Origin of the sequence: Mesorhizobium sp. WSM3868 (assembly GCF_002294785.1) — a bacterium.
GTDB lineage: Bacteria > Pseudomonadota > Alphaproteobacteria > Rhizobiales > Rhizobiaceae > Mesorhizobium.
This window is the reverse complement of sequence record NZ_NSGB01000012.1, coordinates 1-54559: the sequence shown is the minus strand read 5'-3', so window position 1 is coordinate 54559 and position 54559 is coordinate 1. Positions and strand designations below refer to the sequence as shown.

The window sequence follows — 54559 nt, the reverse complement described above, 5'->3', positions numbered from 1 at the left end:
CACCGAGCGCGCCGCTTCAAGCGCGACGGTGCCGTAGCCGACGGCCTGCTTGCCGAAGCGCTGGCGGATCTTGTCTATGGCGCGGTCGGCGCCGAAGCGGGCGAGGCCTTTGCGGCTGCCGGGCTTCAGCTTCTCGTCCGCCAGGCCGAGCGGCAGTTCGAGCTGCAGCTCGGCATGCTCTTCCAGATGCGAGACCGAGATCGCCAGCAGCGAGATTTCCCGTTCGCCCGGGTGAGCGGCGAGCACGCCTCTGACCAGCTCTTCCGCGACGTCAGCGAGCATGGTCGTCGCCTGGATCGGCTGCTCCAGCGTCACCGCGCGCGTGACCGCGCGCATGTCGGCAAAGCGCACGCGCACCGTCACCGTGCGGCCGGGCCGGTCCTTAGCGCGCAGGCGGCTGGCGACGCGATCGGCGAGATGCAGGAGCGTCGGCACGAAGACGCGCGGCAGCGCCGGTTTGCGGCCCAGCGCCGACTGCGCGCCGGCGGAATGGGCGCGGCGATGCGTCTCCAGCCGGCGCGGGTCGCGGTTCCAGGCAAGGGCCGCGAGCTTCTGGCCGGCGGCATGGCCGATCAGCCGCTCCAGCGCGCCGCTATGCGTGCGCGCCAAATGCCCGATGGTCTCGACGCCGATCTCGGCGAGCCTGGCTTTGGTTGCTGGACCGACGCCCCACATCAGCGACACCGGCAAATCGTGCAGGAAGGAAAGCTCGGTGCCGGGCTCGACCATCACCAGGCCGTCGGGCTTGGCCACCTGCGAGGCGATCTTGGCGAGATGCTTCGTCCGTGCCACGCCGATCGAGATCGGCAGGCCGAGCTCGCTCTTCACGCGGCGGCGGATGGTTCGCGCAATTTCGTCCGGCGGTCCGAACAGATGCGTGCAGCCGGCGACATCGGCGAAAGCCTCGTCGATCGAGATGCGCTCGACCAGCGGCGTGAAATCGTCGAGCACCTTGATCGCGGCGTCGCCGAGACGCTGGTATTCGCCGAAGCGGCCGCCGACGAAGATGAGCTGCGGACAGAGCTCGCGCGCCCTGCGGCCGGGCATGCCGCCGCGCACGCCAAAAATCTTCGCCTCATAGGAGGCGGCAAGCACCACGCCGCCGCCGACTGCGATCGGCTTGCCGCGCAGCGACGGGTCGAGCAGTTGCTCGACCGAGGCGTAGAAGGCGTCGAGATCGGCATGCAGGATCGTAGCGGCCGAAGCGGCGTTCGTGGCGGCCATCGCGCTCCCGGCTCCATCCATCCGCTTTGCGGCATCGCAGCATTAGCAGCGACTGTTGTAAGCGGTAATGCATGTGAACATAAAGAGAACAAAAGGAGTTTCCTGTCAAGCCGGCCAGCTGGGGATGAGAACATCTGCAACCCATCACAACCAAGGGCTTTGACCGGTTGCGCCGGCGTGCTCCCCTTTGACGGGTTGACCGCGAGACCAGGGAGGGGCGCGAAGGATCGCGGCCCGAAACTGCGTCATGCTAGGACGAAGCCAGGAACGAAACGACGCGCGAAGAGGCCAGGATGACGAAGTGCGGCCGAGCCGGAGCACCGCCCCTCCGATCTTCAGGCGCACTTCTCCGACAGCCCTTAGACCGGCTTGGCGTATTGCTCGGCGCTCAGCACCTCGATGCATTGGAACGGCTCATTGCCTTCCACCCAGGCGTCATGCCCGGGCGGGATGGTATAGGACGTGCCGGCCTCGAAGGTCTTCTGCGTCCCGTCGTCCATGCGTATGGTGATCGTCCCGGACACGACATAGCCGACATGCGACACCTGGCAGCTGTCGGTCTTGACCACCGGCTTCACGCATTCGGACCATCTCCAGCCCGGCTCCATGTTGAGCCGCCCGAGCGTGTAGCCCGGCAGCCGCACCACTTCGACCCGGGTCTTGGCGGGCGAGCGAACCTCGTCGGGATTGTTATGCGACTTGGATTCGAGCTTGGTGACCTTCATTGCAGCTTCGGCCATGGCATCCTCCCATTTCCAAGGATTGCAAGCGGGGCCTGACGCGCGATCGTCGGCGACCGCCGCTGGATTGATACGCCTTTCGATGAATGATTGCTAATGTAATTGCCGGGCGCGGCGCGAAATCGATTTTGCCGCGCAGGCCCTATTGCAAGCACGCTCTGCCGGTGTTTTGCTGTTCCTTGCGCCTGGCACGACGGTGGTTGAGGGGCCACCCCGTTTCTCGCCCTTGGGGAGAATCCTGTGAACCCTCGGCAAGTGAATTTCGCCAATAGTGCCGCGGCAAAGCCAGGCCCCGTCCGCGATAGCCCATTTTCATTTCCGCTCGCGGGCGCGCGCTCACCGCGCCCATCGAAACCGCCATAGGCGAGGCCAAGCCGGGTGGAAGGCGATACTCGAAAAATCAGAAAAACTGGGAGGAATCGATGCTTCATCAGGTAGGAAAAACGGAAACCCGTCCGCCGGTCGGGGCAGTGCGCCGCACTCCGCCGGCGCTTCGCCAGTGCTGCGACAACTATATCTGTCCGACCTGCGACCAAGTCGTCGAACTGACGGATTTCCGCCAGGTCGTCTGGCATCAAAGGCCGGGCCATCGGCCGATGGAAATGGATGACTGAGCGGAACTGCCGGAGACAAAAAGGGCCCGAGAAAAAAGGACCCGAGAGAAAAAGGGCCCGCGCCTTCCAGAGGAATGCGCGGGCCGAAGCTGGAGTAGCCATTCGATAAACGCGCAACCGGCCTACCGGTTGCGCAGGCGGATCAGCCGCCGTTGGCCGGAGCCGGGGCCGGAGCCGGTGCGGCCGGCGCGGGTGCCGGCGTCGTCGACGGTGCCGCAGGGATCTCCACCTTGGGCGCCTCGACCTTCGGCGCATCGAGCTTCACGTTGACATCCGTCGATCCGCCACCGCCGGTGCGGCCACCGACATTGATGATGCCGGTAAAGAACAGCAGGGCCACGATCGCGATGATGGCAAGAACGATGGCCACTGCTGTGCCGGCGCCGCCCCCGCCACTGGTGTTTACAACTGTAGGTCTGTCGGCCATGGTTTCCTCTCCTCTGCCGATTGGGATGTCGTGGCAACGGCGCCAAAGCTGGAATGTTCCTGCTTTCGGGCCACGGTCCCTTGTCAGGCGGGACCTGAGGCCGCACCTTTGAGCGCAGAGGTCCGAATGGGCGATTTCTGGAAACAAGTAGGCCCACAACTCATTGTGGCACAACCGTCGAGTAACGTCCCTTCATCGGCGGTTTGAAAGTGGAGTTGCCCGCCATTTCCTGCGATGTGGCGGGCAACTCCCACAATCCCGCAGTCTGCCGAGATTCGCGAACCTGTTCGCCGCGCTTTTGCCGGTCGATCCAAAACGACCACAGGCGTGCGCGACGTGCCTTTAAGCCCTGCCTGCTGCTTCGCTCGATCTCGGCGCGGGCCGCCCAGGCTGTCGCCAAATCATGATGCACCACTCGAGCGGAACCCGGCCGCCAGTCACGCCGTTGTCTTCCGCGAAGGGATCCTGTGGGCGGAGGCCGCCATGGACAGCTTCGAACTGATCGACCTTCTCTGCGTCGTCGACGCCTGCGCCAGCGATGGCGCGGCTGGGCGCCTTGTTTCAATGTCGAGAGCCGTCGAGGAACTTCGCGTCTTGACCGGGGACTTCGTCTCGTCCGACGAAGCGGCGGCAAACGCCTTGAGCCAGGTGGCGCTGCAGCGTGGCTGCGCGGTTTTGTTCGACGAACAGCCGGGCGCCGATATCGTCGGCGAGTACTGATTTCCCCTCAAGGGAAGAGCCGCGCTATTTCGCCAGGGTGATCATCCTGCCGGCATACATCTCGCGATTGCCGAGCTCGGCCGCGCAGTCCGATTTCACCGCCGAGTTTCCGGTCATGCCTACGGTATTGCCGACCAGCCGCAGGCAATTGCCCTGCGCGTTCATGTCCGAATTCCCGGCATAGGAGATCGCCGCGTCGGGGGCATAGATGAAACCGCTGACCACCGAGCCGGATCCGCCGTTGATCGTCAGCGCCGCGGTGTTGCCCTTGGCCTGGAAGATTGTGATGCCTGCATAGGGGCCGCTGGTCGGCGGCGAGAGGTTCACCTGCTCATTGGCATTGATGTAGAGCTGCGAGCCTTCCATCAGGAAGATCGTCACGCCCTGGCCGGTGAGGCTGCCGTTGCCGCCGGGCTTTATGGTGACATTGCGCAGGATGTAGACGCCCGGATTAAGCGTGATCTTTCCTGACCAGGTCTTGTCGCAATAGGTGCCGGGCGAAAGCGTGACCGTCTTGCCGTTCGGCATCGATTGGCACATGCCGTAAGCGGGCGGGGTGACATTGGCCAACGGGTCGAACGATGCGTACTGGTTTTCGAGCGGTGCGTCACACGAGAGTGTTGCGTTGGGCGGCATTATCCCCGAGGTCGAGCCGACCGTCGAGACGCATGCGGCGCTAAGCAGGGCCGAGCCGCCGCGGTCGATGGCGTCGGCCGCGTCCGAGTTTGCGGCGATCACGCAGCCGTTCATCGCCACATTGGTCGAGCCCTGCAGGTTAACGGCGGAGCCGACATGCGGATCGAGCGCCAGAACGCACGCTTGCGCCCCCGGTTTGACCTCGACGGAGGCGGAGCGGGTCGCCTGCCAGGCCGGCGCGCCGCTGATGAAAGCCGCTCGGCTGATGCTCGACGACAGCGAGATGGTGTAGCCGCTCGGATCGCCGCTGGCCGCTGCCTGGAACGCCCCGACGCTGCCCGAATATTCGCCGGCGTCGGCGACGCTCAGATTTGCTGAGAAGAAGGTCAGGCCGAGCTGGCGCACATCGCCGGCCGACATGGTCGGTTGGTATTTCGTGCCCACCGCCAGTCCGGCTGCGTCCAGCGAGTTCTGCAGTTGCGCCGCGTCGTCGCTCGTGCCGGCCACATCGACGGCGCCGGCCACGACAAGCATCAGCGGCACCATGGCGATTGCGGTCGCCAGCGCGAAATTGCCGCGCGTCGAAGCCCAGAACCGTCTGATCATGGCAGCACCCCTCGCCGGAAACGGCAGAGAAACTACTCCAGCCGTCTCTACGACGGATTTCCGAAAAAGATAAAATGCAGCAAAAGCTAAAATCGCTGATTTATCCGCAGCTTCACCTTAGGTCTTATATGAAGTGGGACCTAAGTCTGAGTCGCGGCCGCGCAGGGCGGTAGATATGCATACAAGGGTCTGAAAATCGCAAGTCGAGGAAAAAAATTAGCCATTCGTTTATCGCGGGGTGTTGAACGTGGTGGCTGGGATAGCTTGGGCGCGCTCGGCCATGAACACATTCGGTCGGATTTTCAGACAGTTCGTCTCCCGCCGCCTGCGGCGCGGCGAGAGCGGCAATGTTGCGACGATCTTCGCGCTCACCCTGCCGATCGTCGTCGGCGGGGCAGGGCTCGGCGTCGAGACGTCCTACTGGTACTATTCGAGCCTGAAGCTGCAGGCGACGGCGGACGCCGCCGCCTATGCCGGCGCGCTGGAAAAGATCCAGGGATCGGACAATGCGACGATCACGGCGGCCGCGACCCAGTCGGCGACCGACAACGGCCTCGGCAATGGCACCATCACCGTCCACACGCCGCCCACCTCGGGGCCGAACACGGCCAAGAAGGCAGTCGAGGTCATCCTCAACCAGAACCTCGATCGGATGTTCACCTCGATCTTCACGCAGACCAAGGTGCCGGAGCAGGCGAGGGCGGTGGCGCTCATCACCGATGCTTCCAAGGCCTGCGTGCTGGCGCTCAATCAGTCGGCCTCGCAGGCGGCGCTTTTCTCCGGCAGCACCAGCGTCAAGCTGACCGGTTGCTCGGTCATGTCGAATTCGAGCGCCGCCGATGCCATCAAGGTGCAGGGGTCGGCAGGGCTTCAGGCCGACTGCCTGATCTCGGTCGGCGGCGTTTCGCTGAACAACCCGGTGACCACGACCTGCAAGTCGCCGTTAACCCAGGCCTTGCCCGCGTCCGATCCATTCTCCAGCCTGCCGGCGCCCGCGGTTACCACCCCGTGCAGAAATGTAAACGGCGGCAAGTCAGCGCAGACACTCGTGTCCGGCACCTACTGCAGCGGCATGAACCTCAACGGCAATGTCGCGCTTTCTTCCGGCACTTACGTCGTTCAGGGCAATCTGAAGATCAACGCAGGCGCGGTCATCACCTGCGCTGCGCCCTGCACCGGCGTAACCATCTATATGACGGGCAGCAACACTATCAGCATGAACGGCAACGCGACCGTAACGCTGAGCGCGCCGACCTCGGGCACCTATTCCGGCGTGCTGTTCTACGGCGACAGGACCGGCACCGCGGCGCAGAGCACCTTCAACGGCACGGCGACTTCTTCGCTGACCGGCGCGATCTATTTTCCCAAGCAGCAGGTCAACTATCTCGGCAATTTCTCGGGCGCGAACGGCTGCACCCAGGTTGTGGCCGACACCATCCAGTGGTCGGGCAATTCCACGATCAACCAGAACTGCTCGAGCCTTGGGCTGCAAGACATCCCCGCTGCCCCGTCCGTTGCGATTGTCGAGTAGCCGCGTGGCGACGGCAGCGATCCGCTTCCGCAAGAATCGCTCCGGCTCGGCCGCGGTGGAATTCGCGCTGGTGTTGCCGGTGCTGTGCGTCGCGCTGTTCGGAATCGCCGATGGCTGGTCCTATGTCACCAACTCGATGGCGATGCGGGCGGGTGTAAAGACGGCGGCGAATCTGCTGCTGGCCGGCGGGGGCGACGACACCGCCGTTCAGGCCGCCGCGCTTGCGAGTTGGGAGAAGAAACCCTCCGATGCGGCGATCACGGTGACACGCACCTACAAATGCGGAACGACCGTGGTCACGCAGTCGACCACCTGTGCGGGATCGAAAGTACCCTCCATCTATGTCCAGATCCAGGCGTCGGGCACCTGGGTCCCGCCGTTCACCTTCGGCGTCTTCCCGGGCAATAGCGCGCTCGGCCATCAGCAGGTGGTCCGTGTCCGCTAAGCAAAAAACCAGGCTGTTTGCCAGCGACGCATCTGGCGGCGCCGCGATCGAGTTCGCGCTGATCGTGCCTTTCCTGATCATGCTTCTGTTCGGCATCTTCGCCTTCGGCTGGTCGATGAACAACGAGTCCAGCGTGCGCTATGCGCTCGAGGCCTCGGCGCGCTCGCTGCAGCTCGACAGGACGATGACCCAGGCTCAGATCCAGACGATCGCGACGCAGAAACTACAGGCGCTCGGCTTGCAGAACGTGACAGTGACGATCACCACCGACCCGCCGAGCGGCGGCTTCAAGATGGCGCATGTCAGCGCCAGCTATGCCTTCGTCATCAACTTTCCCTATTTCAGCGATTTTCCGATCAATTACTCGACCACTGTCACCGTGCCGCTGATCAACAGCTGAAGCACGTCTCCCCAAAGTGAGACTTCGTTTCGGGTCAAAGCCAGGGCTCAGATTGACAAGCCGAGCGGCCGAAAGGTTGCGACACCCTTCAGGGCATCCCGGGAAGAATATATAAGTATATATGGGATCAGCCGCGAAGCGGGATAAGAACACCTCGTCAGCGCGCCCCAAGCGCTGGTGGCATCACGGCTTCCCGCGCGATTGCCCGAAACGATGCCGCGCACGTCCGAAAATCGCCTTCATAAACAGGCGTCTTGTGCTCCTCAACGGACGCTGGCCGCATAGCGTTAGGCCCATGGTCCGACGGGGGGTGGGCCTTCATTGTTCCAGAGGGCGGACCTGGCCTTAGCCCATTTATTTGTGCAATGATTTCAGTAAGTTAAAAGGTGTTCCGCAGGATTTGCGGAGCTGCTTCTCGGGATACTCTCTTGCCGCCACCGAATTTGTTTAAAAGTTACTCCAAGCCGTTAGGGAAATCTCATATGACGCGATCTAGCGGTTGGGCATTGGTGGCGATTCACCTGCGGAGAAACATGATGACAATCCGGAAAACACTTTTGGCTTCGCTCGCCATTCTGGCGCTCGCGGCGGCTCCCGCACTTGCCGGAGCCGGCGGCAATGGCGGGGGCCACGGCAATGGCGGCAGCCATGGCGGCGGCAATGGCAATGGCAATGGCGGGGGCAATGGCAACGGCGGTGGCAACGGCAAGGGCGGCGGCAAGGGCCAAAGCAGCAACAGCGGCGCCTCGCATGGCAAGTCGGCGTCGGCAAAGGCCGCCAAGTCGCAGGTCGACGATGCAACCGATGACGACACGACGGACGATACCACTAAGGCTGCGACGCCGAAGGAAAAGAACATCCATGCCAAGCTCGGCCGGCTGAACTCGCTCCAGCGCAACATAAATGCCTACATGAATTCCAAGAGCAAGAAGTTCGCGGGCATTCAGGCTTATGTGACCCAGGCCGCCGTAGCCCAGAACGCGCAGGCCAAGCTTGACGCGGCAAACGCGAAGCTGGCCGCCGACCAGGCCCAGCTCGGCACGCTCACCCAACAGCTCGCCGACCTCAATGCAACCGACACGACCAACATGACGGCCGAGGAAAAGGCGGCTTTCGATGCGCAGGTTGCCGACGTTCAGGCGCAGATCGACGCCCAGAACGCCGCGATCGCCACTGACACCCAGGCGGTGGCGGATGCCCAGGCCGCGGTGACCGCTAACCCCGCGCCCGATGACGCCACGCTCGACGCCGCCCTGCAGGACATGGCCAACAAGCCGGTCGATCAGGAGGTGACGGACTGGGCCAAGGACGTGCTGGCCGACAAGATCGACCAGGCGGCTACGGCGACGTCCACGCCATAAGGCACAAGCGGCGAACCTGCCGGAGTGGAATTGCATGCCGCCGGGGCGACCCGGCGGCATTTTTGTTTGGCTTGACGGCAATGCATTCGCACGCGGCAACAGACCAGGTGAGGCCAGGGGGAGTTCTGGTTGCGGCGAGCAGAAACCCCACGCCGAGGCACAGGCGGAGTTCAAAAAAAGGCTCGCCTTTGAGGCGAGCCCAAATAGCAAAAGCCGAGGTGGTCAGACGGCTTCTACCCGCGCCCGAAGGTTAACATGCCAGGTCTACCGAGCGAATAACATTGGTTAAGGAATAGCTAAAAATTCACGGCGTCTGCACCGCTGGAAACCTTTCGTCGGCTTCGGTCGGCGCCGTGTCACGTATTTGGAACGGTGGCAGAACCGACGCGGTGGCGCAGACCGGGTGATCGAAAATCGGCGCGACGAATTGAGTTTGACCGGGAGCTGTATGGTCAGCTCCCGGCCCCCGGTTGCCACCCCAGAGTTCTCGCTATGAATGTCGTACTACGATATAATGGCCGGCGTTGGAATGGGGGACGGGCAATTTCTTTTGCGAGCCGCCCTGCATTGGGGAAAACAACTGCAGGCCCGGGGACCGCTGCCCCGCCGGCGCCGACCCTTGCGGGCCTTTTTGCCTCGCCTGACGCTGTGCGCAATGCACACCAAAACTTCGCTGCCTTGTGGCTAATATGCGTTGCGGTGTGTAGCTTAGCGGGTGAGGGATTTCACAGGGCATTGGGAGGACAACAAAATGCCACGGGTTTCGGAGCTTTTCTTCAAGACGGCCGTCATCTTTCTCATCCTGGGCATAGCCGCCGGGCTGCAGATGGCGATTTCGGGCGACCACGGCGCCTTCCCGGCGCACGCCCACATCAACCTTCTCGGCTGGGTGACCAGCGCGATCTTCGGCGGTTACTACGCGCTCAATCCGGCCAAGGCAGAGCGCCGCATCGCCATGATCCATTACGGTCTTTATACGGTTGGCCTCGTGATCATGCTGCCGGCGCTCTACTGGATGCTGGCCGCAGGCCATCCGGAGATCGAGCCGGTCGTGGCGATCGGCTCGCTGATTGTCGCCGCCGCGGTGCTGACCTTTGCCTTCATCGTCTTCTCGTCCGCGGAGACGGTGCGCTCGGCCACGGTCGCTCCGGCGCAGTAACGGTGCACCCAACAGCGCGTCGCCTGAACCGGCCCAGTGCGACGCGCCCAATTGCCCGATCGCACGCGGCCAAGATTGGCACGTCATCCTGTGGCGGAGCAGGGAGCGAAGCGACGCGGCGCAGACTGCAGGCCGTAAGCTCAGAGCGTTCCGACGGTGCAGGATTCTGCCGCGCTGCGTTCCTCGACGAGGTCACGGCTTGGAATTCTCGGGTCTTCGCTCCGCTTCACGTCGCTACCCAAAAGATGACGGCGCTGGGGGCTTTGGCCGGACGCTGAGCCGCCTTACGGCAGCAGCCTCGGGAACAGCCGCGAGATCAGCGCATGGACGATGCCGTCGCGCTCGAACGGGCCGGGCAGCTTGGCGGGGGCGCCGGCGTCGTTCGCCTTGCTCTCGTCCGTGGCCCGGCCTTCGGCTTGCACGAGCCACAGCACAGCCACGAAGTAGCCTGCCTGCAGCACCACGCCCGCCAAGAACGTCCAGCCAAGCGACTGCCAGACCGACCCGGTGGACATGAAGGTCCAGCCGAGAACCACCAGAAGCGTTGCCGTCATTCCCACAAGAAACTGCGGAAAATACATTTGCCCAACCGAGCGCCGCGACCAGTTAGGGTCTTCGACGATCTCGCCCATTGCTCTACCCATGTTGACCCTTGCACCTTTTCCGCCAGGATCGCAAGACTTCACGCAGACCCCTTGCCATAGGTCTTAACTCCGGCCCGCCGAAGGACTTTGCCTCAGGAACCAAGCCGAGGCCGATTCCGTTCCCTCGCGGCACGATGATCAGGAGCAGCTAATGAACCGCAGCGGGCTACCGGGCGAGCTGGCGTGTTGCGCCTGCTTTCGGCCCGTGCATCGTCTTCGCCGCTGCCGCAATGCTGCTGAGCTGAACCCGGCCGCCGGTTGCCGCAGTGCCCGCCCGCCGAGCACGGCCCTTCATCGGCGGGAGACGGCCCTCCGCCCTTGCGCGAAAGAAGCGGAGAGTTAGCTTTGCCCCCCATTCGGCGGGATCACGTCGCGGCCGGCTGTGGGCTGGCCCACCGGCTATCGGGATTGGGGCCGTGGCTGCACCAGCCGGATATCGAAGGCGTCGGGCAGGCGAACGTGCGCCAGTGCCCTGACCGATCCCGTTGTCATGGCATCCGGCGGCAAGAGGATGACCATCTTGGCCTCGCGATCCGGCCAGAGTGGTCTGCCGCCTGTGAAGAACACGAGCGCCACAACGCAGATCAGAAGAACGGCGGCGAACAGGTTCGCAATGATCTCTCCGAGTTGCATGCAGCACCCCCAAAAGGAGCACCCGCCGCATCGCAGGTAGCGGCGGGTGCGAACAACCGACGATGAAGGGACCTATGCTCGCCAGTCATGACTCCAACAAGATAACTGCCTGTATGTTTCGAGAGGGGGACCAATGCCCTACCAAACCAGACCTCAGTCCGACGGCTGTGTTGCGGCGAGGGCGGGCGATAAGGCTTTGATGGGGCTGCCGCCCGGCCGCGGGGAGGGGCGTTTGCGCCCGCGGCTGAAGCGACATAAGAAAAGCCCGCCATGCCTTGCGGCACGGCAGGCCTCCTGTCGGAAATGCTGTCTGGATCACGCCTCCAGGATCACGACGATCCTGTAGGTGTCCGGATCCACGATCACGATGCGCCCGTCGGCCAGCACGAAATACTCATAGGTTTCGTAAGCCGGGACGATCTTGACGATGCGGGGCGGCAGGCGATGGAGCCGGATCTTTTGCCGCGGAACCTCGACGCCGACCGAGATGTCGAAGCTGACATCGCGAACCGGCTGGACGTTGGTCTCGCGGATGATCTGCGTGATCTGCGTCCGCTGCTCGACCGTCACATTGGTGATCGAGGCCGTCTTGTCCTGGTCGGCCTGGACGTTGCCCTGAGCGTTCTGCTCGGTGGTCGTACCGGTCTTGCCCTGAGCGTTCTGCTCGGTCTGCATCTTGGTGGTGCCCTGGGCGTTCTGGTCGGTGGTGCCGGTCTTGCCCTGAGCATTCTGCTCGGTCTGCACCTTGGTGTTGCTGTCAGCATTCTGCTCGGTGCTGGTGCCGGTCTTGCCCTGGGCCTGCTGTTTCTTCTTCAGCGTGGTGTTGTCCTGAGCATTCTGCTCAGTCTGCACCTTGGTGCTGCCCTGGGCATTCTGCTCAGTCTTGGTGTCGGTCTTGCCCTGCGCCTGCTGCTTCTTCTTCAGCTGCGTTTTGTCCTCGGCGTTCTGCTCGGTGCTGGCGCCAGCCTCGCCCTGGGCATTTTGCTCAGTCTTCATCTTGGTGGTGCCCTGGGCATTCTGCTCGGTCTGAGACTTCATCTTGCCCTGGGCCTGCTCGCCAGCCTTGCCGCCCTTCGGGCAGTCGGCCTGGCCGGCGGCACAACTATCGCCGCCGCTCGGCTGCACGGACTCGGTCTGCGCCACCGCGGCGCCGCAACCGACGCCGAGCGCGATCATGCTCGTGATCAGAAGATGCTTCATCTGATTTCTCCTCGGAAAGTCGGTCCCTTCGTTGGTTAAACACGACTTGGAAGGCATTGTTCCGAGATTGTTTTGCCAAGCGGCGGCGGCGTTCTTACGCCGGCGGATGCGCGGAATTTTGCAGGAACAAGCCGTGGCCCTCGGCGTTAGGACGGTGCCGATCGGCTGTGGAAATCGCAGGCGCAGCAGAGGAGGCGATTGACCACACAAAGGAGACGACCATGAAAATGCACATCACCACCGCCGCCGCGGCCCTCCTGCTTCTCGCCGGCGCTGGCGCCGTCGCTGCGCAGGACACCGTCGTGATCGCGCCCGAGCAGGAAACCGTCATCAAGGAATATGTGCAAAAGCAGCCGCTGGCTTCGGTGAAGGTTCCGGGCGTCGAGCTGAACATCGGCAGCACGCTTCCCGAGACGGTCGAACTGCACGAGGTGCCGAACGTCAAATATCGCTATGTCGTGGTCGATAACCGGACTGTGATCGTCGACCCCGGCACGCGCAAGATCATCAAGGTGCTCAATTAACCGATAGCGTAATCGGCCGAACGGACGGCCCGCCGCCGGTCACGGCGGCGGGCGGTTAACGGAAAATTATTAATTTACGATATCCTAACGGAACCTTTGACCCACACCCAAGTTGGGCGCTTTGGGTCAAATCTGTCTCATAGGCAACACAAACCAGTGGCAGAAACAAACCTGTCTCATAGGCAACACAAACCGGTGGCAGAAAGCAGAATCGGGCGGCGGCGAACAGGCATAGGCAGGGGCGAGGAGGACTAGTTAACATGTCGAAACGAGAAATCGGAACATCCCGCTCGCTCGGGATGCGCGTCGCCGAGTTGCGGGCCAGGATGGAAGACGCCCACATCACCGCACATGAAATACAGACCTTCCAGAAGGTCGCGGCCATCATGGGGGGCGGCGATGGCTCCCTACGCATCGATGCGGACGATCTGATCGCCGCATCTTTCCTCACCGAGTCGTGCGAAGCTTCGCTGAACTGACAGCCGTCATCGATGTCGACTGGCTGCCGTCCAGCACTGGGCGGCAGTGAGCGACGCTACGCCGCTTGGCGCGACAAAAGCCTTCGGCCGCGAGGGCTTTTTCGATGATGCTTGGTTCCATAAGCCCGATCCTATAGAACCGGACTTCAGCAGCCTGTCACGCCAGCGGCCATTGCCGGCGCTGCTGGCTTATGCTCCTGGCCTTGACGCGTCTGATCTTGGCTTCGCGTAGCGCGGTGACCGGGTCGACGCCGGTCCACAGAATGCCGGCCTTCTGAGCGAATGCCACGAAGGCCCGCCGCGCTTCCCCGAGTTTCCTCTCGCCTGTCCGCGCTGCCTCGCAGGTCTGCACGGCCGCGGCATAACAGTCGCCGCGCATCGCCGGCGGCCATTCTTTGAGGAAATTCTGCATCGCCGCCAGGGAAGCGATCTCGCGCTTGAAGCCGGCCCCGACTGCGATCGCCACCGGCGCGCGGAGCGGCATGTCGCTTGTGATGTGAACTGCAGTCATGGCGGGCCTTTGCTTGTCGAATTATTCAATTCAAACAATGCGAAGCCGCCTCGGCGGTTCCGCCGGCAACAATCAATTAGGCGCCGCAGACGGAACAAGACCCCAATGCACGCGTTTGCCCCGGGAGCTCCTATGTTCGACCTGCCAGGGTTTCCGCGACGGCGGAGGCGGGCGGAGCTCGCCAACACAACAGGAGACTTATGATGAAACGCACCCTTATTCCTGCTGTTGCCGGCCTTGCTCTGATCGCCGGCGTAGGCTTTGCCGCTGCGGACCAGATCATCGTCACGCCGGAGCAGCAGACTGTTGTCAAGGAATATGTCCACAAGCACCCGATCGCCTCGGTCAACATACTGGGGCTGGAACTGGGCGTCGGCTCGACGGTGCCTGACACGGTCGAGCTGCGGGAGGTGCCGGACGTTCAGTACAGATATGCCGTGGTCAACGATCGCACTGTCCTGATCGATCCTGGTACACGCAGGGTCATCCACGTCATCGAGTGATCTTACGCTTACGAGCCCCGATCCTCCCGCCAAACCGGCGGGGGGATGCCGGCTCCTAGGAAGGAGTCGCAGCCATGCATCATCCCCATGTCGAATCAGTCGACTGTGCAAAGGCGGTCGACCAGCTTCTGGCCGAACGCCGCACTGGCCTCTTATCGATGAAGGAAGCGATTGGCCTGTTGCGCAGGCGCACCGGAACCGAACGCTCTGACGCCGATTTAGCCGCATTGATTACAAAGAAGGCGGCGTATCTGGGAGTCGCTATCGTCTCCGACGTGCACTGAAGAAATCGCTGCCGAAGTTCAGGCACCTACGCGTCGATGCGCAAGACGCCACCAGAAAATTCAGCTAATGTTTCCGTCGGGGAGCGGCCCCACTCAAAGGAGGCGACAGTGACGGACGACAGGCAGGAACGCATTCGCCGGCGGGCGCACGAGATCTGGGAGCAGGCGGGCCGGCCGGAAGGCGCGCATATGGAGCACTGGGACCAGGCGGCCGCCGAGATCGACGCCGAAGTAAAGCCGAAGTCCAAGGCCGCGCCCAAAAAGACGGCCGCCGCCAAGCCGAAGTCGGCCAAGGCCGAAACGCCCGCCAAAGCCCCCGCCAAGGCCAAGGCTCCTGCCAAGCCGAAAGCCAAGGCCTGACCCCAGCGGCCGTTCCGCCGCTGCCATCCGCACAATCGAAATGTAGCAAGCCCGCGCCCGAAGATTTAGGGCGCGGAGGTGGAGACTAAACGGCTATCGCCTCCCTTGCTTCCTGGCGTATTGCGCAACGGCGCAGAGGAAAGCCAGCGCGGCGGTATCGCAGGCCGCCCGCGACGGCGACGGACCCTTGGCAAAAAGCACCGCGTCCGCGATCGGGATCGTCAGCCCATGCTTCCTGGCGAATGAGGTGACTTCGTAAGGCTGATCGTCGGCTGGTGCGCCGATGTCGATTTGCTGGTCTATCAAACGAGTTCCTCCCTGGTACGCGACTATGCCTTCCTTCGCCCGAAAGGAATTAACTACCGGCCGCTCGCCCGCGTCCACCAATTGGCAATTGTGTGAAACGATACATTTGTCGATGTGCAGCCGAAAGTTGCAAAAGGGAATTCTCTGCACCCGGCGCGGGCGGAAACCGTGCCGCCGCCGCGCTCCTTCGCGCCCCTCTGTTTCGTCGCGATTGGTGGTCTTCTTCCGAGAAGAAGGAAGACATCTCACTCCCAGGCATCGCTGGATTTTGCAAAGCGCACGCCCGCCGCAGTCATCGCGCACTCGCATTCGCTGATCAGCCTGAGGTTCCTCAAATATCGCGCGATCGTTTCGGGCAGCCAGGCCGTGCAGGCCTCGACATAGACGCGGCCGTGCACCAGCGTGCCGGTCGAGAGCCGGTCGTCCTTCTCGGCGATCACCTTCAGATATTGCCGGATGAAGCGGATGTCGTCGGCGATGTCCTGGCTGGCCATGCGCCACGCGCCGGCCAGGCGTTCGCGCTCGGCGAGCGACAAAGGCGAGAGCAATGGGCGGGAAAGGTCGGCGAAAGCGGCATGGTTCGCGGTGTTCAAGAACATCCCCTCAACGAAGGGCAATATCGTACATTAGGTACGAAAAGTGGTCAAGAACGTTTCGTACAATTTGAACGATAACTCACTTGGACCGTCTCATGAAACCGTCGAGCTCGATGCGCGCTTCGTCGAGCGCCCTGCCGAGGACCAGGTCCACCATCTCGCGCCTGTCCGGCTGAAGCAGTTGCAAGCCTTTGCGCAGCGCCTCACGCCATGCTTCGCCCCGGTTCCACGCTTCCGCGAAGGCATGGGCGAGGTCGTCTCGCCGACGCGTGGTCTCGAGCGCCTCGACCAGCAGGCTCGCTTGATGCAGGTCCTTTTCCCGCTTGGCGGCAGCGCTTCGCTCGCGTCGCGCCGCGACGATCAGCTTGTGGACCGCAAAGCGTTCGGGCGAGGGAACCAGCACCGGCACGCCGGAGCGGTGGAGCAGCACTGCCCGCACCGGGTCGCGGATCAGGAAATCGAGGAAGCGCAAGGGCTGCGCCGAGGCGCCGCCCAGCGACGGCATCGGGCTGGCATGGTCGGCATGCTCGTTGCTGCCTCGGTTCGGGGTGAGGAATTCTATGCGGTAGCGCGAAGCATTCTCGAACTGCGTCGTGCGCCCCGCATCGGTTCGGTGCGGGATTTCCCGGAATGTCGGGTCGACCGCCTTCAGCACCTCGATGAGCGGCGGCATGCTGTCGTCGACTTCGGCCGAGACGGAATGGAACTGGGCAAAGTCGGCATCGCCGGTCTGCAGCGCGGCTCCTGGCAGTTTGACGCCGAGATGCCCTGCATAGGTCTGGAAGGCGACGGTGCCGACGAGCACCGCGCGCAGGCGGAAGAGCCCGGCCTTTTCCAGCGCCTCGACGACGTCGCCACTGAAAGCATCGGGCGCCGCCAGGCCGGCGTCGCGAACCAGCGTGGAGACCAGCTTGCGGCGAGCTCTGAGATCGTCCTTGATCTCCTTGAAGGCCGCGACCCGTTTGGCGATCTCGGGATCTTCCGCCGGGCCGACATAGCGCCTGGACTTTTGCGGCCGCGTCTCTTCGAAATACCAGTAGTCGCGGCCTTTCACCGGCACGCGCACGAAATTGCCCGCCGTCGAGAAATCGGTCTCGAAGGAGGCATCCAGGCTGCGCTGCACCAGCTCGGCATAGAGGGTACGATAGGCAAGATCGATGGTCTTCATGGCCGCCCCCGGGCGTGCGCAGCGTTATAAGAAACCTGCAGTTTTCTTATAACTGGGCCTTATTCGGCGAGATTTCAAGAGCGTTATAAGAAACTGGTAAAAATCTTATAACGACCGGCATCTCCTAGGAGAGATGGGCCACTCTTCGGCGGATTGGGGAAACGGTTTGCCCGGTGCGGTCGACGTCACGCCCGAAGACTCGACCTGGAAGGCGTTGAGGCCGGGCTTGGAAGCTTGGAGCAGCGCAGCTTCCGTTACGCCGATTACGGCTGCCGGACGAGCACACTACCTTCGATCATTTCCGGAAACGGGTTCCTTGGCGCCAACCGACAAGCCGCCGCCGCTTTTTTCGAGGAACGCGGGCCGGCTACGCCTTCGCCGTCGACCGCGCGAAGCACGCAGGCGACCCGCTGATCGCGGCGAACAAGGACACGCTCACCAACCCGGCGCTGAACGACCGGCATTTTTTGAAGGGTGCTAACGGCGCCATCGGCACCATGGACATGGCGAAGATGGAAGCGATGGGCGGGTATTTGTTTGCCTCGGGAATACTGCTCGACGGCAACGGCAAGGCGTTGAAGGAAAGGCCATACTTCGAGACCTACCCGTAGCGCAGGTAATTGTTGCAGGTGGCCGGCGTTTCGCGCGCAATGACATGATTGAGCATGTCGAGTTGCGCCGAAAGCGCTTGCGAGACCGCGCTGTCCGGAGCTGAAAGCAGGAGCGGTGCATATCTGTGCCGCAGATCGGCGACCGCCTGTCTGCTGGTATTGCGCACTTCTGTTTGGCTTCCGGTCTGGGCGGCGGCAGTGATCTTGCGCAGCATCGCATCGTAGTCGTCCGGAAATTCGCGTGCGATAGCCTCAACGATCTGGAGATCCTGCTTCCGGATCTAGGCATCGATGTAGGCGGTGGTCACAGGCTGGGGCGGCTTCGCCACCGACTCATGGTGATATCTGCCGCCACCGAACATCGCTGGCAGCACTTTTGCCTCAACGAAGCTCAAAGGGGACGACCGCCTCCACCTGCAACCATTTCCAACGCGACATCCGCCCCTCTAAAATGCCTGTCTAGTTCAGTCCGAGGCTCAGCGCCTTCTTGCGGTCGGCCTCGGCGCGCTTCAAATCGCCCTTAGCTCTCCAGGAATGTGCCCTCAAATCGTAGGCGTCGGCATATGTCGGGTCGATCTCGATAGAGCGGCTGTACTCGGCGATGGCGCCATCGTGATCGCCTTGGCTTTCCTTGATTGCACCTAGACCGAAATGGGCGCCAGCGCTCTTCTTCCGGTCCAGGCTGATCGCCTTGTTGAAGTCTCGCGTTGCGCTGTCGATGTCCTTTTTTGCCGCATAGGCAAAGCCGCGATCGATGTAGAAGCGCGCGACTTTGGGATCCAGTTCGATCGCCTTGTCGAAGTCTGTCATCGCACCCTCGTAATCGGCCTTCTCCAGCCTTTTGGTTGCCCGTCCGTAGTAGGCCATGCTCCAACTCTGATCGATCTCGAGGCCTCGGTCATAGTCGGCTAACGCCCGGTCAAGCTCGTTTTTTTTCCCCCACAAAGCGGCACGCCCAAAATAGGCATCGCTGCTCTTCGGCGCGAGTTCGATGACCTTGCTGAAATCGGCAATGGCGCCATCATAGTCATGGGTGTCGGTGCGGACCATCGCCCGTCCGCGATAGCCGGCGGGGTTTTTCGGATCGAGCGCGATGGCCTGTTCGAACGCGGTGGTGGCGCGTGCATACTTGCGTTTCTTGTACCAGACGTAGCCGTGGTCGACGATGGTCTTCAAGTTGCTCTGGTCAGAGCCGACAGGATCGCTTCCGGCTGACTTGCGTTTGGCCGCCACGGCGAGCTTGCGGCCCTCCTCGGCTAGGGCCAGCCTTGGATCCAGCTTGAGCGCCTGGTCGTAGTCGGCAATCGCCTGGTCGTAATCGCCGTGGGCGAGCCAGGCGCTGCCACGCCCGAAATAGATTGGCGCAGAACTGGGGTCGATCTTGGCCGCGCGGCTGAAATCGGCGATCGCTCGATCCAGTTCGTTCTTCTTGCTCCAGGCGACGGCGCGGCCGAGGTAAGCTTCGACGTAGGCAGGATAGAGTTCGATCACCTTGCCGTAATCGCCGATGGCCGCGTCATACTTGCCCTTCGCTACCAGCGACATGCCGCGCCCCAGATATGCGGACGCCATTTTCGGATCGAGCCTGATGGCTTTGCTGTATTCGGCAATGGCGCGATCATATTTGTGCCTCTTGTAGAGGGTATCGCCGAGATCGATGAAAGCCTTGAGCTTCTTCGGATCAGGCCCGCCGGCTTCGGCCGCGACATCGCCTTTTCCTCTTGCCGCGTCGGCCGCCTTGCGGCTGACCAGGTAATCCGGATTGTGCGGGTCGAGGTCGATTGCCCGGTCAAAATCGGCGATGGCGCCGTCATAGTCCTTCCTGTCGGCCCGTGCCATGCCGCGCCCATAATAGCTGGCGGCGTCTTTCGGATCGATCGCGATCGCTAATGAATAGGCGGCGATCGCCCGCCCGCCGTCGCCCTTGGCGTGCCAGGCCATGCCCTTGCAAAAGAACGCGTCGCGCGCCTTCGGGTCGAGCGTGGCGGCATGGCCGCAATCGGCAAGCGCGCCCTCGACATCGCCCGACATGGTTTTGGCCATCCCCCGGCGAATATGGGCCGAGACCAGATCCGGAACGAGCTGGATCACCCGATCGTAGTCGGCGATCGCCAGGTCGTAGGCGCGCTTGGCGGCCAAGGCCTTGCCGCGGCCGAAATAGGCGAATGGGCTACTGGGGTCGAGCGCGATCGCCTTCTCATATTCTGCGATGGCATGGTCATATTTGCCCGCGTCCGAAAAGGTGTCGCCGCTCTGCACCGCGCTCAGGACACGTGGGTCGGTCGCCTCGGCCGCCTCCAGCATCTTTGAAGCGGACAGTATTCGCGTTGGGCTCGCTTTGCCTTGGCCGAGTTGCTTGGCCAAGGTTTCAACGGCGGCCGCAACAGAGGGCTGCAACTGTTCCATGCCCACTGGCGGCGCCGGCCTGTTTTCGCCAACGGCAGCCTGCTCGTCACAGCTTCCAGTCCGCTTCAGGTCGAGTTCGATGGCACGCCGGCAATCGACTGCCGCGCCGGCCTGATCGCCCTTGAGCATCCGGGCGCGGCTGCGACCGAAATAGGCGTCGGCGTTTTCGGGATCGAGGCTGATGGCCTTGTCGAAATCGAGCAATGCGCCGTCCACGCCATATTTCGACAGCCGCATCTGGGCGCGCTCGAGCAGGATCCTGGCGGTCGCCGGATCCCTGCCTGGCTTCGCGGCGGTCGGCTTGCCTTGCTCGCCGGGCAGGTGTTCCCTGCACGTGCCTGCCCGCTTCGGGTCGAGCTCGACGGCTCGCCGGCAGTCGCCGACGGCGAGATCGAAATTGCCAAGCAAGGCCTCCGCGATGGATCGGTGGTAGTAGGCATCGGCGTTGTAGGGATCGAGGCCGATGACAAAGCTGAATGTATCTATCGCGCCCTTGGGGTCGACCTGCATCTGCTGCAACCCCGATTTCATATTCCAGTCGATGGCGGCGGAATTGTCGCGCTTGGCATAGAGTTGCGGCGGCTCATACGTGGGAGGCGCGATAGGCTTGGCCGCCTGCGGCTCAGCTGGGATTGGGACATGAGCCTGACTGGTCGTAGCGCCCGGTGACTGCAGCACGGGTTGCCCCTCGGCCCTGCGCTTGCCAATCTGGACGCTCAGCCGTTCCTTTCGGTAGACCGCGTTGGCCGGGTCGAGCGCGAATTGCCTTGTCCAGGTCCGCTATTGCCTTGTCAGGATCGCTCGCCTCCCAGACAAGCGCCCTCTCGAAATACGATTTTGGATCGTCGGAACTGATGGAAATCGCTTTGTCGAGATCGGCAAGCGCCTCTTTCGAATTGCCGACTCGAGCCATAGTCATGCCGCGCACGCGGTAAGCCGGGGCGTTGGCCGGGTCGCGGCGTACGGCTTCATCCAGATCGGCGATAGCGCGGGCATAATTCTTCTTTAAGCCCCAGCTCTTGGCGCGGTTGAAGTAAAATGCGGAACTTGCTGGATTGAGCCGGATCGCCTCGTCGAATGCGGCGATGGCGCGGGTATGGTCGCCCTTTTCCTGCCATTCTATGCCGACCGCATTTTGGGCGGTGGCGGTTTTCTCGCCACCTCCGTCGCGCGGCTCGCCAAAAGCCTCGGCGATCCGGCGTGAGCAATCACGCCCTTTGTCTGCATCGACGCCGGCGATGTGCTTGCAATCGGCTTCCGCGCGCCTGCGCTCGCCCTTGGCGATCCATGAAAGTGCGCGGTCATGGTAAGGCGTGATGGGGTCCGCGCGGACGCTCTCTGCTTTGTCATAGTCGGCTTGGGCCCGCGTGGCGTCGCCCTTGTCCTCCCAGGCGACGCCGCTCACGCCATAGGCCATCTCGTTGGCGGGATCGATGTCGATCGCCTTGTCGCATTCGACAATCGCACGGTCGTGCTCGCCTTTCTTGTTGAGTGCCCTGGCGCGGTCGGCATAGAGGTTGGCATCGTCCGGCGTGAGCGCGATTGCGCGAGTGTAGTCCGCGACGGCTCGCTCGAAATCTGCCTTGCTCTCCCAGGCAATGGCGCGATTGGTGAAGGCGGGCACGTATGTCGGATCAAGCGCGAGCACCTCGGTCATGTCGGCGATGACGCGGTCGATATCGTTCTTCTGCGTGTAAGCCAGGCCACGCCAGAAATAGGCGTTAACGCGAAGATCGGGAATCTCGGCGCTGTCCTCGGCGATGGGCGTGCAGGCGCTAATCTGCTGGTCGGCGGAGACGGCGCCGTCGCTGAAGCAAGTAGCGTAATCCTTGCTCTCTGCGAGCGCCGGACTGCGAAGCCCGCCAAGCAGCACCACTATTCCCGCCGGCGCCAAAAGCGGGCCAAATGAAAGCCATGCAACGAATGCGCGGGCGAACGCGCCGGTGCGGCGTGACATGTTTTGATCCTCCCCCCGGAGTTGCCGCGGCAGCGGCTGCAATTACCTATATAGTTCCGTTTTTGTTCCGAAATGCAAGCAGAAATTGCGAACGCTATCCTGTGCTCGCTCTCGGCCAAAGAACGCAACCCTCAAAGCCTGGCAACGCGAAGTTCTTCTTGTTCTTCGTTGAGCAACGGTTTCTCAGCGAGATTGTCTCTCACATATCGATCATTGAGCGCTTGACCCGCCCGATGATGGTGATCGCCCCTTCGAGCTCCGGCGGCGGAATGTCGAGATAGGACGCCGGCTGGAAGGGCGGGGTGTCGTTCGGGCGGTAGCGCTTGTAGGTGGCACGGCCGGTTTCGTCGGCGATCACATAGCAGCCATTGGTCACCAGCCGCTTGTCGCGCAGGTTGACGAAGATGATCGAATCCGGCGGCGAGATCTTGTTCATCGACGGTCCGTCGACGCGCAGCGCAATCCACTCGCCTTCCTCGAGATCGGCGGTGGGGATGGTCGGGTAGTCCGAAAGGTTGACCACGCTGTCCTGGCTGCCGAGCTCGCCGGCGCTGATCCACGATACGATCGGCACGTCGATGGTGATGGGCGAGGCGGCGAGGTGCACAGGCGCGGCTTCGACGCCGTCGGCGTCAAACAAGAGCCAGCCGGGGTCGACGCCGAACAGCCGGCCGTATTTCTCCGCCGCCTTGCGCGACAGCGGCCGGTTGCCGTTCTCATGGCTGATAAGGGTGTTCTTGTTGATGTCGCGCAAGGCCCGCGCGGCATCGCTGGGCGAGGCATAACCGGCCTGGGCGCGCGCCTGCTGCAATCTGTGCCGAGAATCCATCATCGTACAAAATGCCTGAAATTATCGTCCAAATTGTACGATTTCGCTTGCGCGTCATTCGTACATAACGTACGCTTAGCGCATGAATGAGCCTACCGCAAGCATTTCCGCATTCCCTGCGAGCATCTCGGCCGCGAATGGGCCGGGGCTGCCCGCGAGCATCTCGGGGCCGCCCACGAGCATCTCGGGGCTGCCAACGAGCATCTCGGGGCTAATAGATTCCTGGCAGAGTATCGGCGCCTTCGCCGCAGATGTCGGCTGCGGCTATGAAGCCGCCCGCCAGATGCGCCGTCGCGGCCGCATCGTGCCGCAGCACTGGCCGCATGTGGTGGCCGCGAGCCGCAGGCGCGGCATTGCCGGTATCAGCTACGAATGGCTGGCGGGCCATCGCGCCGCTGCCGCCATGCAAGGGGAGGCGGCATGAACGCGCTTGCCTCGCCTGTCGAATTCCAATCGTCCGGGCCGTCCTCCTCCCCGGTCCGGACGCTTTCCGGGGCCTCTGCCCCGGATCCGGTCGAACCGCCCGCACCCCGGTTCACCGGAACGGCCGGAGCCGCTCCTCCCCCGGCTCCGGCCCCCAATTCGGGCCGGCTCGTCTCCTGCATCCGCACCGAGGACGGCACCGTCATCCTGTTCGACCGCAAGGCGGGCCTGGCGGTGTCGGGCCTGACCCGGGCCGCCGCCGAGGCGGCCCTTCTTCGCCTGCTTGGTGCGGCGCCCGGCGCCGCCTGATCCCAACCGTTTCCCTGACCTGACCAACGGCCCCGCGGCCGAACCCTGGCGCTTGGCGACATGCCGAGCGCTTCGCAACCCTTCGCAAGCAATGGAATGAGACATGGCTGCCGCCTACACCGAAAAGGAAATCGACGAGATCGCCGCCTGGCTGAAGGAGGGGCTATCGGCCTCGCGCATTGCCGGCCGCTTCAGCGCGCTGCGCGGCAGCCCGGTCTCGCGCAACGCCATTATCGGCATCGTGCACCGCGACGCCGGCCTTCGTGCCATCGGCTTCGCCAACCCGAAGGGTGGCCGCGCCGGCGGCAGGCCGCGGAAACATGCACGGCCGGACCGGCCGGGCCGGCGGCGGGGCAGGGTGGCGGCCGGAGGTGTCACGCTCTCCGAGCCGGCAGCGCTTTCCAGGCATGCCGAACTGATTGAGGGCGCCGGCGTTGGAGCTGCTGATCTCCCCCCTTGCGGGGGAGATGCCCGGCAGGGCAGAGGGGGGTGCTGTCCCGCCAACCTATCGGCTGTTGAGCTATCCACGCAACCGGATGCCCGCACTCCACCGAAACCCAAAAAATCCAAAGCCCGCAAACCCGCGCGCACGCTGCCGCCCGCCTGGCTTTCCCCCGGCACCCGCGAAAAGTCCGACATCCAGCTCTACAAGCTCCCCGCGCCGCCGCCTCCGGTCCCGCCCGGGCGCCAGCCGCATGTCGCGGCGATGCGCTTCCTCGATTGCCTGTTCAAGCGCTGCCGCGCGCCGATCGATCTCGCGCTGCGCGAGGAGGCGGACGAGGATCCTGTCGGCGCGCGGCCCGGTCCCGACATGCTCTGCTGCGGCCTGCCGACGTCGGCCACGCGCTCCTACTGCACGCATCATCATGCGCGGTTTCACGGCCATCGCGGGAGGGGGATGTGATGGGCGAGGCGCAAATCTCCCCCCTTGAGGGGGAGATGTCGCCGAAGGCGACAGAGGGGGTCCTCTCAGGCGGCACGGATCCCCTTTGAACGGCAGTGGGCGTTGGCGCTTCACGCGCGGCGGCCATCTCCCCCGCAAGGGGGGAGATTCGAGCTCCGCCGCTTTCGCGAGCCCACCCCATGAGCGGTACGACCTGGTCGAAGTTTTTCTGGTCGGATTGGGAGTCCGATCCGAACCTGCGCCTCTGCTCGCTGGCGGCGCAAGGCCTGTGGATGCGGATGCTCTGCATTGCCGCCGCGCATCAGCCGGTCGGCTATGTCGCGATCGCAGGCAAGGGGCTGGATGAGTCAGCGCTGGCCCGCCTCGCCGGTTGTCGCGAGGCTGAGCTTGCGGCGCTGCTTGCCGAGCTCGAGCAGAACGGTGTCTTCTCGCGCGACCGCCAAGGCCGGATTTATTCCCGTCGCATGATTGCCGATGCTCGCAAGGCCCGCGCGGCGCGCCGCAACGGCCTCAAGGGCGGCAACCCAAGTCTCTCGAAAGAAAGCGCTTTTTCGCCTTCGGATAAGCCACGGGTAAAGGGGGGAGATAAGGGGCAGGATAAGCCCCAGAGTCCAGAAGCCAAGAATCCAGAATCCAAGCATCCAATAGCCATAGATCCATCGGGAGAAAACGCCCTGGCGTTTTCTTCCCGGGCTGCCGCTCCGCGGCAAAAGAACGAGAAATCATTTTCGGGCCGTTCAGCCGGACAGAACTGGCATCGCCGCAAGACCCATGTCGATGCCGCCAACGCCATCATCGAGGAGATCAATGACCGCAGCCGAATTGCAGCAGGCGGCGAAAGCTCTGGCCGCGATGTTCAGTTGCTTCCCGCAATCCGCGCTCGCTGATGCCGAGATGCAGCTGCGCGGCTATCTCGCAGCCGTGCAGGATGCCGAGCTTGCCGATGTGCAAGCCGCGATCCAGCGCTTCATCCGCGGCGAGGCGAAGGTCGACAACGCCCAGTTCTGCCCGTCCAGCGCCCAGCTTTCGATCGAGGTGCGGGAACGGCGGCTGATGCGGGAGCTGTTGGCGAAGCGGGCGCTCATTTCTTCGCCGCCGCGAAGTGGGGGGTCCGAAGGACGGGCGAGACCCGTGGCTCGCCCCGGCTAGTGGCGCGACGCCGCCGCGACGGAGGGGGCGAGCCGACAATGATCGATACGCCGGCGGGACATCGCCCCCCTCTGTCCTGCCGGCCATCTCCCCCACAAGGGGGGAGATCAGACTTCGCCACCGCTTTCGCCAACCTCCACCCTCGCAGGTCTGAGCGGGGGCGCCCAAGCTGCCAATCTCCCCCCAAGTGGGGGAGATGCCCGGCAGGGCAGAGGGGGGCGCGGAGGAACGCAGCCTCTCCCGTTGGTCACTCACACCACCCACCACAAAGGACACCGCCCATGCCCCGCAAAGCCGCCAAGAAACCGCAACCCCCGAAACTCCCCAAGGGCGAGGCCGAACAGGTGCGCATCCGCCGCGAGATCGGCCATGATTTCGCGCTGAAGGCCGACGCCTTCGGCCGCCAGCGCCTCACCCCCGGCACGGCCGAGGCGCGCCGTGTCTACGAGGTGTCGAACGGCGGCTACACTTCGACCGGAGGCATCGTGCGCCTGCGCAATGTCGATCCGCTCACCGGCATCACATCGCTCACCCGCCAGCAGCGCGAGGCCGGCCAGCGTTTTCGCGATGAGTTCGAGCGCTCCGCCCGCGAGGGCCTGCAGCCGCAATCCTGGAGCGAGCGCGTCGACGGCGGCCGCGTCGGCGGCGGCGTGCCCGACCGCGTGCTCTCAGCCGGCCGCGCCCACGCCCACGCCGTGGCCGCGCTCGCCCACTGGGAGGTGGCGGAGGTGGTGCGCAAAACCTGCATCGAAGGCCAGTCGGTGAAGGCCATCGCCGAACGCAGCGGCGACGGGCGCGACGTGGTGGTCAAGCTGCTGAAGGTCGGGCTGGATTTGTTGGCGGTGCATTACGGGATGATGATGGGGAGGAAGGTGGGGTGAGGGGGCCTATCGTCCGATGTTTAAAGTACTATTGTCTGCCCTATGGACGCAGAAACTGAAAAGCTCTTTGCCCACTTAACCGCAGACCCAACCGGTCAGTTGCACGATGGCCTACGCTTGGTCGACAAATATCTGGAAGCTGTTCAACGACAACATGCCTTAATATTCGAAGCGTGGCGACAGAAGAGATACGAGCGCGCTCTGGTCGAATTGCACTTTTTTCTGATCGCGATCGACAGAGTAAAGGATGGAATTGTGTTGGCCTCAAGCGCCTTGGGCACCGAGATGGCCGATCATTGGGGGGCTTGGGACCTATCAGGATATAAGAGGGCAAGAGATCATTTCGAGCATATCGAGGATCGGCTCTATGGCTCTCGAAAGAACGCGCTAAAAAGAAACCAAGAATATGGGACCGAACGCACCATTCACTACGGCCTATCTGCCGGAGATAAAAGCTTCCGCTGGAGTGATCAAAAAATTGATATCTCGGAAGGATTCCTAACTAGGTTTCTTTCGTGGGCGACAGAGGCGAAAGCCATAGCCGATCGTTCTATTTAACTGCTGCAGAGAAGCTAGCCCTGGGAGTCGTTTCCCACCAGCTCCGCTATTCCTTGTTACTCCCTTCCACTCCCTTCTCCCACCCAAACACGCTCCGTCCCCCCAGCAGATGCGACTGGTCCATTTCCCCCGCCACGATCTCCTTCAGGCTCGGCCCCGTCACATAGCGCTCCATCCGGCGTGACTCCCCGTCCAGCCGCTTGAGCGCCTGCAGCTCTTCCTCGCGCCCGAGTTTCGCCTTGCTCACCGCCGATTTCAGCACCGAGATCGTCTCGTCATAGACCTTCAGCGGCACGGGGAAGGGGTGGCGGTCCTTGCCGCCGTGGGCGAGCGAGAAGCGGGCCGGATCGGAGAAGCGGCAGGGCGCGCCGTGCACCACTTCCGCGACCATGGCGAGCGCGCGCACCGTGCGCGGGCCGACGCCGGGCACCAGCAGCAATTCGGGAAAATCCTTCGGGCCGCTCTCGATCGCCGCGGCAATGTTGCCGTGCAGGCGGCGCATGACGATGTCGCTATCGCGCACGTCGTGATGCGCCGGCATGACGAGGTTGGGCAACAGCGGCTGCGCGGCTGGCTCCGGCGCTTCGGCTGGCGGCTCCAGCACGGCAAGCTCGCTCAGGATCTTTTCCGGGCTCATCGTCTTCAGAAGCGCGATCTGCCCCCCGCGGGCTTTCTCGGCGCGGTGGTCGGTGAGGTTGACGATCTCGCCTTGGCGTTCGCCCTCGATCGCCGCATGCGGCTGGTCGACGAAGCTTTCCAGCCCCTCCGACAGCCAGTGGTAGCGGCGCGCCTGGCGGGCGTCGCCGTTCATGCCCTGCTGCACCACCACCCAGCGTCCGTCATCGCTGACGATGAAGCCGTGCAAATAGAGGTCGTAGCCGTCCTGCACGGCGGCGCTGTCCACCTTGGCGACCAGCCGGCTGGCGGTGGCGAGAGCCTCGCCGTCGAGGCCGACATGGTCGCCGATCGCCAGCAGCTCGCCCGGCGTCTTGCGCGAATGTGCGCCGCGCCCGCCGCAGACATGGATGCCAAGCTCGCCCGCCATCGGGTTCAAGCCGCGCTTCAGCGCGCCGATGACGGAAGTGGTGATGCCGGAAGAATGCCAGTCCATGCCCATCACGGCGCCGAAGGACTGGAACCAGAAGGGATGGGCGAGGCGCCGCAAAAGCTCGTCGCGGCCGTAATGATGGATGATGGCTTCGCACAGTACCGCGCCGAGCTTCGTCATGCGCTCGCCCAGCCATTTCGGGACCCGCCCGCCATGCAGCGGCAGGTCGGCGCTGCCGCTTCGCTGCGTCACTTTTGCTTTTCCCTTATGAATGCCGGGCTTCTAGATGGCATTTTGGCGGGAATTTGCAAGGCGGCGCAGCCGCAGCCGGACATCGCCCCTTGCCGAGAGGAGATGTCCGCTCGCTGGTCGGTCAGCGCCGGCAGATGCGGATCTTTTCGATGACGCGGTGGCCATGGCGCCAGTGCTTCACGATCTTGATCCGGCAATGATCGCGATAATACCGGTTATGATAGCGCACCACATAACGCTCGCGATAGGGAGTGTAGTAGTCGTCATCGTAGACGTGTCGGTAATAGCGGTGAGGGTAATACCCGCCATAATAGTCACCATAGTAATCGCCGTAGCCGGGGCCGACGCCGATGCCGAACTGAACGCTACCGGCACTCGCCGGCGCGATCGCAAACGCCGAGGCGATGGCGATCATCGAAGCAAGCAGAAGCTTTTTCATCGCTGCCTCCTTGAGGTCGATGGTTGCCCCTTCGAGGCACAAACGGTTTCGGGACGGGTGGTGTTCCGAGAAAGTTGGGCGGCAATCCTAAGGCCGAGCAAGGAGCGAAGCGGCGCCGAAGCTGACGATCTTCGCCCTTGCGGGGAAGGTCACGCTTTTGTTCGCCCCGCTGTTTTCGATCTTCGGAGTCGCCATATCGCCACCTGCTGTCGCCGTGCAGCGCGTGCGCGCTCGGCGTCGTCGTCTATTGCCACGTCCAGCCAATCCCAACCGCAGGAGCCTGCCATGACCAAGCCCACTATCCTGAAATTCGGCCCCGTCGAGCATGGCGATGGCGGCGATCTGCCGGGCTGGATCGCGGTCGAGGGATCGCCGACCATGCAGACCGCCGTCCAGCACACCAGCGAGGACGGCAAGGTGATGTCCGGCACCTGGCGCGCTTCGCCCGGCACCTACCACGCCACCTACACCGACTATGAGTTCGTCCACATGATCGCCGGCCGCATCCTCATCACGCCCGATGGCGGCGAGCCGGTCGAGGTCGGCCCCGGCGACGCCTTCGTGGTCGAAGCCGATTTCAAGGGTACCTGGAAGATCCTCGAGCCGGTGACCAAGCATTTTGTGGTTGTGGCGGAGTAAGCAGAAGCTGCTGATCTCCCCCCTTGCGGCCCTTTGCGGGGGATGTCTGGCAGTACAGACGGGGTGTGAAGGAACGCCGACGCTCGCACGGTCGCAATCCTCGGGCTTGACCCGAGGATCCATGCCGTGACCTTCGGCGTGAAGCGCTACGGTGCAGAATTCTGTCACTGGTGCAATGCTTTAGCGTCACGGCATGGATCCTAGGGTCTGCGCGTGTCGCTTCGCTCCTTGCTCCGCCCTAGGATGACGAACGACAGGGGCGGCGCCCTACCTTCCCACCTTCGAGATCACACGTCTTTCCACCTCCGGCTCCAGCGATTCCGCGAACGGCGTCGCCAGATGGTGCTGGTCGCGGAAGGCGAGCTGGCCGTCGATGAAAACGTGGCAGGTGGTGGCGTTGCAGAAGCGGTCGGTGAGGTCGACGTAAGTGGCATTGGGCACGCTGGTGACGATCTCGCGCTCGACCGCCGCCATCTGGTCGTTGGCGGCATAGGCGCGGCTCTGGTCGCAGAGCGAAGGCGCCTTGTCGCGCCACAGCGCGCGCGACACGCAGGTGTCGATGTTCTCGTCGTTGAACGGCACGTCGCGGATGAAGGCGATCTTCAGCCCGGCCTTGCTCAAGCTGGTCAGCGTCGAGCGCAGGCCGGCCCGCCATACGGCGTCCGGCGTGTCCGGCTCGCCCTTGCCCGCCGCCATCTTGCGCGAGGAGGTCAGCGCCAGTTCGGAGATCACCACCAGCGAAGGCCTGGCCGCGACGATCTCCTTGATCGCCTGTTCGCGCCATTGGTCGCATTCGCGGTAGTCGCGGTTGAGCTTCGTGACAAAGTAGGAAAAACGTGAGGGCCGGCACGAGCTCTTCAGCCAGGTCTCGACGCGGTAGCCGTTCTTCTTTCCCGCCTCGATCAGCGGCGTCGACCAGTGATCGGCGTGGGAATCGCCGAACAGCGCGATCACGCGCTGGCCATTGCCGAACACGCAGGGTTTCGGCGTCACCGTGTCGTAGCCCTCGACGCAGGCCTTGGCGCGCGCGGTGGCCGGCTCGGCCGCACTTGCCGCGATCGCGCGCTGCTCGGGGTCCTCGGCGCGCACGGCAAGCGCTGCGTTGCCGTAGGCGGCTGCGACGCCGGTGCCGGTCAGGAGGAGGGCCGGCACCAGCGCCCGCGCCGCATTGGCCATAAGCCAGCCATTGCGGCGGATTGGATTCTCGATGAAATGATAGCTCAGCGCAGAGAGCGCCAACGTCAGCCCGAGGCAGGCGAGGCGTTGCGCAAAAGTCAGCTCCTCGACCAGCATGCCGGCATAGACGATCACCGGCCAGTGCCAGAGATAGAGCGAGTAGGAAATCTTTCCGATCCACTGTAAGGGCGGCAGCGCCAGGGCGGCATTTACGCAGTTCGAGGAAAAGAGCCCCGCGGTTTTCCGTTCGAAATTGCGTGAAAGAATGCCGTCCCTGACGCCGGCCGCGCCCGCCAGCAAGAGCAGGACAGTACCGGCCACGGGCACGAGCGCCAGAAAACCGGGGAAGGGAGCCTCCTCGCTGAAGGTGAGGTAAGCGAAGGCAATGAGGGCCAGCCCGCAAAGGCTGAACGCCGTCCCGAGCCGCGGCCGGTTCTGGAGCAGCCATGCCGGCGCCATCGAAGCCAGCCCGCCGGCGGCGAATTCCCAGGCGCGCAGCGGCGAGAAGTAGAAGGCCCAGGGCTGCGAAATGGGGGTCAGCCAGGCGCAGTCCGCGAAGGAGACCAGGCCGGCAATGCCGATCGCAAGCATGATTGTCCGCTTGCCGGGCTTCAGCCAGGCCGCCAGCATCAGCAGCGCCGGCCAGGCGAGGTAAAACTGCTCCTCCACCGACAGCGACCAGTAGTGGATGAAGGGGTTGTTGGCGGCGTCGTTGGCGAAATAGTCGAACGACCAGCGGATCAACCACAGATTGATCATGTAAGCGGAGGCGAACATCGCGCCCTTCGAATAGAGCGCCTGCTCCTCCGGCGATAGGATCATCGCGCCGACGGCAAGCGTGGCGGCAATGACGAACAGCGCCACCGGCAGCAGCCGCCGCGCGCGTCGGGCATAAAACCGAAGGAGGTCGAGCCGGCCGGTGAGCGAAATCTCGCTGACCAGATGGCGGGTGATGAGGTAGCCGGAGATGACGAAAAAGATGTCCACGCCGGCAAAGCCGCCGGGCAGGGCGGTGAGGCCGAAGTGGAAAGCGACAACGCCCGCCACGGCGAGCGCCCGCAACCCCTCAATGTCGGGCCGGAAGTCCGGCGATGGTGCTGACACGAAGGCGAACCTCGCAACGGTCGTTCGTATCCCGCCTTGGGAAAGCCTCGCGCCTATGGGCTCATACCGCAATGCAACAAATCTAACGCAGTGCAACATAAAGGGAGGCGGCAGCAACGCCGGCGGCAGCCGACGCTTCGGCACGCCAGGGTCTGCGCGCGTCGTTTCGCTCAGGATGACTAAGGAGCTCAGCCGCCGGTTTCGCCAGCGTTCGAGAGCATGGAAGGACATTGGCGAACGCTAAAGGCAAATTGTCCGCCTGCAGGTAATCTGGTAGGATCGGTGCACCGACGAACGGCTCTGGGAGGCCGTGACGTCCGACATCATGCACAAAGACATCAACTCGAACCGGAGAACGGCCATGAAACGGCTTCTGACGGTCGCTGCGCTGTTGGCAGCGGGCAGTTTGATTGCGATGCAGGGCGCAGCTGCCGACGATGCTGCGCTGATCAAAAGCGCCGAGTCCGCCGCACCCGCCGCAGTGGCGAGTGGCGCTGCGGTCTATGCCATGGATGAAAAGGGGAACATGCGCACCCTGCGCGAGGGCAAGACCGGCTTCTGGTGCATGCCGGACAATCCGGCCTCGCCCGGTCCGGATCCGATGTGCGGCGATGCCAACTCGATGGAATGGGCGATGGCCTGGCTGGAAAAGAAGGAACCGCCCAAAGGCAAGGTCGGCTTCATGTATATGCTGTCCGGCGGCACCGACGGCAGCAATACCGATCCTTATGCGACGAAGCCCGAGGCAGGCAACAATTGGATCGAGACGGGGCCGCATGTGATGATCGTCAACGCGATGGACATGATGAAAGGCTATCCGACCGATGCCAAGCCCGACACGTCCAAGCCTTACGTGATGTGGCCGGGCACGCCCTACGCGCATCTCATGATCCCGGTAAAATAGCCGGGCACGGACCTTCAGGTGCGGCGGCGAGCGCTTCAAATCTCCCCTTGTCCGCAAGGGGAGATTTGCATCAGCCGCTTCGTCCTCGCTCCAACTGATCGCGCCTCGCAACCATCCTCCGATCCGCGCGTTGCACGCCGGCGAAAGCCAATCATGGCGGGCAGGGTGGAGACTCACGGTGGCGGATAATCGTCAGAACGGCACGCGCGAGTCGGAACCGGGGCTGGCGGGCCTGCTTGCTGCCTCGCGCAGCCATCCGCGCACGGCGCTGCCGACGGTCGCAACCGTCGTCGCGTCGGTTGCGGCGCTCTATTTCGGGCGCGAGGTGTTTTTGCCGATCGCAGTCGCGCTGCTGTTGACTTTCGCCATCGCGCCGCTCGTGTCGGCGTTGAAACGCGTCGGCATTCCGCGCCTGCCTGCCGTGATTGCCAGCGTTTTGGGCGCCTTTGCCGCGCTTGCGCTGTTCTCCTTCGTGGTGGCCACGCAGGTCAGCGACCTCGCCCAGAACATCCCCGTCTATCAGATCAACATCCTGACAAAGATCCGCGCGCTGAAGGAAAACGGGCTGGGCAACGGTATCATCTCGCGCTTGAGCGGCGTGATCGAGCGCGTCGGCCAGGAATTCGAGCGCCAGGAGCCGCAACTGCCATCCGCCGCCCAGACGCCGAAGCGCGATCCGATCCCGGTCGAGATCGTCGCGCAGGAAAGGCCGCTCGAAGTGTTGCAAAAGGTCATCGAGCCGCTGCTCAGCCCGCTCGGCTCGGCCGGCCTTGTGGTCGTCGTCGTCATCTTCATGCTGATGGAGCGGGAGGATCTGCGCGACCGCTTCATCCGTCTCGTCGGCTATGGCGATCTCCACCGCACCACCCAGGCGCTGCAGGACGCCGGCAAGCGGGTCGGCCAGTATCTGTTGATGCAGCTGGTGGTCAACGTCATCTATGCCATCCCGATCACCATCGGCCTGTGGGTGCTGGGCATCCCCAACGCGCTGCTTTGGGGCATGCTGGCGCTCGCCCTGCGCTTCGTTCCCTATATCGGCCCGATCATCGGCGCGCTGCTGCCGCTGTTCCTGGCGCTGGCGGTGGCGCCCGGCTGGTCGCTGCTTCTGTGGACCGCGGCACTGTTCATCGCCATGGAGCTGATCACCGGCAACGTCATCGAGCCATGGCTCTATGGCTCGCGCACCGGCCTCTCGCCGCTCGCCATCATCGTCGCGGCGATCTTCTGGACCTGGCTCTGGGGGCCGATCGGCCTGGTGCTGTCCACGCCGCTCACCGTCTGCCTCGTCGTCCTCGGCCGCCACGTGCCCCAGTTCGAGTTCCTCGACGTGCTGTTCGGCAACGAGCCGGTGCTGGAGCCGCATGCGCGTCTCTATCAGCGGCTGCTCGCCGCCGATCCGGACGAGGCGACCGACCACGCCGAGGAGATGCTCGAAGAAAAATACCTGTTCGAGTTCTACGACCAGGTGGCGATTCCGGCGCTGCTGCTTGGCGAGCAGGACCGCATGCGCGGCGTCATGGATGACGAGCAGCGCAAACAGGTCGCGGCAAGCGCGCTGACGCTCGTCGCCAATCTGGACGCCAGCGCCCAGGAGGAAGCGGAGGAGGCGGAAGCCGACGAGGAAGAGGACCAGCAGGCAGCCACTGCCTTGGCCGAGGCCTCACCGGGCAAGGCAGCCTCAGCCAAGATCTCGGCAGGCAAGGCTGCTGAAGGCAAGGCGAACGATCGAAAGGCCGGCGACGGCAAGGAGCCTCTATCCGAGGAGGTCGATCTTCCGGACGGCGTCGGCTTTTCCGTGCTTTGCGCCGGCGGGCGGGGCGAGCTCGACGACGCCGCCGCCGCGATGCTGGCGCAGGTGCTGGAGGTGCAGGGCGCCGAAGTGTCGAGAGCGAGTTTCATTGACTTCGAACCTGCCGGGATCCGCCGCCTCGACCTGAGCGGCGTCGATACGGTGGTGATCGGTTTCCTCAACCGCGACTCCACCAAGCACGCGCGCTTCATGGTGCGGCGGCTGAAGCGGCTGAAACCGCGTCTCAGGGTCGGCATCGTGTCCTGGTCGGAAATCGGCAACAGCGACGCCAAGGCCGCGGCCGAACTTGCCGCCGGGCTTAACGCCGATTTCGTCGCCCATGGCATGGTCAGCGCCGTGACGGGCGCCCTGTCGAGCGAGCCGCCGGTGCTGCTGAAGCTTGCGCCGCAACGCCGGCCACGCCGCCGGCCGGCCCGCAAGAAGGAGCTGCAAACGGCTGGATGAGGGAGGCGACTTTCCCCCTCAATTGACCGGCCCGAAGGCCCGCGCGAACCGCGCGGCTTTGCGATCCGCGCGGGCAGGCGCCGGCCCCGCCGGCGGCGCCACGCCCCAGCCCTCAGGCTGGCCAGGTGGCTGTCTGGTTCGGCCCTTGTCCGGCCGTTTCTGTTCTGCCTCGCCGATGCGGGCAGAAGCCCGCCATGCCGATCGTTCGGAGCGCGCTAGAAATGCAGGTCCAGTGCCGGCGGATAGGCTTGGCCAGGATCGTCCTGCGGCGCTGCTGCGGAGCCGGCGCGACGGCTTGCTTGCTCCTGGTTGCCCTGCCCAGTGAGCTTGCGGCGGCCGTGAAAGCATGATCTTCGCTCGAACAAGAAGCCAATCCCGATTCTGTCGGGGCGGAACGGGTGCAGCCGGATGGCACTGAACATCGCGCAGAAGTTACGACTGACTTCGGTCGTGCTGGGAACCGCCAGCCGCAAGGATCTGGCGGCGGCGTTCCGTGCGGTCAATCCGAAGACGGCTTTCGATATCGGCCGCGCCGACAAATGGCTGCAAGGCCGCGCCCAGCCTCGCGAGCACAGCGTCTACGAAGACTGGGCGAAAGTACTGCGCCTCGAACGGCCCGGCGCCTGGATCGCCGAGAGCGATCTGCCTAGCTTCACGGCCGCGATCGCGGCCCGGCACGGCATCGACGCGGCGGAGCTCGAACGCCGTGCCCACGCCCAGGCCGAGGCCTCGTCCGGGCATGACGACAAGGGCACCGGACTGGCGCTTGCCGGGACCTATGCCTGCTATTCGCGCGCCTGGTCGCCTTACTATCGCGGCCAGCTCATCAGGGGCCGCCTGTCGATCGAGGCCGGACCCGGCGCGCATGCGTTCACCGCCACATTTCGCGAGACATTGCCGACCGGGCAGTTGCAGCTCGGCGGGCCGGTCACGCCGGCAAAGCGCAGCCTCTACCTGCATCTGAAGGAGGTGGGCGGCGAAGCGCAGTTCTTCCTTTGCCTGTTCCCGCAGACGCAGCCGGTGAGCGTGCTCGGCGGCTATATGATCGGCCCCGCCATCATCGGCCCGGAGGCGCAGCCCTCGCTGACAAGAATCCTTCTGGTGCGCCTGCGCGATGCGCCAGCCGCCGAGCAATGGGGCGGGTACCTGCCGCCCGGCACCTCGATCGCCGCCGATCTCGCGAGCCTCGGCATCGTCATGGAGCACCCGGAAGCGGTCGACCGGCAGCTCGGCCAGTTCCTCAGTGCCGACAGCGACGGCGGCGTCAACCAAATCCCGCCGTCCGAGTACCGCGCCATCCTCGACGTGTTCGACCGCCATTGGCTGCAGCACGCGGGCTAGGGACGAACCTCAGTGGGCCGGATGTTGCCGGCTGACCACAGCCTGCCCGTATTCGGTTGCAGCCGGCTCGCTTTGCACGCATCTCACGAAAACGTTTTTTGACAAAACGGCACTTCCCTTGCGTCGTGAGGCGGCAAATTGGGCAAGGGGCATATCCATGAAGAAGATCTATGAGAAACCGGTGCTGGTGAAGCGCCAGAAGCTGTCGAGCGTCGTTGCCGGGTCGTCGGCCCCGATCCCGCCGCGCTGACCTAAGCAACAGCCAGCAGGGCAAGCATTCCTGGGCTAAGCTTGACAGGGCGGCCGCATCGCGTTCACCTGCGCCGGTCGTTGACCCGCCCAGGAACGAACGATGAAGAAGACTTACGAAAAGCCGCGGCTGCAAAAGCGCGGCAGGCTGTCGGCCGCGACCGCCGCCGCGCCGTTGTCCGGCTTTACCTTCTGACGCGAGCCAGGCGGCCCTGCGGCACTCCTTTGCGGCGGTCCGAGATCGGTCGGCTTTGCCACGGCGCGCCAATCGGCGTGCCCTGCCGTATCGCTGGTAACCACCCACGGACGCCATTGGCGACTGAGAGACGCTGATCCGCGCTCCCGTCTGAATAGGGAGAGCGGCATGCTCGAGAACAAGAATCCCCACTAGCCCGCGCGCGGGCACGCGGCCGCAGATTTCCAGGACCAACTGATTGAGGAGAGCAGAAGGGCGCTGATCCGCTCTTACGACCTGTTGGGTCGTACGGAGCGCCTGGTGAACGCTTCCGGCCGCAAGCTTGATGGTCGCTCCCCGACGGCGCTCGCCCGCGCGAAGCGTCTTCAGGAGGGAATTGCGATGAAGAAGGCCTAGAGCGAGCCGACGCTTGAAAAGCTGGCAACGGTTCGTCAGTAGCGGTCTGGGCACCCTTTCTGAGCCTCGTACGCGGAACCTCGCGCCGCTGCCGGCCAGGAGCGGGCGGTACACTGCGCAAGTGCCCGCCCGTCCGGCGCCGCCGCCAAGCTGCTGAAACCCCGTCCGTCCCCAACAGCAAAGGTCATGGCGTGACCAGTCACTGCGGATTGCCATTGGCCCGGCTGGCTGTCAACGTCGGCGGCGGCGCCTCCGGAACAGCGTTTTTTCCGGTTGTGCAGCGCCGAAATCGGGCTGCCGCATTGCCGCGGTTGCCGCGACGGCAGGCTCCGAAATGGCGGATTTCCGGGCTTTTCGGCCGTTGCGGCAGGCGACGCGAATGTTGCCGCCTACACGTTTGAATAGGCTGGTTTTTCACTGGTTGAGGTGTTTTGGGGTCCGGTTCTCAACTTGACTTTTTTTGGGCGCATTTCGGCAACGCAGCATTGGCGGGCAAACGGCAGTGACTTCCCCGTCGCGCTAGCGGTTTCGTCGCCCCTCAAAGACTGGGGAGAGGAACGCTGCGGCTCTGTGAACCGCTTCATGATGCGCACATGCAGGGATGCTAAAATTCGGCATCGGAGCGGGGGAAGGTGGGCATCGGTTGCTCGAAGTGCTTGCCCGGCGCAGGTCCTGGCCGGCAGATCGGGCAGAGTGCCCGCGCAGCGACGGAGCGGGGGTTCTTGTTGGGCGTCCCCCCGCTCCGTCCCGGCGTCGGCAAGGAACCTGTCTCCACACGTTGTCGGACGAAAACTTCGGTCTGTCGGCGCGGCGTTCCTTCGCGCCTCGCCTGGCCTGCGTGCCAGTTGCCGCGGAGGAGATCGGCTGTCTCACCGCCCTCCGCAGACCTCCCTCACCAGGCCCCGCAGCCAGCGATGCGCCGGGTCGGCGTCGAGGCGCGGGTGCCATAGCACCGAAATGGTGAGCCCGGCGAGCTTCACCGGCAATGCGAAGGTGAGCAGGCCTTCGCGCAGCTTGCCGGTATAGCGCTCGGGCACCGTGGCGATGAGGTCGGAGCCGCGCGCCAGCGCCAGCGCTTCCGCAAAGCCGCCGACCACGGTGGCGATCGTCCGCGTCAGCCCGGCGAGTTCCAGCGCGTCGTCGATAGGCCCGCGATCCAGCCCGCGGCGCGAGATCAATATATGCCGGCCGGCGGCGAAGCGGGCGGCGGTGATCTTGCCGTCGCACAGCGGATGGCCGATGCGCACCACGCCGACGAAACGGTCGCGGAACAGCGCCTGCGCCCGCACCTCCGGGCCGGTCGAGCCGCCGATAACGCCGGTCTCGAGATCGACACTGCCTTCGCGCATCGGCGCGCTGTCCTTGTCGGGCTTCGGCACGAAGCGCAGCTGCACGCCCGGCGCTTCCTCGGCGACGCGCGCGAGAAGGGCAGGGCCGAAATTTTCCACAAAACCATCGCTGTTGCGCAGCGTGAAACTGCGCGTAAGCCGCTTCAGATCAAGGCGTTCGGCGGGGCGCAGCACAGCCTCCGCCTCCTTCACCAGCCGGCCGACATCCGTGCCGAGCTCGATGGCGCGGGGCGTCGGCACCAGGCCGCGCCCGGCGCGGACCAAAAGTGGATCGCCGGTCACCTCGCGCAGTCTTGCGAGCGCGCGGCTCATTGCCGACGGGCTGAGCTTCAGCCGCCGCGCGGCTTTCGCGACACTGCCTTCGGCGATGAGCACGTCCAGCGTGACGAGCAGGTTGAGATCGGGTCGCGACATGGTGCGATCTTAGCACGTCCTCGATGCAGTGACATGGCGCTTCATGCACTATTCGAGTGCAAATGCTGCGCGTTCCGCCATATGGGCCAGGCGCCTATTCTCCCGGCAAGTTCCACCCGAGCCGGAGAAGAACCATGGCCGATATCGCAGATCCACGCACCATTCCCGCAAGCCGCTCGGCAAGCGGCGCGCTGGCCAGCCTGTCACTGGCGATGCTTTTGTCCTCGCTCAGCACCAGCATCGCCAATGTCGCGCTGCCGACGCTGAGCACCGCCTTCGCCGCATCTTTCCAGGCGGTGCAATGGGTGGTGCTTGCCTATCTGCTTGCCGTCACCGCGCTCATCGTCAGCGTCGGGCGGCTTGGCGATCTCGTCGGCCGCCGGCTGCTGCTGGTCGCCGGTCTTGGCCTGTTCAGCGCCGCGTCGCTGGCGGCCGCGCTTGCGCCGTCGCTGCCGCTGCTGGTCGCCGCCCGCGCCGCTCAAGGCCTCGGCGCCGCGGTGATGATGGCGCTGACCATGGCCTTGGTCGGCACGACGATGCCGAAAGTGCGCACCGGCAGCGCCATGGGCCTGCTCGGCACCATGTCGGCGATCGGCACGGCGCTTGGGCCGTCGCTTGGCGGCGTGCTGATCGCCTACCTCGGCTGGCGCGCGATCTTCCTCGTTACTGCCGGGCTGGGCGTCGTGGCGATGATCCTCGCCCGGCGCTTCCTGCCGGGCGATCAAACCGCGATGATCCTCCGCAATGAGGCGCAGGGCGTTGGCCCGCGCTTCGATGTTCTGGGCACGTTGCTGCTTGCCTTGACGCTCGCCGCCTATGCGCTGGCGATGACGGCAGGACGCGGCCATTTCGGCGGCACGAACATCGCGTTGCTCGGCATTGCCGTTCTCGGCGCCGCGCTGTTCCTCTATGCGCAGCGAAGAGTGGCGTCGCCTCTGGTCAAGCTAGCGCTGTTCAGCGATCCGGTGCTGGCGCCGAGCCTTGCCATGAACGGGCTGGTCTCCACCGTGATGATGGCGACGCTTGTCGTCGGACCCTTCTTCCTGTCGCGCGCGCTGGGCCTGGGCGAAGCGCAGGTCGGCGCCGTGCTGTCGATCGGCCCGGTCGTCTCGGCGCTGTGCGGCGTGACTGCCGGCCGCATCGTCGATCGCCTGGGCGCGTCCGCCATGGTCGTTGCCGGGCTGGTGCTGATGACCATCGGCTGCCTCGCGCTTGCTCTGCTGCCGGCGCTGTTCGGCGTCGCCGGCTACGCGGCGGCGATCATGCTGCTGACGCCCGGCTATCAGCTCTTCCAGGCGGCGAACAACACCGCCGTCATGGCCGATGTCGATAAGAACGAGCGCGGCGTTGTCTCGGGCATGCTCAGCCTGTCACGCAATCTCGGCCTGATCACCGGCACGGCGGTGATGGGCGCGGTGTTTGCCTTCGCGGTGGGCACTGGCGAGGTCGGCGCCGCGGCACCGGAAGCAGTCGCCGGCGGGATGGGTTTTACGTTCGCAGCGGCGGCGGGTTTGGTCGCCCTGGCGGTGGCAATTGCGGTGGTTGGAGGTTTGCGAAAGGGTCGGTGACATCCAATCTCCCCCCTTTCGGGGGAGATGTCCGGCAGGACAGAGGGGGTCGTCTCACTTGGATTGCCAACGCCGTCTGCTGTCGGAGAGAGCGCTGGCGCTTCACGCGAAGCGCCCCCTCTCTCACCTGCAGCGACAGCTCCCCCTCGAAGGGAGAGTACGCATCGCCGCCAATGTAACCCATCGCACATTCCCAACGCCCGTCTTGCCGTATCGGCTTCCGTAAATTAGCCGATTTTGATATTCCGGTGCGGTCTTCTCCCGCCGCATCGACGAGGAGCCAGATGGCAGTGGAAGGGTGCCCGGCCGGATGACCGACGCTCCGCATAAGGGGCTGCTGGACCTGTGCGTGCTCGGCGACTTCCAGGTGGTCCGCGACGGCGCGCTGCTCGACCTGCCTCCTTCGCGCAAGACGAGAGCCTTGCTTGCCTATCTCGCCGTCACCGGCAAGGCGCACCAGCGCGAGCGGCTCTGCGAAATCTTCTGGGACATTCCCGACGATCCGCGCGGCGCCTTGCGCTGGAGCCTGTCCAAGATCCGCCAGGTGCTCGGCGAGGACGAACCCGCTCTGGTCGCCGACCGCAACACTGTCTCGCTGAAACTTGGCACGGACTATGCCCGGCTGCTGCCGCTGGTGAAGGGCGATCTTTCCATGGCTTCGACGGAAGAGCTGGAGGCCGTGGCCGGTTCGATCCGCGGCGATTTCCTCGCCGATCTTTCGCTCGAGCGCTGCTTCGAATACGAGGCCTGGCGCGCGGGCGTCGCCAGCGAGGTCGAGATCGCCGAGCTCGGCATGTTGCGCGAGCTGATCGAGCGCCTGGCCGGCGAGCCGAGGCGTGCGCTGCCGCTTGCCCGGCGCCTGCGCCGGCTGCTGCCGGAGGATATCGGCCTGGCGGAAGAGATCGCGGCGCTGGAAGAGAAGGTGAGGGCGGCAGCCGCCCAGCCGACGGGACGCTCCGCGCAACGCGGCGCCACGGACGTGGCCCAGATGCAATCACCTTCCCCTCAGCTTGCCAACAGCCCGACGCCCGCGCAGGATCCCGGCCGCGCCGTCCATTTCTGCCGGGCTCGCGACGGCACAAGGCTTGCTTTTGCCAAGACCGGCAGCGGCCCGCCCATCCTGCGCGCCGCCCATTGGATGTCGCATCTGACCTTCGACTGGGACAGCCCGATCTGGCGGCACTGGATGAGGGAACTGTCGCGCCGGAACCAGCTGGTGCGCTATGACGAACGCTGCAACGGCCTGTCGCAACGCCACGTGGCCGACGTCTCGTTCGACACGATGGTGTCGGATCTCGAATGCGTGGTCGAGGCGGCGGGGCTCGATCGCTTCACGCTCCTAGGCCTGTCGCAGAGCTGCGCGGTTTCGATCGCCTACGCCATACGCCACCCCGAGAAAGTCTCGGGCATGATCCTCTACGGCGGCTACGTCAAAGGCTGGCGGGCGCGCGGCGACCCTGGCGAGATCGCCACGCGCGAGGCCGTATCGACGCTGATGCGCGAGAGCTGGGGCAAGTCGAACCCGATGTTCCGCCAGGCCTTCTGCTCCATGTTCATCCCCGGCGCCACGCACGAACATTTCGCCTGGATGGACGATCTGATGCGGCGCACCGTTTTGCCGGACGACGCCTGGCGCCTGCAGGCCGCCTTTTCCGTGATCGATGTCAGCGACCTGCTCGAAAAAGTGCGGGTGCCGACCCTGGTGCTGCACGCGCGGGAAGACAATGTTGCCCCGGTCGAGTCCGGCCGCACCATGGCGGCGGGTATTGCCGGCGCCAGCTTCTTCGAGCTGGAAAGCCAAAACCACATCCTGCTCGAGGGCGAGCCGGCCTTCGACGAGTTCGTCGCCCATGTCCGGGCCTTCGTCGCCGGTACGGCAGGGTCGTAGGAAATCTCCTACCGCGATCGCGTAATTTAATCTTGGCGTGGGAAGCTTATCTTTGGGTGGCGGCGGTGCCCATTCCGCCCCTTCGGCCGGTGCTTCAGCTACCCCAACGCCCCCCGCCCGCTGCGGCACCGGCCTCATTCGTCTCGTTCTGCGATGCCGCCTCGGCCGAGCCGGCTTCCGCTTCGCGCTCCAGCTCGACCAGCTTCGACTTGATCTCTTGCGTGTCCGCATGCTCGAGCCCAACCACGTCATTGCGTGTCTGCCGCAGCGCGATCACGATCTCGTCGAGTTTCGCGTGGATGGCCGCCGTGTCCCGGTACCCCTGGATAAGCACGATCCCCGTGATGATGATGGCCGCTGCCGACAGGGCATAGGTCACCGTGTTGGTAAGTCCGAAGGGTACGAGCAAGGTGCACGCAACCATCGCGATAACCATCGCATAGAAGCCGGGCGGCCGGGACAAAAAATCGGCGACGATGAAGAGGAGCCGATTCATGGGCGACGCTATGAAAGCAGGAACCCGGCTATCAGCACGGTGAGGACCATCGAGGCCGGCACGGCAAGCAGCCAGCGAGCCTCCAGGACACTGTTGGTAGGGTCTTCCATATTTATCCTCCCATCGGCGAATTGCTTGCCGGCAAACGGCGACCAAGAACGTTCGTTCCACTCATCGGCCAACCGTCCGAAGCGCCGTCGGACTGAAGTCCGGAAAGCAAAGAAGAGGATCGACCGCCGCAACCTAAGTCATGCTTCCGCATTTCTGACGCGCCAATGCATCGGGAGGCGATATATGACCGACGGACTCGCGGACGATCTGGAAGACCAGCCCTATGAAACAGCGTCCTTCGCCAGCAAATACGGGCTCTCCGACAAGCTTGCCAAGGCCATGTTGATCGCGAACGGACCGTCGCGACGCGCCTGCGACGCCGCGGCGAGCACGTACCTCAGATATGTTGCGCTGCGGCGCGAACGCCCAAAATGACCTTCGCTGCGTTGCTGCCGGGAAGCCCGATCCAGTCCGGAACCAAACAGCCCGGCAGGGGTTTATCCAGCGAAGGGACCGCTCCACCAACCAGGAATATTGCAATGAAAACAGTGCTTCTCGCAGCGTTGGCGCTTTGCGTCGCGGCACCCGCCGTCGCATCCGCCGCCGAGGCCGATGTGGTCATCACGACGCATCACAGGCACCATTACCATCACCGTCCCGCCATCGTCATCAACGAGGAAGGCCACCGCCTTCATCATCGCCATCACGGCACCGTCGCATTCTATGACAACGGCCGCCGCGCCTGGCATCGCCATCACCGCTCGGACGCCGTCGTCGTCACGAGCTCAGTCGAGCGCCATCACCGCTACCAACGTCGTCCGGTCACCGTCGAAAGCGACACCGACTATTGACGGCTATCGGCCCGGCCCAGGGAACGAAAGCCGGGCCGAACCGTTGCCGGCGATCATCTGTCCGCCTCGCCCCCGGCGAGCGGCACGGTGAACACCGTCGCGGTGCCAGTGAGGCAAAGCTCGCCGGCCTCGTTGCGCACCGAGGTCTCCAATTTCGTGATCGGCTTGTCGGCGCGCACGTCCTTGACCTCGACGCGGCCGGTGATCAGTTCGCCGACACCGACCGCCTTGACGAATTTCCAGGAGACTTCGAGGAACACCGAGCCGGGCCCGGGAAGGTCCTCCGCGACCACCGCGTTCAGGATGCCGGAGGTGACGCCGCCCTGCACGATGAGCTTGCCGAACACCGAGGCCTCGGCCAAGGCCTTGTCGTAATGCAGCGGATTGCGGTCGCCGGTCATCTCCGCGAAGGCGTCGATATCCTGCGGTTGCGTGCGCCGCGAACGCTCGGCGACGGCGCCGACCTGCGGCCGCCCGTTGATGACGCCGATCCACCCGTCCTTCATCAAATGTACGGTCATGGTCTTACTCCCGTTCGGTTGCGATAGAGGCTCGAGCTCGCCATTGCCTGCGGTTCGTCCTTGTTTGCCGGCGCTCGATAAGTCGCCAGCCCGCTCATGGCGGACACGGCGCGGCGGACCGGGATCGCGTGTGCGGCGAGCGCCCGGACCTCGGCCTTCATCACCGCGCTGAAGCGGCGATGCCGCTCGCCTATATCCGCCAGCGACCAGTCGAAACCGGCAATGGCGTCAGTGGTGTCGAGGATCTGGCGGGCGAAGAGGTCGCGCTCCTGCTGCCAGGTCGCGAAGGCTGCCTCCGATCCGTCCAGGATCGCCCGCGCCAAGCCCTCGGCATCGCGCAGCGCGTCGGCAATGCCGTGAGAGGTGAGCGGGTCGCGGAAGAAGCCGGCATCGCCGACCAGCGCCCAGCCTGGTCCGTGAGCGTGGCGGATGTAGCCCGGCACGCCGCGGAAAGCCTGCAGGCGGGCATCGTCGGGCGCCCGGCTCGCCTGTTCGGCCAGTGCCGGCGAAAGCGCCTCGAGCACCTCCATGCGGGCGCGGAAATGATCAAGGCGGAAGCGCTCGTCGAACAGCTTGGTCGGCACCGAAGCGACGATGCAGGCCAGCCCGGCATTGGTCGGAATGAGGGAGCCGGCGATGCCGTCGCGGAAATACCAGTGATAGCCGGCGCCGGGTTCGACCGGCGCGTAACCATAGACATGGGCAGCCGAGACCGTGCCTCTTCTGAGCACTTGCGCGTCGCAGCATTTCGCCACCGTGGAGCCGATGCCGTCGGCGCCGATCACGATGTCGGCGCTTAAACGCAAGGCCGCGCGGCCGGCGCCGCGGATCTCGACGCCGCGCACGCGTCCGCGCGTGTCGGCAAAGAGGTCGCCGACCGCCACCTCGTGCAGGAACTCCGCGCCGGCCCTGCGCGCGGCATCGACGAGCATGCGGTCGAGCACGGTGCGCCTGGGCGCGATCAGCCCGGGAAGATCGGGCCCGGCATTGAGCGGAATGGCGATCTCCTCCTCGCCATAGTGGAACGTCGTTGTCTCGATCAGCGGCGTGCCGGCCCTGAGCAGCGGTTTGAGCAGGCCCCAGCGCGACAGCTGCAGGACCGCGGGCCGCATCAGCGCATGCGTCGACAGCGTGTCGGAGCCGTAGGGCCGGCGCTCGGTCGCCAGCACCGTCAGGCCGGCGCGGGCAAGCAGCAGCGCCGTCGAGGCGCCGGCGCAGCGCGCGCCGACGATGATGGCGTCGTAATGGGCGCGCTTGGGCGTTGGCGGAAGGGAAATCGCGGTCGTCGGCATCTTCGGTGTCCTCACGGCGGCCTCTCAGGCGGCTTGGCGACCCTTGCGGTCGAGATAGCTGGAGACCTCGGCGGCGATCGCTTGCGCGTCGACTCCGGCGCCGCCGATGAAGTTGGAATCGCGCTTGCGCAGGAAGCGGAAGCCGAGCGCGTAGAGGCCGGGAACGCCGGTGATCCCGTCGCGGTGCGCCAGCTCGCCATCCGGCCCAACGGCCGACGGCTCCAGCCAGTCAAACGAGCGGGCATAGCCCGTCGCCCAGATCACCGTGCCGGTCGACCCCTCCGTCAGCGAAAGCCGCTGGCGGCGCGTCGAAGGCACCCGCACCGGCTCGCGCCGGCCGGGCCGCGCGGCGCCGGCGAAGCGGTCGATCTCGGTAAGCAGCCGCGCCTGCTTCGCGTCCGCCGCCGCGATCTGCGCGGCAAGATCGTCGGCAAAGGCGATCTCGCGGTTGGCTATGCCGCGCACGCGGCCGGTGAGCTCGACACCGAGCGCCTGCAGCGTGGCAAGGTCGACATCGGCCTTGTCCGGTCGCCCGGCGAGCTGCAGCGAGGGCTGCCGCCTGGCGCTCTCGGGATTGGCGAGCCCGTCGAGCGGCTGGGCCATCACGCCCATCTGACAGAGCCAGAAAAAGATGTCCTTGCCGCGCCACAGTCTCGGCAGGCGCGTATGCTTGCCGACGGACAGCATCACACGCCGGCCGGCGCGCGCGAGCTCGTCGGCGATCTGCACGCCGGAAGATGAGGCGCCGACGATCAGCACCCCGCCGGGCGGCAGCTCGCCGGGAGAGCGATACTGCGAAGCGTGGAAATTCAGCGGTCCGCCTCTGGTCTCGGACACAAAGGGCATCATCGGCCGGTCGCAATGCCCCGTCGCCACCACTACGACCCTGGCCGACCAGTCGCCGGCGCCGGTGGCGAGCGCGAAGCCGCCGCCGGTCCGCCTGCAGGAGGTGACCTCGACGTTGCATTCCACCGGCACCTGCCAGCGGCTTGCATATGTTTCGAGATCATGGACGAACACGTCCTTTGTCCTGAAGCCGTCGGGGTCCGGGCCCTCATAGGGCGAGCCGGGCAGGCCGTTCAGCCAGTTCGGCGTCAACAGCCTCAGCGATCGCCAGCTCTGCGTGCGCCAGCGCTCGCCGATGCGGCCGCGCTCCAGCACGACATGGTCGATTCCGGCGCGGCCAAGGCAATGGCTGAGCGCAAGCCCGGCCTGCCCGCCGCCGATGATGACGACGTCAGCATGTTTCATGGCTCTGTTCCGAGGCCCTGGGGAGAGACGGTCCGGATTTCTCCGAACCGTCGCTTCAGCTAACGCATTTCGCCCAGAAGTGTGCAGCGGTTCTGGGACAACGACATGCGTCAAAACAAAGAATTAAGGCGCGTCGCCTGAACCGTTTTCAGGACGACGCGCTTTAGTTCACTGGATGGTCTTGATGCCGACCGTGACCGGCACGCCGTTGGTCAGTACGTCGAACACGGCCGAGCGTGCGCGGGCCTGCTCGACCAGCTGCTCGAGCTTCTCGGCCGGCGCGTCGCCCTCGACCTCGAACGACACCTGGATGTTCTGGAAGCCGTTGCGTACCTCGTCCGAGATGCCGAGGATGCCGCGCAGGTCGATGTCGCCGTCGACCGAGCACTTCACCGTGGTGAGCTTGATGCCGCGCGCGGCGGCGATGTTGGCGAGCCCCGCCATCAGGCAGCTCGCCAGCCCATGCAGCAGCCACTCGACAGGGGTCGGGGCGTTGTCGGCGCCGCACAGGATCGCCGGATGGTCGCTGTCGGCATAGAAGGGCTTCTCGTGCTTCTGCTCCTGGCCGGCACCGTGGAAGCCATGCATGACGCTCTTGCTGTGGGTGCCTTCGATCCATTCGTTGTGGGCGCGGAACTGGAATTTCGCCAGCTCCGGCTGACCGGCGACGAAATTGATGGTCGCCAGGAGGTTCGGTGTGTCGACGCCATTGAGCGGAACGCGGGCAGGTTTGGTGCTGGGTTGCATGTGACTACTCCGAAGGTTGCTTTGCGGCTTGGTTGCCGTGACGGTTTCCTTTTTGACGCCGATGCGTTTGAACGAGAGTGGATGGCAGCGTGGAATTTCTGGTGCGCCCACCGTGGAAATTGCATCGCCCGTTTCATTGGGGCGGGCAGCCCGCGACCGGCTCCAGTGCCGGCAATGCTTCGCGCCGGAACGCGAAAACCCCGGCGAGCCGGGGTTTTCACCAGCCTTCCGGCCGGCCGCCGATGCAGTGGTTCATCCGCTTCAGGCGTCCGTCCTGCCGGCTGCGGCGAGCGCGGCGCGCGTGGACGTGTAGTGCTCGATCTGCGAGCGGCTGATGCCCATGTCTTTGAGCAAATAGTCCGGCATGGCGCGCAGCGCGGCGCGATCGCTGCGCATCCGCATGGCGTGATAGGCCAGCCGCAATCCGCGGCGGGCAGAGCCGAACAGGTTGAAGCCCGTGCGGTCGGTTTCGTACTGCAAACGATCCATCGTCGTCATTGTCGTCTCCATTGTTGCGAGCGCGTTCATTCGCGCCGTCGATGGGGACAATGACGTAGGGGCGAGGGAGCCAGCGTTGGAGGCGACGTCGAAATTGCCGTGGAATCGTGAGGAGGGAGATTACCCGCTCCGCTGCCCTCATTGGACTTGCCCCGGCACAACCCCATATTGAATCCCAAGGAGCTTTGAGGCGTGAAACTCGCGCGGGTGGCCCTTCTGGCAGCGGCTTTCATGGCCGCCGCGGCGGTTTTCCCCTTCTCCTCGGCCGAAACGGCGGGGGAGAGGATGGCCTTGAGCATCGCGATTGACGGCGCCATCGGTCCGGCGAGTTCGCGCCAGCTCAAGGAAGCGCTCAAGACCGCGGCCGAGCGCAACGCCGGGGCTCTCATCCTTCAGCTCGACACGCCCGGCGGCCTCGTCACCTCGATGCGCGAGATGATCGCCGATATCCTGGCGTCCCCCGTTCCCGTCATCGGCTATGTCGCGCCCGCCGGCGGTCATGCGGCGAGCGCCGGAACCTATATCCTTTACTCGACCCATGTCGCGGCGATGGCGCCCGGTACCAATCTGGGCGCCGCGACGCCGGTCGAGATCGGCGGGCTGCCCTCGCTTCCCGGCGGTGAGAAGGACGACAAGGACACCGGGAAGCCAGCCGGGGACCCGATGATGGCCAAGGCGACCAACGACGCGGTGGCGCTGATCCGCTCCCTCGCCGAACTGCGCGGGCGCAATGGCGACTGGGGCGAGAAGGCGGTTCGCGAGGCGGCGAGCCTCTCGGCAAGCGCGGCGCTGCAGCAACATGTCATCGACTTCGTCGCCCGTGACAAGGCGGAGCTGCTGCAGCTCGCCGACGGCCGCACCGTCGACGTGGCCGGCAAGAAAGAGGTGCTGGCGACGAAGGGCCTGGCCGTCGAGGTCCTGGATCCCGGCTGGTTCATCCGGCTTCTCGCGGTCATCACCGATCCGAACGTTGCCGTCCTCCTGATGCTGATCGGCTTCTACGGCATCGTCTTCGAGGTCACGAGCCCAGGTGCGGTGGCGCCTGGCGTCATTGGCGCCATCTGCCTCGTCCTCGGCCTCTACGCGCTCGATCTCTTGCCGATCAACTATACCGGTCTCGCCCTGATGCTGCTCGGCGTCGCCTTCCTCATCGTCGAGGCTTTCAGTCCGACAGTGGTGCTGGGTGTCGGCGGCGCGGCCGCCTTCCTGCTCGGCGCGGCCATGCTGCTCAAGGTCGAGGGGCCGGGCTTCGCCATATCGTGGGCGGTCATCGGCCCCGCCGCGGCGCTGACGCTGGGCCTCGCGCTGCTGGCCGGCAGCTATCTGTGGGCAGCGCGCCGCAATCCGCCGCGCGTCGGCGGCGGGGCCATGCACGGTCTTTCCGTGGACGTTCTCGACTGGGAAGGCGGAGAAGGTCATGTGCTGGCGCTCGGCGAGCGCTGGCGCGCCAAGGCCGAGGAGCCGATCGCGCCCGGAGATCGTGCTGAGGTGACCGCCGTCAGCGATCTCGTGCTGACGGTGCGGCGGCGTGGTGCAGGTCACAACGGAGCGGGAAACGACGGAGCAAAACAATGACGCTCGGCTATGTCGCCTATCTGATCCTCGCGCTGCTGGTGATCATGTTCCTGTCGGCGGCGATCCGCATCCTGAGGGAATATGAGCGCGGCGTCGTCTTCACGCTCGGCCGCTTCACCGGGGTCAAGGGGCCCGGCCTCATCCTGCTCGTTCCCTTCATCCAGCAGATGGTGCGCGTGGACCTGCGCGTTGTGGTGCAGGACGTGCCGCCGCAGGACGTCATCTCGCGCGACAATGTCTCGGTCAAGGTCAACGCGGTGCTCTATTTCCGCATCGTCGACGCCGAGCGGGCGATCATCCAGGTCGAGGATTTCATGACCGCCACCAACCAGCTGGCGCAGACCACGCTGCGTTCGGTGCTCGGCAAGCACGAGCTGGACGAGATGCTGGCCGAGCGCGACAAGCTCAACAGCGACATCCAGGACATCCTCGACCAGCGCACCGACGCCTGGGGCATCAAGGTCTCCAATGTCGAGATCAAGCATGTCGACCTCAATGAGAGCATGGTTCGGGCCATCGCCAAGCAGGCAGAGGCCGAGCGGCTGCGGCGCGCCAAGGTCATCAACGCCGACGGCGAGCAGCAGGCGGCGGCCAAGCTGGTCGAGGCCGGCCGCATGCTGGCGGCCGAACCGCAGGCCATGCAGCTGCGCTATTTCGAGGCCCTGCACGACATCGCCGGCGAGCGCTCATCGACCGTGGTCTTCCCGCTGCCGGTGGATCTGCTTAGCCAGTTTTTGAAGGGCCAGAGCCAGGGCAGGTGATCTCCCCCCTCGAGGGGGAGATGCCCGGCAGGGCAGAGGGGGTCGGTCCGACTGGACTCGGCCTATTGCGACGGTTGTAGGTTGGCGCCCCACGCGCGGCGACCCCCTCTGTCGCCTTCGGCGACATCTCCCCCTCGAGGGGGGAGACAAGGCCGGCGCTAAATCAACTTCTCCAGCGTAATCGGCAGATCCCGCACCCGCTTCCCGGTGGCGTGGAACACCGCATTGGCAATCGCCGGCGCCACGCCGACGATGCCGAGCTCGCCGACGCCCTTGCCGCCCAGCGCCGAGGAATGCGGGTCGGGGATGCCGACCGAGATCGTCTGGATGTCCGGGATGTCGGCATTGGTCGGCAGCATGTAGTCGGCGAGGTTGCCGTTGACGATCCGGCCATGGCGGCGATCGACGATGCCTTCTTCCAGCAGCGCCTGGCCGATACCCATGATGATGCCGCCCTTCCACTGGCTCTCCGCCAGCTTGGGGTTGTAGAGTCGGCCGGAATCCAGCGCCGACACGACGCGCGACACGCGCACCGTTCCAAAATCCTCGTCGACGCGCACCTCGACGAAATGCGCGCACCAGGAGTGGCGGGAATAATCGCCCTCGGTGTGCGGCAGCGCCATGGCGATGGTGGTGTAGTTGTTGTAGCGCTGCTCCGGCGTGAAGCTGGCCGGAACCGTGTCGCCCTTAGCCTCGATCTTTTCGCGACCGAGGGCGCGCATCAGCTCGGCGATCGAGAACTCCGGGCCGTCACCGCGCGGCGAGCCGATGCGGCCCCCTTTCACTTGAAGCGTGTTCGCCTGCAGCCCATGGAAGGGCGAGCGCGGATCGGAGAGCGCCAGCCCGATCAGCTCGTCCAGCGCCTGGCCCGCCGCCTTGTAGACGGCGCCGGTCATGACACCGGCAAGCCGCGAGCCGCCGGTGACGCCGGCGCGGGCGAAGTGGGAATCCCCCAGCCTCACCGACACCTTCTCCACCGGCACGCCAAGCGTCTCGGCCGCGGTCTGCGCCAGGATCGTGTAGGTGCCCTGGCCCATGTCGATGGAGGAGCTCTCGACCTCGACCGAGCCGTCGGCCAGGAGCTTCACCACGGCCTCGCCATAGGCGCGCCGAACCGGATAGGTGCCGGCCGCGACGCCCCAGCCGATGAGCTGGTGGCCGTCACGCATCGAGCGCGGCTCGCGCGAACGCTTGGCCCAGCCGAAGGCTTCCGCGCCGGCGGCGAAGGCCTCGCGCAACTGCCTTGTCGACCACGCCTTCTTCGCGTGGGGATCCTGCTCGGCATAATTGATCAGCCGCATCTCCAGCGGGTCGATACCGAGTTCATGGGCGAGCTCGTCGATGGCGCATTCGATACCGAAGGCGCTCGGGTTCTCGCCCGGCGCGCGCTTCGCCCCCGGCACCACCGTGTTCACCCTGACCACATTCTGTTTCGAGGAGAAATTGGGCGTCGCATACATGATCGAGGTGACGGAGCCGAGCGGCTCGACCCACATGCCGTCAACCGCCGTCTCGTTGACGCCGCGATGCACGATCGACTGGATGCGGCCCGCCTTGTCGGCGCCGATCGCAACAGTCTGGCGCGTCGCGGCGCGGCCGCCATAGGAGGTGAAATTCTGCGGGCGGTTGAGCACCAGCTTCACCGGGCGTCCGAGCATCTTTGCCGCTGCCGCGGCCACCGCGCTGTGCGCGAGCGCCAGCGCCTTGGAGCCGAAGCCGCCGCCGATATAGGGCGAGACCAGCCGCACATTCTGGAACGGCACGCCGAACCATTCGGCATAGGTGCGCGCCATGCCGTCGAGCCATTGGCTCGGTTCCCAGATGGTGAGCTGGTCGCCCTCCCAGCGCGCGATCAGCCCATGCGGCTCCATAGCCGCCTGGAACTCGCGCGGCGTGTTGTAGGCGGCGCAGACGCGCACCGGTGCCTCGGCGAAGGCGGCCTCGGCGTCGCCCCATTCCTTGGTCATGGCGTCGACCGGAATGCCGTCGCTGCCGTCGCTGAGGTCGACGATTGCCGGCATCTCGTCATAGCTGACCTTGACCAGCGCCGCGGCGGCGACGGCCTGCTCGAAGGTCTCGGCCACGACGGCAGCAACGTGCTGGCCGGAAAAGGTGACCTCGCGCACCAGCGGGCAATAGGTTTCTTCGGACGGCTGTCTGCCGAACCAGTCCGATGCCGAATTCAGTTCCATGATGGTGTCGGGCGTCAGCACGGCGAGCACGCCTGGCGCGGTTTCAGCCGCGCGCGTGTCGATGCCGGTGACCTTGCCGGCGGCAATCGTCGCGCCGACCAGCACCGCATGGGTCAGCCCTTCGAGCTGCTGTTCGAACGCGTAATGCGCCGCGCCGGTGATCTTGGCCGGGCCGTCGACGCGCGACAGGCGCCCGCCCACCGCTTCGAGGCGCGCGCTGTCGGAGCCTGCGTGTTTCATGTCATGAACGGTCATGCCGTTTCTCCCAATTGGAGGATGGCGCGCGCGATCACGCGGGGCGCCAATGCGATCTTGTAGTGGTTGGCGCCGTGGTCGACGGCGCCCTCCATGACGAGCTCGCTCGCCTTGCGAACGGACGCTTCGTCGAGCGGCTTGCCCTTCAGCGCCTCTTCGACGGCGCGCGCCCGCCACGGTTTCGTCGCGACGCCGCCGACCGCGACGCGGATGTCGCGTATGGTGCGGCCGTCGCCCTCGAGCTCCAGTCCGACGGCAGCGCTCGCCGCCGCGAACTCATAGGACTGGCGGTCGCGGACCTTGAGATAGGTCGACCGCCGGGCCGCGGCCGAGCCCGGGATCTCGATGGCCGTGATCATTTCGCCGGGGCGGATGTCGTGCTCGCGTTCGGCCGTGGCGCCAGGGGCGAGGAAGAAGTCCTCGACCTTCAGCTTCCGCTCGCCGAGATCGACCTCGGCGTCGAAGGCGACCAGCGCGATGGCAAGATCGCCCGGATAGGTGGCGATGCAGGCTTCGCTGGTGCCGAGCACCGCATGGCCGCGCGTGACGCCGCCGATCGCCGAGCAGCCGCTGCCCGGCTCGCGCTTGTTGCAGGCCGGGAAGTTCTGCGGATCGCGGAAATAGGGACAGCGCGTGCGCTGCATCAGGTTGCCGCCGATGGTCGCCATGTTGCGCAGCTGCGCCGAGGCCGCCTGCCACAACGCTTCCGAAACCGCTGGGAAGTGGCTTTTCACCTCGGCGTTGTCGGCGACATGGCTCATCTTGGCCAGCGCGCCGATGACGGCGCGGTCGGCGGTTACATCAATGGCGTTGAGCCCCTCGATATGGCTGATGTCGATGACGGTGGCTGGTTCGGCGACGCCGCATTTGGCGAGATCGATGAGCGTCGTGCCGCCGGCAAGCAGCATGGCGCCGGGAAGGGCGGCCGCGTTGCGCGCGGCCTCGACGCTGTCGGCGCGAAGATAGGAAAAGTCTCTCATGAGCGGAGCTCCCTAGCTGCCTGGCGGACGGCGGCGACGATGTGTGGATAGGCGCCGCAGCGGCACAGATTGCCGGCCATGTATTCGCGGATCTCCTCGTCGGAGCCGGCATGGCCCTCGCGGATGCAGGCCACCGCCGACATGATCTGTCCTGGCGTGCAGTAGCCGCACTGGAATGCATCCTGTTCGAGGAAGGCGGCCCGCACGGCGTGCAGCGTGCCGTCTTCGTCGGCGATCCCTTCTATTGTCGTGATCGAGCGTCCCTCGACCTGGGCGGCGAGCGTCAGGCAGGCCAGCACCCGCTCACCGTCGACATGAACGGTGCAGGCGCCGCACTGGCCCTGGTCGCAGCCCTTCTTGGTGCCGGTGAGGTGGAGCCGCTCGCGCAACGCGTCGAGCAGGGTAACCCGCGGCTCGATATCGAGCGCGTGGTCACGGCCGTTGATGGTGAGGTGGACGGACAAGGTGGTGGGGCTTGCGCCGTTGCTGGCCTTGCCGTTCCTGAAATGGCCGTCTTCGGGAGGGTCGATGATTGTCTGGCTGGTCATGAGGCGTCGGGCTCCGATTGCTGGACGCTAGGGGGAGGGAAATGGGGCTTGGGAGGAGAGGGGCAAGGCGTCGAAGCAGCTAATCTCCCCCCTTGCGGCAGGGCTATCGCATATGAGTAAAGAGTTCATAGAAGAAGTCTTTGCTCCAGTTGGCCCTGCGCATCTTGCTGGCGATTGGTTTGTCGAGGGGATGGGCAGCCAAGATGTTTTGGGCGAGCCTGCGGAT

Annotated in this window: 59 protein-coding genes (1 of these 59 cut by a window edge); 31 read left to right on the top strand and 28 right to left on the bottom strand. The window is 64.8% G+C overall.

Translation table 11 applies throughout. The annotated features are described in order from the left end of the window. The 3 genes from dinB to CK221_RS30565 all read right to left on the bottom strand — a co-directional run. A protein-coding gene (gene dinB, locus CK221_RS19415) for a DNA polymerase IV (protein WP_095778881.1) crosses the window boundary here: on the bottom strand, window positions 1–1224 show its 5' portion. The gene continues 39 nt to the left of window position 1, outside the view; the window shows 1224 of its 1263 coding nt (coding positions 1–1224); its start codon is at window positions 1222–1224; the stop codon falls past the left edge of the window. A 359-nt stretch (window positions 1225–1583) separates the two neighbouring features. Next, window positions 1584–1964 carry a cupin domain-containing protein gene (locus CK221_RS19410; RefSeq protein WP_067001020.1) on the bottom strand — a complete coding sequence of 127 codons (381 nt, stop codon included), beginning with the start codon at window positions 1962–1964 and terminating at the stop codon, window positions 1584–1586. 756 nt (window positions 1965–2720) lie between these two features. Then, complete coding sequence (locus CK221_RS30565; protein ID WP_210200036.1) at window positions 2721–3005, bottom strand: hypothetical protein; 285 nt, start codon at window positions 3003–3005, stop codon at window positions 2721–2723. Between the two features lie 483 nt (window positions 3006–3488). On the opposite strand from CK221_RS30565, the gene CK221_RS19395 reads away from it, so the two are divergent. After that, a complete protein-coding gene (locus tag CK221_RS19395) occupies window positions 3489–3725 on the top strand; it encodes a hypothetical protein (protein ID WP_067001071.1) in 237 nt (78 codons plus the stop codon). A gap of 24 nt (window positions 3726–3749) precedes the next feature. Here CK221_RS19395 and CK221_RS19390 read toward each other — a convergent pair whose 3' ends face one another. Then, entirely contained in the window at window positions 3750–4967 is a 1218-nt protein-coding gene (locus CK221_RS19390; protein ID WP_095778879.1) for a TadE/TadG family type IV pilus assembly protein, read from the bottom strand. A gap of 280 nt (window positions 4968–5247) precedes the next feature. Here CK221_RS19390 and CK221_RS19385 point away from each other — a divergent pair, with 280 nt between their 5' ends. From CK221_RS19385 to CK221_RS19365, 5 genes are all read left to right on the top strand, one after another. Continuing rightward, a complete protein-coding gene (locus CK221_RS19385; protein ID WP_095778878.1) occupies window positions 5248–6498 on the top strand; it encodes a pilus assembly protein TadG-related protein in 1251 nt (416 codons plus the stop codon). A gap of 4 nt (window positions 6499–6502) precedes the next feature. Further along, complete coding sequence (locus CK221_RS19380; RefSeq protein WP_095778877.1) at window positions 6503–6943, top strand: TadE/TadG family type IV pilus assembly protein; 441 nt, start codon at window positions 6503–6505, stop codon at window positions 6941–6943. Continuing rightward, entirely contained in the window at window positions 6933–7343 is a 411-nt protein-coding gene (locus CK221_RS19375) for a TadE/TadG family type IV pilus assembly protein (protein WP_245430685.1), read from the top strand. Before CK221_RS19380 ends, CK221_RS19375 begins: the two co-directional genes overlap by 11 nt. A gap of 536 nt (window positions 7344–7879) precedes the next feature. Beyond that, the gene (locus CK221_RS30340) at window positions 7880–8704 is read left to right on the top strand and encodes a hypothetical protein (RefSeq protein WP_095778980.1); all 825 of its coding nucleotides are present in this window, start codon (window positions 7880–7882) and stop codon (window positions 8702–8704) included. Between the two features lie 751 nt (window positions 8705–9455). Next, entirely contained in the window at window positions 9456–9863 is a 408-nt protein-coding gene (locus tag CK221_RS19365) for a hypothetical protein (protein WP_067001036.1), read from the top strand. A gap of 284 nt (window positions 9864–10147) precedes the next feature. Here CK221_RS19365 and CK221_RS19360 read toward each other — a convergent pair whose 3' ends face one another. The 3 genes from CK221_RS19360 to CK221_RS19350 all read right to left on the bottom strand — a co-directional run bounded on the left by CK221_RS19360 (window position 10148) and on the right by CK221_RS19350 (window position 12340). Beyond that, entirely contained in the window at window positions 10148–10495 is a 348-nt protein-coding gene (locus tag CK221_RS19360) for a hypothetical protein (RefSeq protein ID WP_245430684.1), read from the bottom strand. 411 nt (window positions 10496–10906) lie between these two features. After that, on the bottom strand, window positions 10907–11140 hold the full coding sequence (locus CK221_RS19355; RefSeq protein WP_095778875.1) for a polymerase: 234 nt from the start codon (window positions 11138–11140) through the stop codon (window positions 10907–10909). A 315-nt stretch (window positions 11141–11455) separates the two neighbouring features. Further along, complete coding sequence (locus tag CK221_RS19350) at window positions 11456–12340, bottom strand: DUF1236 domain-containing protein (protein WP_095778874.1); 885 nt, start codon at window positions 12338–12340, stop codon at window positions 11456–11458. 221 nt (window positions 12341–12561) lie between these two features. Here CK221_RS19350 and CK221_RS19345 point away from each other — a divergent pair, with 221 nt between their 5' ends. Both CK221_RS19345 and CK221_RS19340 read left to right on the top strand, forming a co-directional pair. Continuing rightward, entirely contained in the window at window positions 12562–12864 is a 303-nt protein-coding gene (locus CK221_RS19345; protein WP_095778873.1) for a DUF1236 domain-containing protein, read from the top strand. Between the two features lie 260 nt (window positions 12865–13124). After that, a complete protein-coding gene (locus tag CK221_RS19340; protein ID WP_095778872.1) occupies window positions 13125–13343 on the top strand; it encodes a hypothetical protein in 219 nt (72 codons plus the stop codon). 157 nt (window positions 13344–13500) lie between these two features. Here CK221_RS19340 and CK221_RS19335 read toward each other — a convergent pair whose 3' ends face one another. Next, the gene (locus tag CK221_RS19335; protein WP_082980646.1) at window positions 13501–13854 is read right to left on the bottom strand and encodes a DUF982 domain-containing protein; all 354 of its coding nucleotides are present in this window, start codon (window positions 13852–13854) and stop codon (window positions 13501–13503) included. 203 nt (window positions 13855–14057) lie between these two features. On the opposite strand from CK221_RS19335, the gene CK221_RS19330 reads away from it, so the two are divergent. From CK221_RS19330 to CK221_RS19320, 3 genes are all read left to right on the top strand, one after another. After that, window positions 14058–14357: a DUF1236 domain-containing protein gene (locus tag CK221_RS19330; RefSeq protein ID WP_067001089.1), complete on the top strand. Its 300-nt coding sequence runs from the start codon at window positions 14058–14060 to the stop codon at window positions 14355–14357. A gap of 74 nt (window positions 14358–14431) precedes the next feature. Further along, window positions 14432–14641, top strand: a complete 210-nt coding sequence (locus tag CK221_RS19325) for a hypothetical protein (protein WP_067001047.1) — start codon at window positions 14432–14434, stop codon at window positions 14639–14641. Window positions 14642–14749: 108 nt separating this feature from the next. After that, complete coding sequence (locus CK221_RS19320; protein ID WP_095778871.1) at window positions 14750–15001, top strand: DUF2934 domain-containing protein; 252 nt, start codon at window positions 14750–14752, stop codon at window positions 14999–15001. A 93-nt stretch (window positions 15002–15094) separates the two neighbouring features. On the opposite strand, the gene CK221_RS19315 is transcribed toward CK221_RS19320, so the two are convergent. The 3 genes from CK221_RS19315 to CK221_RS19305 form a co-directional block, all read right to left on the bottom strand. Further along, complete coding sequence (locus CK221_RS19315; RefSeq protein WP_067001092.1) at window positions 15095–15307, bottom strand: hypothetical protein; 213 nt, start codon at window positions 15305–15307, stop codon at window positions 15095–15097. A gap of 245 nt (window positions 15308–15552) precedes the next feature. After that, window positions 15553–15900: a hypothetical protein gene (locus CK221_RS19310; RefSeq protein WP_143749067.1), complete on the bottom strand. Its 348-nt coding sequence runs from the start codon at window positions 15898–15900 to the stop codon at window positions 15553–15555. A gap of 82 nt (window positions 15901–15982) precedes the next feature. Further along, complete coding sequence (locus tag CK221_RS19305) at window positions 15983–17071, bottom strand: GSU2403 family nucleotidyltransferase fold protein (protein WP_095778869.1); 1089 nt, start codon at window positions 17069–17071, stop codon at window positions 15983–15985. 467 nt (window positions 17072–17538) lie between these two features. Between CK221_RS19305 and CK221_RS30335 the strand changes: the two genes are divergently transcribed. Continuing rightward, entirely contained in the window at window positions 17539–17682 is a 144-nt protein-coding gene (locus tag CK221_RS30335) for a hypothetical protein (protein WP_156752745.1), read from the top strand. Here the strand turns inward: CK221_RS30335 and CK221_RS19300 are convergent. The 4 genes from CK221_RS19300 to CK221_RS19285 form a co-directional block, all read right to left on the bottom strand. Beyond that, complete coding sequence (locus tag CK221_RS19300; protein ID WP_067001059.1) at window positions 17673–17897, bottom strand: hypothetical protein; 225 nt, start codon at window positions 17895–17897, stop codon at window positions 17673–17675. The two genes, CK221_RS30335 and CK221_RS19300, sit on opposite strands and share 10 nt — an antisense overlap. A gap of 244 nt (window positions 17898–18141) precedes the next feature. After that, entirely contained in the window at window positions 18142–20766 is a 2625-nt protein-coding gene (locus tag CK221_RS19295; protein WP_143749066.1) for a tetratricopeptide repeat protein, read from the bottom strand. Next, window positions 20711–22087: a tetratricopeptide repeat protein gene (locus tag CK221_RS19290; RefSeq protein WP_095778867.1), complete on the bottom strand. Its 1377-nt coding sequence runs from the start codon at window positions 22085–22087 to the stop codon at window positions 20711–20713. The genes CK221_RS19295 and CK221_RS19290 overlap by 56 nt, the downstream gene beginning before the upstream one ends. Before the next feature lie 157 nt (window positions 22088–22244). Further along, on the bottom strand, window positions 22245–22877 hold the full coding sequence (locus CK221_RS19285) for a S24 family peptidase (RefSeq protein WP_067001065.1): 633 nt from the start codon (window positions 22875–22877) through the stop codon (window positions 22245–22247). Window positions 22878–22956: 79 nt separating this feature from the next. On the opposite strand from CK221_RS19285, the gene CK221_RS19280 reads away from it, so the two are divergent. The 7 genes from CK221_RS19280 (at window position 22957) to CK221_RS19250 (ending at window position 27098) form a co-directional block, all read left to right on the top strand. Continuing rightward, window positions 22957–23298: a hypothetical protein gene (locus tag CK221_RS19280; RefSeq protein WP_245430683.1), complete on the top strand. Its 342-nt coding sequence runs from the start codon at window positions 22957–22959 to the stop codon at window positions 23296–23298. Continuing rightward, the gene (locus CK221_RS29865; RefSeq protein WP_067001068.1) at window positions 23295–23606 is read left to right on the top strand and encodes a hypothetical protein; all 312 of its coding nucleotides are present in this window, start codon (window positions 23295–23297) and stop codon (window positions 23604–23606) included. The genes CK221_RS19280 and CK221_RS29865 overlap by 4 nt, the downstream gene beginning before the upstream one ends. 103 nt (window positions 23607–23709) lie before the next feature. After that, window positions 23710–24510 (top strand): GcrA cell cycle regulator, encoded by an 801-nt coding sequence (locus tag CK221_RS19270; RefSeq protein ID WP_095778866.1) that lies wholly within the window; start codon window positions 23710–23712, stop codon window positions 24508–24510. A gap of 179 nt (window positions 24511–24689) precedes the next feature. Further along, window positions 24690–25397, top strand: coding sequence for a hypothetical protein (locus CK221_RS19265; RefSeq protein WP_095778865.1), 708 nt, complete (start codon window positions 24690–24692; stop codon window positions 25395–25397). Further along, complete coding sequence (locus tag CK221_RS30330; protein ID WP_179295168.1) at window positions 25318–25659, top strand: hypothetical protein; 342 nt, start codon at window positions 25318–25320, stop codon at window positions 25657–25659. Before CK221_RS19265 ends, CK221_RS30330 begins: the two co-directional genes overlap by 80 nt. Before the next feature lie 281 nt (window positions 25660–25940). Continuing rightward, on the top strand, window positions 25941–26540 hold the full coding sequence (locus CK221_RS19255) for a DUF6456 domain-containing protein (protein ID WP_095778864.1): 600 nt from the start codon (window positions 25941–25943) through the stop codon (window positions 26538–26540). 42 nt (window positions 26541–26582) lie between these two features. After that, complete coding sequence (locus CK221_RS19250; protein ID WP_095778863.1) at window positions 26583–27098, top strand: hypothetical protein; 516 nt, start codon at window positions 26583–26585, stop codon at window positions 27096–27098. Between the two features lie 46 nt (window positions 27099–27144). Here the strand turns inward: CK221_RS19250 and CK221_RS19245 are convergent, their stop codons facing one another. Together CK221_RS19245 and CK221_RS19240 are read right to left on the bottom strand one after the other, a co-directional pair. After that, window positions 27145–28398 (bottom strand): DUF763 domain-containing protein, encoded by a 1254-nt coding sequence (locus CK221_RS19245; protein ID WP_095778862.1) that lies wholly within the window; start codon window positions 28396–28398, stop codon window positions 27145–27147. 121 nt (window positions 28399–28519) lie between these two features. Continuing rightward, the gene (locus tag CK221_RS19240) at window positions 28520–28837 is read right to left on the bottom strand and encodes a hypothetical protein (protein ID WP_095778977.1); all 318 of its coding nucleotides are present in this window, start codon (window positions 28835–28837) and stop codon (window positions 28520–28522) included. 285 nt (window positions 28838–29122) lie between these two features. On the opposite strand from CK221_RS19240, the gene CK221_RS19235 reads away from it, so the two are divergent. Continuing rightward, window positions 29123–29476 (top strand): cupin domain-containing protein, encoded by a 354-nt coding sequence (locus tag CK221_RS19235; RefSeq protein ID WP_095778861.1) that lies wholly within the window; start codon window positions 29123–29125, stop codon window positions 29474–29476. Window positions 29477–29743: 267 nt separating this feature from the next. Here the strand turns inward: CK221_RS19235 and CK221_RS19230 are convergent, their stop codons facing one another. Further along, entirely contained in the window at window positions 29744–31756 is a 2013-nt protein-coding gene (locus CK221_RS19230) for an acyltransferase family protein (protein WP_245430682.1), read from the bottom strand. Window positions 31757–32117: 361 nt separating this feature from the next. Between CK221_RS19230 and CK221_RS19225 the strand changes: the two genes are divergently transcribed. From CK221_RS19225 to CK221_RS19200, 5 genes are all read left to right on the top strand, one after another. Continuing rightward, a complete protein-coding gene (locus tag CK221_RS19225) occupies window positions 32118–32660 on the top strand; it encodes a hypothetical protein (RefSeq protein WP_066999535.1) in 543 nt (180 codons plus the stop codon). A 178-nt stretch (window positions 32661–32838) separates the two neighbouring features. Next, window positions 32839–34914 carry an AI-2E family transporter gene (locus CK221_RS19220; protein WP_095778860.1) on the top strand — a complete coding sequence of 692 codons (2076 nt, stop codon included), beginning with the start codon at window positions 32839–32841 and terminating at the stop codon, window positions 34912–34914. A 408-nt stretch (window positions 34915–35322) separates the two neighbouring features. Then, on the top strand, window positions 35323–36255 hold the full coding sequence (locus CK221_RS19210) for a hypothetical protein (protein ID WP_095778858.1): 933 nt from the start codon (window positions 35323–35325) through the stop codon (window positions 36253–36255). Between the two features lie 157 nt (window positions 36256–36412). Next, the gene (locus tag CK221_RS19205) at window positions 36413–36505 is read left to right on the top strand and encodes a hypothetical protein (protein WP_082980611.1); all 93 of its coding nucleotides are present in this window, start codon (window positions 36413–36415) and stop codon (window positions 36503–36505) included. 102 nt (window positions 36506–36607) lie between these two features. Further along, entirely contained in the window at window positions 36608–36700 is a 93-nt protein-coding gene (locus CK221_RS19200; protein WP_095778857.1) for a hypothetical protein, read from the top strand. A gap of 1265 nt (window positions 36701–37965) precedes the next feature. Here the strand turns inward: CK221_RS19200 and CK221_RS19195 are convergent. After that, entirely contained in the window at window positions 37966–38859 is an 894-nt protein-coding gene (locus tag CK221_RS19195; protein ID WP_095778856.1) for a LysR family transcriptional regulator, read from the bottom strand. Between the two features lie 134 nt (window positions 38860–38993). Between CK221_RS19195 and CK221_RS19190 the strand changes: the two genes are divergently transcribed. After that, window positions 38994–40427: an MFS transporter gene (locus tag CK221_RS19190; protein ID WP_095778855.1), complete on the top strand. Its 1434-nt coding sequence runs from the start codon at window positions 38994–38996 to the stop codon at window positions 40425–40427. 310 nt (window positions 40428–40737) lie between these two features. After that, window positions 40738–42315 carry an alpha/beta hydrolase gene (locus CK221_RS30805; protein WP_245430681.1) on the top strand — a complete coding sequence of 526 codons (1578 nt, stop codon included), beginning with the start codon at window positions 40738–40740 and terminating at the stop codon, window positions 42313–42315. A 94-nt stretch (window positions 42316–42409) separates the two neighbouring features. On the opposite strand, the gene CK221_RS19180 is transcribed toward CK221_RS30805, so the two are convergent. Then, window positions 42410–42811 (bottom strand): low affinity iron permease family protein, encoded by a 402-nt coding sequence (locus tag CK221_RS19180; RefSeq protein ID WP_082953787.1) that lies wholly within the window; start codon window positions 42809–42811, stop codon window positions 42410–42412. Window positions 42812–43105: 294 nt separating this feature from the next. Here CK221_RS19180 and CK221_RS19175 point away from each other — a divergent pair, with 294 nt between their 5' ends. Further along, entirely contained in the window at window positions 43106–43297 is a 192-nt protein-coding gene (locus CK221_RS19175; RefSeq protein WP_066999471.1) for a hypothetical protein, read from the top strand. A 104-nt stretch (window positions 43298–43401) separates the two neighbouring features. Next, window positions 43402–43713, top strand: coding sequence for a hypothetical protein (locus CK221_RS19170; protein WP_095778854.1), 312 nt, complete (start codon window positions 43402–43404; stop codon window positions 43711–43713). A 53-nt stretch (window positions 43714–43766) separates the two neighbouring features. Here CK221_RS19170 and CK221_RS19165 read toward each other — a convergent pair whose 3' ends face one another. The 5 genes from CK221_RS19165 to CK221_RS19145 all read right to left on the bottom strand — a co-directional run bounded on the left by CK221_RS19165 (window position 43767) and on the right by CK221_RS19145 (window position 48022). Then, window positions 43767–44234, bottom strand: a complete 468-nt coding sequence (locus CK221_RS19165; protein WP_095778853.1) for a MaoC family dehydratase — start codon at window positions 44232–44234, stop codon at window positions 43767–43769. Then, the gene (locus tag CK221_RS19160; RefSeq protein ID WP_143749065.1) at window positions 44231–45526 is read right to left on the bottom strand and encodes an NAD(P)/FAD-dependent oxidoreductase; all 1296 of its coding nucleotides are present in this window, start codon (window positions 45524–45526) and stop codon (window positions 44231–44233) included. The genes CK221_RS19165 and CK221_RS19160 overlap by 4 nt, the downstream gene beginning before the upstream one ends. Window positions 45527–45550: 24 nt before the next feature. Beyond that, window positions 45551–46777: an NAD(P)/FAD-dependent oxidoreductase gene (locus CK221_RS19155; RefSeq protein WP_095778851.1), complete on the bottom strand. Its 1227-nt coding sequence runs from the start codon at window positions 46775–46777 to the stop codon at window positions 45551–45553. Between the two features lie 168 nt (window positions 46778–46945). After that, window positions 46946–47524 carry an OsmC family protein gene (locus tag CK221_RS19150; RefSeq protein WP_095778850.1) on the bottom strand — a complete coding sequence of 193 codons (579 nt, stop codon included), beginning with the start codon at window positions 47522–47524 and terminating at the stop codon, window positions 46946–46948. 261 nt (window positions 47525–47785) lie between these two features. Beyond that, window positions 47786–48022: a DUF1127 domain-containing protein gene (locus CK221_RS19145; protein ID WP_164746786.1), complete on the bottom strand. Its 237-nt coding sequence runs from the start codon at window positions 48020–48022 to the stop codon at window positions 47786–47788. Window positions 48023–48214: 192 nt separating this feature from the next. Between CK221_RS19145 and CK221_RS19140 the strand changes: the two genes are divergently transcribed. Continuing rightward, window positions 48215–49597 (top strand): nodulation protein NfeD, encoded by a 1383-nt coding sequence (locus CK221_RS19140; protein ID WP_095778849.1) that lies wholly within the window; start codon window positions 48215–48217, stop codon window positions 49595–49597. Continuing rightward, entirely contained in the window at window positions 49594–50358 is a 765-nt protein-coding gene (locus CK221_RS19135) for a slipin family protein (protein WP_066999450.1), read from the top strand. The genes CK221_RS19140 and CK221_RS19135 overlap by 4 nt, the downstream gene beginning before the upstream one ends. A gap of 158 nt (window positions 50359–50516) precedes the next feature. Here CK221_RS19135 and CK221_RS19130 read toward each other — a convergent pair whose 3' ends face one another. The 3 genes from CK221_RS19130 to CK221_RS19120 are packed head-to-tail and all read right to left on the bottom strand — an operon-like array spanning window position 50517 to window position 54249. Beyond that, a complete protein-coding gene (locus tag CK221_RS19130) occupies window positions 50517–52805 on the bottom strand; it encodes a xanthine dehydrogenase family protein molybdopterin-binding subunit (protein ID WP_095778848.1) in 2289 nt (762 codons plus the stop codon). Continuing rightward, window positions 52802–53785: a xanthine dehydrogenase family protein subunit M gene (locus CK221_RS19125; RefSeq protein ID WP_095778847.1), complete on the bottom strand. Its 984-nt coding sequence runs from the start codon at window positions 53783–53785 to the stop codon at window positions 52802–52804. Before CK221_RS19125 ends, CK221_RS19130 begins: the two co-directional genes overlap by 4 nt. Beyond that, window positions 53782–54249, bottom strand: a complete 468-nt coding sequence (locus CK221_RS19120) for a (2Fe-2S)-binding protein (RefSeq protein WP_245430690.1) — start codon at window positions 54247–54249, stop codon at window positions 53782–53784. Before CK221_RS19120 ends, CK221_RS19125 begins: the two co-directional genes overlap by 4 nt. Window positions 54250–54559: the final 310 nt, after the last annotated feature.

Bases quoted from the DNA above. Each gene is read 5' to 3' on its own strand.
- CK221_RS19410 (WP_067001020.1), bottom strand. From the start codon at position 1,964: ATGGCCGAAGCTGCAATGAAGGTCACCAAGCTCGAATCCAAGTCGCAT.
- CK221_RS30565 (WP_210200036.1), bottom strand. From the start codon at position 3,005: ATGGCCGACAGACCTACAGTTGTAAACACCAGTGGCGGGGGCGGCGCC.
- CK221_RS19395 (WP_067001071.1), top strand. From the start codon at position 3,489: ATGGACAGCTTCGAACTGATCGACCTTCTCTGCGTCGTCGACGCCTGC.
- CK221_RS19390 (WP_095778879.1), bottom strand. From the start codon at position 4,967: ATGATCAGACGGTTCTGGGCTTCGACGCGCGGCAATTTCGCGCTGGCG.
- CK221_RS19385 (WP_095778878.1), top strand. From the start codon at position 5,248: ATGAACACATTCGGTCGGATTTTCAGACAGTTCGTCTCCCGCCGCCTG.
- CK221_RS30340 (WP_095778980.1), top strand. From the start codon at position 7,880: ATGACAATCCGGAAAACACTTTTGGCTTCGCTCGCCATTCTGGCGCTC.
- CK221_RS19365 (WP_067001036.1), top strand. From the start codon at position 9,456: ATGCCACGGGTTTCGGAGCTTTTCTTCAAGACGGCCGTCATCTTTCTC.
- CK221_RS19360 (WP_245430684.1), bottom strand. From the start codon at position 10,495: ATGGGCGAGATCGTCGAAGACCCTAACTGGTCGCGGCGCTCGGTTGGG.
- CK221_RS19355 (WP_095778875.1), bottom strand. From the start codon at position 11,140: ATGCAACTCGGAGAGATCATTGCGAACCTGTTCGCCGCCGTTCTTCTG.
- CK221_RS19350 (WP_095778874.1), bottom strand. From the start codon at position 12,340: ATGAAGCATCTTCTGATCACGAGCATGATCGCGCTCGGCGTCGGTTGC.
- CK221_RS19345 (WP_095778873.1), top strand. From the start codon at position 12,562: ATGAAAATGCACATCACCACCGCCGCCGCGGCCCTCCTGCTTCTCGCC.
- CK221_RS19340 (WP_095778872.1), top strand. From the start codon at position 13,125: ATGTCGAAACGAGAAATCGGAACATCCCGCTCGCTCGGGATGCGCGTC.
- CK221_RS19335 (WP_082980646.1), bottom strand. From the start codon at position 13,854: ATGACTGCAGTTCACATCACAAGCGACATGCCGCTCCGCGCGCCGGTG.
- CK221_RS19330 (WP_067001089.1), top strand. From the start codon at position 14,058: ATGAAACGCACCCTTATTCCTGCTGTTGCCGGCCTTGCTCTGATCGCC.
- CK221_RS19325 (WP_067001047.1), top strand. From the start codon at position 14,432: ATGCATCATCCCCATGTCGAATCAGTCGACTGTGCAAAGGCGGTCGAC.
- CK221_RS19305 (WP_095778869.1), bottom strand. From the start codon at position 17,071: ATGAAGACCATCGATCTTGCCTATCGTACCCTCTATGCCGAGCTGGTG.
- CK221_RS19300 (WP_067001059.1), bottom strand. From the start codon at position 17,897: ATGCTGCGCAAGATCACTGCCGCCGCCCAGACCGGAAGCCAAACAGAA.
- CK221_RS19285 (WP_067001065.1), bottom strand. From the start codon at position 22,877: ATGATGGATTCTCGGCACAGATTGCAGCAGGCGCGCGCCCAGGCCGGT.
- CK221_RS19280 (WP_245430683.1), top strand. From the start codon at position 22,957: ATGAATGAGCCTACCGCAAGCATTTCCGCATTCCCTGCGAGCATCTCG.
- CK221_RS29865 (WP_067001068.1), top strand. From the start codon at position 23,295: ATGAACGCGCTTGCCTCGCCTGTCGAATTCCAATCGTCCGGGCCGTCC.
- CK221_RS19270 (WP_095778866.1), top strand. From the start codon at position 23,710: ATGGCTGCCGCCTACACCGAAAAGGAAATCGACGAGATCGCCGCCTGG.
- CK221_RS19265 (WP_095778865.1), top strand. From the start codon at position 24,690: ATGAGCGGTACGACCTGGTCGAAGTTTTTCTGGTCGGATTGGGAGTCC.
- CK221_RS30330 (WP_179295168.1), top strand. From the start codon at position 25,318: ATGACCGCAGCCGAATTGCAGCAGGCGGCGAAAGCTCTGGCCGCGATG.
- CK221_RS19255 (WP_095778864.1), top strand. From the start codon at position 25,941: ATGCCCCGCAAAGCCGCCAAGAAACCGCAACCCCCGAAACTCCCCAAG.
- CK221_RS19250 (WP_095778863.1), top strand. From the start codon at position 26,583: ATGGACGCAGAAACTGAAAAGCTCTTTGCCCACTTAACCGCAGACCCA.
- CK221_RS19240 (WP_095778977.1), bottom strand. From the start codon at position 28,837: ATGAAAAAGCTTCTGCTTGCTTCGATGATCGCCATCGCCTCGGCGTTT.
- CK221_RS19235 (WP_095778861.1), top strand. From the start codon at position 29,123: ATGACCAAGCCCACTATCCTGAAATTCGGCCCCGTCGAGCATGGCGAT.
- CK221_RS19225 (WP_066999535.1), top strand. From the start codon at position 32,118: ATGAAACGGCTTCTGACGGTCGCTGCGCTGTTGGCAGCGGGCAGTTTG.
- CK221_RS19210 (WP_095778858.1), top strand. From the start codon at position 35,323: ATGGCACTGAACATCGCGCAGAAGTTACGACTGACTTCGGTCGTGCTG.
- CK221_RS19205 (WP_082980611.1), top strand. From the start codon at position 36,413: ATGAAGAAGATCTATGAGAAACCGGTGCTGGTGAAGCGCCAGAAGCTG.
- CK221_RS19200 (WP_095778857.1), top strand. From the start codon at position 36,608: ATGAAGAAGACTTACGAAAAGCCGCGGCTGCAAAAGCGCGGCAGGCTG.
- CK221_RS19195 (WP_095778856.1), bottom strand. From the start codon at position 38,859: ATGTCGCGACCCGATCTCAACCTGCTCGTCACGCTGGACGTGCTCATC.
- CK221_RS19190 (WP_095778855.1), top strand. From the start codon at position 38,994: ATGGCCGATATCGCAGATCCACGCACCATTCCCGCAAGCCGCTCGGCA.
- CK221_RS30805 (WP_245430681.1), top strand. From the start codon at position 40,738: ATGACCGACGCTCCGCATAAGGGGCTGCTGGACCTGTGCGTGCTCGGC.
- CK221_RS19180 (WP_082953787.1), bottom strand. From the start codon at position 42,811: ATGAATCGGCTCCTCTTCATCGTCGCCGATTTTTTGTCCCGGCCGCCC.
- CK221_RS19175 (WP_066999471.1), top strand. From the start codon at position 43,106: ATGACCGACGGACTCGCGGACGATCTGGAAGACCAGCCCTATGAAACA.
- CK221_RS19170 (WP_095778854.1), top strand. From the start codon at position 43,402: ATGAAAACAGTGCTTCTCGCAGCGTTGGCGCTTTGCGTCGCGGCACCC.
- CK221_RS19165 (WP_095778853.1), bottom strand. From the start codon at position 44,234: ATGACCGTACATTTGATGAAGGACGGGTGGATCGGCGTCATCAACGGG.
- CK221_RS19160 (WP_143749065.1), bottom strand. From the start codon at position 45,526: ATGCCGACGACCGCGATTTCCCTTCCGCCAACGCCCAAGCGCGCCCAT.
- CK221_RS19155 (WP_095778851.1), bottom strand. From the start codon at position 46,777: ATGAAACATGCTGACGTCGTCATCATCGGCGGCGGGCAGGCCGGGCTT.
- CK221_RS19150 (WP_095778850.1), bottom strand. From the start codon at position 47,524: ATGCAACCCAGCACCAAACCTGCCCGCGTTCCGCTCAATGGCGTCGAC.
- CK221_RS19145 (WP_164746786.1), bottom strand. From the start codon at position 48,022: ATGACGACGATGGATCGTTTGCAGTACGAAACCGACCGCACGGGCTTC.
- CK221_RS19135 (WP_066999450.1), top strand. From the start codon at position 49,594: ATGACGCTCGGCTATGTCGCCTATCTGATCCTCGCGCTGCTGGTGATC.
- CK221_RS19130 (WP_095778848.1), bottom strand. From the start codon at position 52,805: ATGACCGTTCATGACATGAAACACGCAGGCTCCGACAGCGCGCGCCTC.
- CK221_RS19125 (WP_095778847.1), bottom strand. From the start codon at position 53,785: ATGAGAGACTTTTCCTATCTTCGCGCCGACAGCGTCGAGGCCGCGCGC.